Here is a 57,671-nt window from a genome sequence, read left to right on the forward strand (position 1 = left end):
TTAGGCTAGAACAATCAGGTATAGCCAGAGGCTTCTGGAAAATCTTTATTTATTTGCCCTTGCTGTTTACCGGTTACTGGATCTGTACCGCTTTCCTAGAACGCAAAGCCTCCGCTCTGTTGTGGATAGGAGGAATCATTGGCATTGCGCTGCTTCTATATCAATTCTTATTCTTTCTCAAGGGGATGCTCGTCGCTCTGCGGAAAAGAATGGCCTGCTATGGTTGCTTCTGCTAGCGGTATGCATAGGGTTTACCTGTGTCCTGCCGGCATACCTGGCCTGGCAGCCTGCTACTTACTTGGCCGGCAAATTAAAGAACGACGCTTCATTTGCGCGCATCATGGTGATTGTCCTGAGCGCTTATATCTACACGCGGTATAATTTCCATGAAAAAACAGCCCCTAAAATGGGACAAGGGGCGTTTCTGACGAGTTTTAACCTGCTTCAGATGATACGATCCTGCAGCCTGACATGCTGGTGGTATGCGGAGAAATTACAAGGAAGTATCTGGATTTTGCTCCCGCTTTGGTAATTGAGATATTGTCGCCTTCTACCGCTTTGAAAGACCGGCACACTAGAGCATCCCGTAATGCCAGACTATTTTAGGGCTGGTTGTGTCTGTGCTGAAAAGATCACAAACAATTATAAAAGTCATAAGAAAAGGGAGGCCTTTTTAAAAAACAAGTCAGTACGGAAGGCAAAATGGCTGGCTAAAAGATGGGGGCAGAATTCACTTGGAAGCTTTTATTGCACGAAAGAAGGCCATAACATTTTACTTTTTAAGGATCCGCATAAACCAAGGTATTTTTGGAAAATAGATAAGCAGCCTGTTAGTAAATGGTATACAGATTTACAGGTTGCCAAACGTGATATTTGGTATTACATGGAAATGCAACGTCAGCCAAATAAATGGTGATAGGCAATCGTTTGCATATGATGGCATCAGCAAAGCATCATTTTAATAGGAAAAAATCAGCTATTTGATATTATCATACGTGCTTAACCGTATATCATTTATTTCCAGTATCATGGGTGTGAGTTGTTCGATTGGCAAATACTCAACTCCACCAAGGGGATCGCCTTTTTCATATTGAGATTTTTTCTCTGTGAAAAAGGCGATTTTTTATTTGATTATCAATGTGTTACTTGAGGTTGTTGTATGCAGATAAGGTGTTCGTATGACCTGTTTTTATATAAAGGGGACTAGACGAACACCAGACTAAAAAATCGTATTGTTGATATTGTTTAAAGGGTTACAAATCTTGCAAACATTAGATAAGAGAGAAGGTGTTCGGATATAATCCCCTCAGCTCCACGGAAAGGGAAGAATACAGTTTAATGTATTCTTCCCCTTTTTTATTTTGGCCTGTACAAAAGTTACATTGGATTGTCTTCAAACCATTTCACAATTGATGGCATTTTCCGTTCAAAGCCACCTGGAATAAAGAACTTGAGAGTCCTGCTTTAGCGTTAGTCTGATTTTTGAAATCGTGGATTATTCCGGCAGGAATTCTTATGAAGCTGCCTTTTCAGCGTGTATCCATTCCTCTCCGATTAGTATTGATGCGTTGCCTTCCTACACGTAAAATACTTCATCGTTATCCTCGTGTAGATGGGTGCCTAGCCCACCTGAAATCGCTTCCAGCCACCACTCAGAGATATTATACTTTTCGTTGGTTTCGTTTTCGTCGGCCTTAAAAATAGCGGTCATAGTTCTGCATTTGTCTTCTCTGCCCTCACCGGCGTTCAGAATTATGTTGTCTGTGTGATTTTTCTGATGTTTCATGATTTTTCATATAGCTACAATATTATATGTTGCATATTCATTCGGGCTTTAGATCATGCGCGGGGTTTGATGACTGCAGTTTGGAAGCCGCTTTTCGATACGTGATTTTATGAAGTTTACCTAAATTGAAACAAATTGTTTGCTTATTTTATTTGGGGCGAGAATAGGAATTTTCTACAGCCAAAAATGCTTTTGTTGTTTGTTCGACGTGAACAACTTTTTTTGAATATTTAAATGGGTGAAAAGGAAATTTTTACGGCAAGTATGAGGCGTGTTCAGCATTAAAAGCTTGCTTCGGATGCTGGGGCAATAGAAACAATAGCGAATCAGAGAATAAAATGAGTTACTAGAACTTATCTATTTTAGTTGATTAGAAGTCAGTCCTGTTTTCTGACCAGCTACACGGCAGTTATTTACCGTTTTGGTGGTAAAATTCTAATGCTCGGTAGGGTATACTCGGCGTAATTGGAGTATTAGATAAAGCGGATATCAGTAGTTTAATAATTGAATGGAATTTCATTGGTTTTCCAAATTATAACCATGTTAATCTGAAATCTTCTTGGAAATAGCGATCGGTGAATATATTTGTGACTTAAAAAGTGATTTGTGCCTGAACTTGCATCTGCTGCTTATAAAGAAATTGATAATGGGATATTATCTGAGTTGAATCTCCGTAATCCCATTCTGCTAGTAACAGCAACTAATCTTGAAACAGATATTCTCCATAAGCATTTACATCCTTTGCCTAACAGTAATTCGATCTTTAAATTACATATCGAATCACATTATTATTATATAGCAAAGTTTGGATTGTATCCAATAATTCACGTACAGTGCGGAAATATGGGTGCTATAGGACGGGCAAGTTCTATTTTAACAATTAGTCATGCCATAAGCCAATTTAAACCAAGGGCTACGGTAATGATCGGAATTGCTTTTGGTGTCAAAGAGGATCAGAAAATTGGCGACGTATTAATTTCCGAAGTAATCCAGCCATACGATAGTAAACGCGTTGGTAAAGAAAAGTCAATTCCAAGAGGGGTTTCTGGACCAGCAAGTAAGTTGTTTTTAAGTAGAATTAGAAGTTTGCGTTTGGAATGGAAACACTTGCTGGATGACGGTAATTCTGAATCCGAAATGCATATTGGGCTGGTGCTTTCTGGTGAAGAACTAATAGATAACAAGGAGAGACGCGATGAGTTAACGGACCTTTATCCGGTGGCAATTGGTGGTGAGATGGAGGGGGCTGGCTTATTCGCAGCATGTGATTCGACTTGTGATTGGGTTCTTATAAAGGGTATTTGCGATTTTGCAGACGGAGAGAAAGGGATAAATAAAAAGAAAAATCAAATAGCAGCGATGAGTGCAGCTGTTAGTCTGTCTGAAGCTGTTTTTCTATCTCCTACGTTGTTTAAAGATCTCATCGCCGATATCGAAATTTCTGAGGGAACACGGCCGTGCGAAGTAAACCTACGTTTAGCGCAAAACGTATTATTTGACATCTTCATTAAAGAGTATGAACCGTACTATGTTGTTAGGCAGTGCGACGCGATTGTGTCCGGCCAGTTGAATATGTACGGTGTTTGGTTGTTTGGCCCAAGTGGATGTGGTAAGTCAAACTTGATTATCAGAACTATAGTAAGTAGAGAGTTGGAGTTGTGTTCAATAAGCTTAGGTTCATATATAGGCGAGGGTATTAATAGTTTATTTGCTGAAATTTATCTATGTATAGCTGAAAAGCTTGGTCAAGAGGTAGTGCCTCCAAGGGAGTTTGTGAAGATTCAAAAAGCGATAGTTAATGTCTTGAAAAATGTCAGGTCACCGATTGTAATATACCTAGAGGAGTTGCCTATGAATACAGAGGAAGAGTTTAAAGAGTTTATCCAAAAATTAAATGCGATACTAATAGAATTGCAATATAATCAGAGTCCTAGTTTTGTAAAATTTGTTCTGTCTTCAATTGAAGATCCAAGGCAGTATATTCCTCCAACTCAGAATAAAATTAAATCTTATTTAAAGTTTGTTCAACTTGAAAACTGGGAATCTAAAGACATTTTGAAACTGATTGACTTGATTTGTGAAGCTCTAGGTATAAAGCTTACTAATCAAGAAAAAGACGGCTTAATAGGAGATGCTGGTGGGTCTCCACGATTTATTAAAAAGTGCTTTCAAAACTTAGTCGCGTTGCATGAGTTAAATGGTGTAAATCTCAAAGTCGCGATCGCTGAGACAAAAAAAGATTTCTCGTTTACTTAGTTTATTTATCATGGAGAAAATTTTAAAGCCTTATACGATAGTTCCACGCGATTTATACGTTAAAAGGGATGCTGATAGGCAAGTTTTTAACATTCTTAAGGATATGGGAAGGCCTGGCTACGTTTTAGTTGCGAGGCAAATGGGGAAGACAAATCTCTTACTGAATGCAAAGAGAGAATTGGAGACAGATGAGGATGTGTTTGTTTACGTCGACTTGTCGAATTCGTTTGAAAGCATGAAAGAGTGCTTTGAGAATATTATTGACATCGCATGTGAAACAAATATGGATAAGTTTCAAGATGCCTATAGTTCTATTTTGAAATTTAGAGTAGAGAATAAGGAGATGTCGCCCCATAAGCTGCATGGTATTGAACTACGAAATTTGCTTAAGTGTACAAAAGGTAAAATTGTAATTATACTAGACGAAATAGATGCATTGACTAAAACTGCATATAGTGATCAGGTATTTGCTCAAATTCGGAGTGTGTATTTTTCAAGAGTTAACTATCCTGAATTAAATAATCTAACATATCTGCTATCGGGTGTTGTCGAGCCTACCGAAATTATCAAAAACCCTAAGATATCCCCTTTCAATATTGGTCAGAAGATTTTTTTAAATGATTTTAATAAGGCTGAGTTTTTTGAGTTTTTGGATAAGGCAGGACTTAAGGTAGAAAGTAAAATTGCTGATAGGATTTTTTATTGGACCAACGGTAGTCCTCGAATGACTTGGGACATCTGCTCGGAGTTAGAAAGTATTGAAACTGCGTCTCCAATTGATGAGTATATAATTGATAATCTAGTTCATGAAGGTTATCTAAAATCGTTTGATAGACCTCCAGTTGATAATATACGTGAATTAGTGAAAAATGATAGAGAAATCAGGCTGGCAATTGGCGAAATTTATAAAGGTAACGTAGCTGGTGTAACTGATAAGGTTAAGAATAAGCTGTATCTGGCAGGTGTTATAAATTATTATGAAGATAGCGTAGAAATTAAAAATGAAATAATAAGAAAAAGTATTAGCCCTGAATGGTTGAAGTCTGTCGATAAATTGGAAAGGGGAGTGTTGAAACTCGCACTTGATGCTTTTGGCGATGAGGAATTTTCTGATTCGCTAGCATATTTTGAGGAGTTTTTATCGAAAGATGATTTTAGTTATGAGATGAAAGATACCTATTATTACTATATGGGATTCTCAGCCTATAATTTGGGAAGACTTGAGGTTGCTAAGAGGTATCTTTCAGAAGCTAATTTTGACATTGATGCTTCAGCTGGATTATATCAAAGAAGATTACACCTTCTTGGCATTTGTTGTTATTACATTAAAGATGTATCTGGCGCAATTGCTGCATTAGAGGAGATTTATAGCGTAGGCATAAAAAATGATGTTTACTTTAGGGCCGTGTTGGATTTAGCTTGTATTAAGTCTTTTGATAATGACAGCGACGAAATTAAACGTGCAGAATCTTTAATAGACGAAATCTTGGAAGATGATTTATCTAAATATAAGATAAAGCCATCTGTCATCAAGGAGATTATCTCAGTAGCTAATTTTAGAAAAGCAAATGTTTTGCAATATTTTGATAAGCCAAGAGCTAGAGAATACTATCATTCATCGTTAATAAGTGCACCGGATACATTCAAGCCGTCGATATTACTTGGGCTGTATGAATTATCTGAGGACAGCGAAAAGGCTGAAGCTCTCAGATGTGTTGTGGGGAATATAGAGGAAAATTCCTTGTTGCCAATTAATAGCGATCTTCAAAATTTTCAAATAGAGTATAATCTTTATCATATTCACAAGATACTCTTAGAAACATTCAGGATTTGTGGTGAATATTATTTTGAAGAGACACTCAATAAGTTTTCATCAAAGGAGGGATTTGTTGATAAATTTAGATTTTTGATGGGGGCCTCAATGTTAGCATTTGGCCACTCGGATGATAAATATGGAATAGAGATTTTGACTTATCTTATTAATTATCCGGAATATGGTGACATGGATTCGGCGAGTCAAATTCCGGTGATTAGATTTCTGATATCTTTTGGCGCTGAGCTTAAGCAGGATAAAATCGATGCTTATTGGGAATATTTAGATAATAATAATACCACTACAATTGATAGCTATGATTTTGAGGCTGTATTACGAATTGCTGTCGAATGCTTAGAAAAAGATCAACTTGATACAGTATTGGATGTTATTCGAAGATTCAGATCTTATGCGTCAAAAGTTGACGAAAGGACAGCTGTCAACTATTTGTTGTTTGATCATTTGGAATTAAATGTCCATAAGATTAAGGGAGATGAGCGTTTAGTTAAGCTTAAAGCGGCAACTATACTTTCTAAAGTGGAATCAGCTACGGCTAGTGGTAATGTCGTTGGATTGATGAAGTATGCAAATTTAAGTGTCATAAAATCGAATGCTTTAAATGCTCTACAGTCCTTACATAAGCCTATTCCCATACGTGTTGTCCGGGAATACGGACGAAATGAAATTGTTCGAGTTAGATATAATGATGGGAAAGTAGTTGAGGCCAAATTCAAGAGGTTGAAGGATGACCTTGAAAGAGATCTCTGTGTGATTGTTGAATAAGGTTATAAAAAAGCAGGAGGTAAATGACTTAATGTCTCTTAATTCTTTCTAAATAATTTAAGACTGCTACGTAAGCATCCGGCCAAGTACATATTTCCCCGACAAACGAAAGCCACTAGCTTAGTTGCAAAAAACTATGACAACTTCATCCGGCGTTAGGCAGCGTAAATTCCGAAACAAAACAGAAATACACCGGCTACTACGTGAACAGGTAAGCTCAGGCTTAAGCATTAGTCGCTTTTGCGCCAACCACCAGATACCGGAAGGTTCCTTCCATAACTGGCGAAGGAAATATCAGTCTACAGATATGGGGCCGGATGGTTTTATGCAGGTGCAGATAACTCCGTCACAGCACACGGGTCTGTTTGCTGAGGTTGGGAATATAAAAATCTATCAGCCCGTCAGTGCTGCTTACCTGAAAGCATGATCCTTATGAGCAGTCTTATTGTGCTGGGCAACCACCGCTGTTACCACCTGTATCGCAAAGAAACAGATATGCGCAAAGGATTTAATCAGCTGTGCGGCATTGTTACCAATGAGCTCGGCCGCAGGGTAACGCAGGGAGATGCCTTTATCTTTATCAACCGGCATCGGACACACCTGAAACTGTTGTTATATGAGCATCGCGGCTTCACTATTTTTTATCGCCGGCTGGAAAAGGGAGCGTTTGAAGTGCCTGCATTTAATCTGGATGAGAAAAGCATGCAGCTAACAGCAGACCAGTTGCATTTTATATTACAAGGCATATCCTTACAGGCCATTAAATACCGGAAAAGATATCAACAAAAAGAGCCCGTTAGTGAATAACTAATCATCTGGTATGCAGCTATAAAACTGTAGATTGCTTAACATGCAACCGGCAGCTACACCAGATTACCAGACTTTATACGAGCAATCGCAAATGCGGATTGTTGCGCTGGAGCAACAGCTGCAACAGCTGCAGAAAATGATTTTTGGCTCCCGCCAGGAACGTTTTGTCCCGACCTCTTCCAATAATCCGCAACCAGCTCTTGATATACAGCCGGAACCGGTAGCTGCGGTTAGCCTTGTGAATGCACAAAAGATATCTTACACCCGGCACACGACTAAAGAAGAAGCCCGGGCTATACCACATCCCGGCAGAATGAGGCTTCCGGAAACACTTCGCAGGGAAGAAATTACCATCGAACCAGATACAGATATTACCGGGTGCAGGAAAATAGGTGAAGAGATAACAGAAATACTGGAGTATGTTCCCGGCGAGTTATATGTAAAGCAATATAAGCGTGCTAAATATGCACTGCCGGATCAGGGCGGTATTGTTATAGGTAAACTTCCGTCACGCCCATTGGAAAAAGCACTTGCCGGAGAAGGTTTGCTGGCACAGGTGATTATAGATAAATATATAGATCACCTGCCATTGCACCGTCAAATGCAGCGCTTCGAAAGAACAGGTGTTAAGATAGCTTACTCTACCTTGACAGACTGGGTTAGCGGCACCTGTCAGCTGATCACGCCTTTATTTAATGCACTGCAGGCCGAAATTCTTAACTGCAACTATCTCCACGCAGATGAAACCCCGATCAAAGTAATGGACAAGGATAAGAAGGGTGAAACTCATCGTGGCTTCTATTGGGTATATCAGGATAGCATTAATAAAACAGTGCTGTTCGATTATCAGGAAGGCAGAGGTCGTGAAGGACCGTTAAAGATGCTTGAAAATTTTACGGGCTACCTGCAGACCGACGGCTATGCAGCGTATAATATTTTTGACAAAGAGGCAAACATCACACACATCCATTGCATGGCACATGCGCGCCGTATGTTCAGCGAAGCGCTGGAGAATGATTATGAACGTGCATCATACGCATTAGAAGAAATACAGAAGCTGTATGTAATAGAACGTATCTGTAAAGAGCAGGCCCTGAACTTTGAAGAAACGAAGGTTGTACGAGGCATGAAGTCAGCTCCCATACTGCGAGACCTGGGGCTATGGCTTCAGCAGCAGTATGTGCATGTATTACCCAAAAGCCTTATAGGAAAAGCCATCGCATATAGCCTAAAAAGATGGCAGAAACTATCTGGTTACGTTACAGACGGCAGGCTAAAAATCGATAATAACGCCGTAGAGAATAGCATCCGTCCGGTTGCGCTGGGTAGAAAAAATTATTTGTTTGCCGGATCGCATGAAGCAGCCAAAAGAAGTGGTATGCTTTACAGCCTGTTAGGTACCTGTAAAATGCACGGTGTAGAGACTTATGCATGGCTTAAAGCTGTACTCCAAACAATCGCCGACCATCCGGTTAACAGAATCAAAGAGCTGCTTCCCCATCATTATAAGGTATAGCTATAAGGCATCGATATGTAAACTCGACGGAATAGCCAAGATGTACTTGGCCGGACGCTTACATTGTAACTAACGATTTTTTACTATATCAGATTATAAACGAGATTATGCATGGCATAAGGGTAATTGCATGGATCTACCAGAAGACTTAGAACAGCTCTCAACGGGATTCAGTCATTATACACGCACTGCTGTATTTCATCCGAACGGAAATGTATTGTTGGATAGCGAGGGTACTACCCACACTGGATATGATATTGTTGATGGACAATAAGGATCAGACTCCTAAATTTGAATGAAATATATACATGATGAAACAACTGCTTACCCTTGTATGCTCACTTTTCCTGCATCCGCTATTTGCGCAGGAGGTTACCGGGATCAAATACCTTAATGGCCAATCAGTTTCTACTAAAGCGCTGCAAAAAAGATTAGCGCATCTGGTGGACAGCGCTAAACTTGCCGGACTACAGGTAGCTATTATTAACGGAAATAAAACTGTATGGACAGCTGCTTTTGGATTTAAAGATATTGAAAGCCGGCAGCTTTTAAACGATAGTACTGTTATGTACGCTGCTTCTCTTACCAAGCCTGTTAGCGCCTATATTTTTATGCGTTTGGTTGATAAGGGTGTTTTTAGCCTGGATAAGCCTGTGTACACTTATTTTAAAAAGCCTATTGGGGCTTATGCAAAATGGAAAGATCTGGCGGACGATTCTGTTTCTTTTAAGCGCATTACACCGCGCATGTTATTAAGTCATAGTTCAGGTTTGCCTGTGTTACGTCAATTGTATGGGAATAAGGTGAATTTAATAGCCAAACCCGGTGAAAAATTCTATTACTCCAACGAAGGAATAAATCTGCTTGGATTTATGATTGAGGAGTATACCGGTAAAACACTTGAGGCAATTGCACGTGAAGAAGTTTTTGGGCCTTTGCAAATGCCTCACACGAGTATGATCTGGGAAAAGGAATTTGAAGGTAATTTTTCCAATGCTTACTTTAAAGATGGTAAGAGGTATGGCTCTGAAAGGCGCGAGAGTAGTCGTGCAGCAGGTTCTATGTCAACCACAGCAGTTGATTATGCTCATTTTGTGATTAACCTTATGATGGAAAAAGGTTTGAAGGAGTCTTCTTTTAAGCAGATGTTATCTTCACAAATAGCAGTAACCAGTAAGCGTGGTTTTGGGCCTTTGAAGGACAGCGTTACGCAGGAGAATAGCGCTATTCAATTATCGTGGGGGCTGGGAGTGGGATTGTTTCAGTCACCTTATGGAAAAGGCTTTTTTCATACCGGGCATGGAGATGCTAATCAGAATTATGCGGTGGCTTTTCCGGAAAAGGGGATTGCTGTGGTTTTACTGAGCAATAGTGAAAACTTTGAAACTGTTAGTGCGCAAATAGCGGAGGTTTGTATTGGAGATCACTATTCGCCATTCAGATGGCTGGGGCATTTAGATCGTTAAATATGGGAAAGTGTATCATTTAAAAAGCCGCTTCCTGAATGGGAGGCGGCTTTTTCGTTTTAATGATGTATTCAGCAGGCACTAGGCTGTTGCAGTTGCAGGCTCATCCTTCTTAGAAGGTATAATTCCCCATATAATAAACGCAATCAGCAACACTGCCACTGCCTTGCCGCCATACCTTGTATAAAAAGGCAGTTTATTCAGTTTGGCTTTATCCAGCTTTTGAGCGGCTAAAATTTCGTTCATCTCTGTTTCCGGAATATCGTAGTAGGTTTCTGTTTTTGCGTCAAAGCCTACCAGTTTGGGTTCTTCTGTAACGTATAAGGGAAGTATATACGCTATGTTGAACTCTTTGTGAAAGGTAGCCAGATCCAGGTGGTTGCCGTTGCGCAGTTTAAATTCTTCGGTATCGGGCAGGTCATGTACTTTATTCAATACTTCTCTTTCGCCGAAAGGAATTTTAAGTCTTGCTGAAGCGGTAGTGGAGAAACATGTAATTGCCAGGGTTGCAATAGCCGGACGGATTAAGGATAGCATTGTCATTTGAACTTTGTTTTTATTGTTAGGTTGCTGTTGTTACACTGAATGTGTAATCAGTTATATGGATCGAAAATAGCTATTTGGTTAAGGTGGTGTTAACAAATATTGGGCCGAAAGGAGTAACGCACTCTGGTTAATTTAAGGGGATAAGCGGCTAAATTATGCTAATGGATATGTTTTTGAGGTGGCGATATTTACGATGAGTATAAAGCAAAACCAAAACTACAAGCATATTTCCAGATGGAGAGATATTCTGCTGCTACCACAGACCAGGAGTTGCTTACCCTGTTAAGCGAGGATAACGAAGCTGCCTTTAGTGAATTGTACCAGCGTTATCACGTTAAAATGTTGCGCTATGCAGTAAAGCTGCTGGACGAGCAGGAGGCTATGGATGTGGTGCAGGATATATTTGTTACGTTATGGGAAAGGAGAGGCACGCAGGTAATACATACTTCGTTACCTGCCTATCTGTTTCATTGCATATATAATAAAGCGCTGAATATTTTTACGCATAAAAAATCGAAGGAGCGGTATCTGGATTCTTTTGTAGCGTACCTGCAGGCAGCAAAAGCGCTTGCGCCGGATGCGTTTTTACTGGAGAAGGATTTGCAGAAGCAGGTGGCCGGTAAGGTAGCTGCTTTTCCCCGGCAGATGAAAACGGTTTTTGAACTGAGCAGGAGCGGACATTTTTCTCATTTACAAATTAGTGAGGAGTTAGGTATATCCCGCGAAACGGTGCGTACCCAACTGAAGCGATCGCTACGGCTGCTTCGTGCGCATGTAGGCAGCTGGCTTCCGTTTTTATTTTAAATAAATAATAATTATTTGTACCCCCTTGCTTTCTTTCTCTTGTCTATATAATAAAAGGGACAAGCTATGAACAGAAAGGAGGCCCTTGATCTGCTGGAACGTTACGAAAGGGGGGAGGCTACCGATGCAGAGAAGCAACTGGTAGAAGCCTGGTTTTTATCGTTAGGGGAACGGGAAGATGCCGGTTTGTCTGACGATAGAGAAGCAGCGCTTAGCCGCCAACTGTGGAAGGCTATTCAGCGTAAAAAACGTTCTTCTTTCCGTTATACCAGATGGTTGGTGGCTGCTGCTGTTATAGGGGTGGCTGCTACTGCTGTGTGGTTTTATCTTCCTTTTACCAGGGTTACAGAAAAAGTGAATTGCCTGGCAGCTGCTATGCCTGGTGGCAACCATGCAGTGCTTACGCTGGCGGGTGGTAGGCGGCTGGTGTTAGACAGTATGGCTATTGGCAATACTGTTGCGCAGGAGAATGGTGTGGTTAGGAAGCGCACAGACGGTGAAATAAGCTACACCAGTGGTTTGCAGCAGCAGGTTAATAGCACGGAGTATAATACTTTATCTACGCCCAAAGGTGGGCAATACACTGTAACACTGGCAGATGGGAGCCGTGTATGTTTGAACGCGGGTTCTACCCTTCGTTTTCCTGCTCAATTTGATAAAACACATAGAACGGTAACGCTGGAGGGCGAGGCTTATTTTGATATTGCTGCTAACCCACATGCTCCTTTTATAGTACAGTCTGCCGGGCAGCAGGTGCGGGTGCTGGGTACGGGTTTTAATATCCGTGCTTATGCAGATGAGGTTTCTGTAAAAACCACGCTGGTTACGGGTAGGGTGGCGGTAAATCATACTGCTTCGGGCGCTGTTAAGTTGTTAAGTCCGGGAGAGCAAAGTCGCATTCATGCCGGTGCTGCTATTGATGTAGCAATGGTAGATACGGATGAGGTGATTGCGTGGAAGGAAGGGTATTTTGCTTTTACCAGGGTGCGGTTGCGGGATGCGTTAAAAGAGATTTCGCGCTGGTATAATATTTCTTTTGTGTATGATGAGGGGTTACCGGCTGATGTACAGATAAGCGGTACTATATCTAAATACGAATCTGCATTACAGGTATTACATAAGATAGAACTGCTGGGCGAGGTACAGTTTACTGCCCGGGATACGCATGTGTATGTAAGCAGGGTACCACACACGAACAAGCCATTGAAAAAATAGACATTAACCAACTAATTGCTTCACTAATTAACCGAACATTCCATGTACAACACACGCATTCAGGTGGGGGTGAACTGTAACACCACTTACGCAAGAATTCCGGGATGGGCAATGATTCTTTTCTGCATTCTGGTGGCGGGTAGCGTAGAGGCTGCTGTGGGCCAGAAACTGCATTTTGCGGAAAAGAAGATGACCATTGGCGGGGTTTTTAAAGAGATCAGAAAACAGACGGGGTATACCACGCTCTGGAAATCGGACATGCTGAACGAGGGTAGCCAGGTAACTTTTCAGCAAACGGATGTTGAGCTTACGAAGGCATTGGAAACCTGTTTGTCTGATAAGGGGTTGACCTATCAGATAGAAGATAAAACGATTGCTATTGTTAAAAAGGAAGAGAAAGAACGTACTACGCAGTATAACCATAGCTACACACCTGTGGCAGATACGCCGGTGGTGAGTGGTATGGTAACGGACTCGCTGGGTAAACCTGTGGCGGGTGCCAATATTGAGGTGGTGAGTAAGAAACTGACGGCGCAAACAGATGCGAACGGCCGCTTTACCATAGTGGGGGCTTTGCCTAAAGATTACCTGGCGGTGAGCCTGGCAGATTACCAGACGAAGATGGTGCAGGTACCTGCTACCGGCGGTAATGCCATGGAGATAGTACTGCTGGTAAATAAGGCGCTGGATGAGGTGGTAGTGGTAGGCTTTGGTAAGCAGAAAAAGATAAGTTTAACCGGGGCTATTGCTACGGTGGGTACGAAGGAGCTGCGGCAGAGCCCGGTGGCCAACCTTACCAATGCACTTGCGGGGCGTTTGCCGGGGCTTATAACGCTGCAGAACAGTGGCGAGCCGGGGTATGATGGTGCGCAGTTGTGGATACGCGGTATGGCCACTTTTACGGGCAACCAGGCACCATTGATTATGGTGGATGGGGTGGAACGTGCTTTTTCGGGCATTGATGCGAATGAGGTGGAGAGTATTTCTATATTAAAAGATGCTTCTTCTACAGCAGTGTACGGCGTAAGGGGGGCGAATGGGGTGATACTGGTAACTACGCGCAGGGGTAAGGAAGGAAAGTCGCAGATAAACTTTACGGCGCAAACGGGTTTGCAGGCGCCTACGCGTTTGCCGGAGTATCTGGATTCGTATGATGCGTTGAGTTTATACCGGGTGGGTTTAATTAATGACGGGCAGAACTATGCTATGTATACGGATGAATACCTGAATAAGTTCCGGGATAGGAGTCACCCGGCTTATCAGTACCTGTATCCGAATGTAAACTGGCTGAAAGAATTGCTGGAGCCGAATGCACTGATGTATCAGGGTAACCTTAATGTGAGTGGTGGTAACAAATCGGTAAAATATTTTACGTCTATTTCTTACCTGCGGCAGAACGGGTTGTATAAATATGCTGACTTGTCTGATTACAACATTCAGGCGGTGAACAACAAGTATAACTTCCGCAGTAACGTAGATGTAACCATTACGAAGGATTTAACGATGGAGCTGAACCTGGGGGAGATTGTATATGATAACAACTATCCCAATGTATCGGCCAGTGCTATATTTTCGGATATGCAGGGTATACCGCCTTATCTGTATCCCATGTCAAACCCGGATGGTTCGGTAGCTTACCTGCCAGCCAAGCCTTATAACCCTTATGGCAGGCTTACGCAGGGTGGCTATCAGCGTAATTTTTCCAATACCTTGCAGGCTACGGCGGGCTTTAACCTGAATATGCCGTTTATTACAGAGGGGCTAAGTACGCGGGTGCGGTTGTCGTTCGATTCGTACAGCTACCGCAATGTAACGCGTGGTAAATCTTACTTCACGTACCAGTATTCGCTGGCGAACGATCAGGAAACGGATTTAACCAAGGGCACCTATACCAAGGTTACCGATGGTACTAATAACCTGGGGTATGATGTGGCTGCTAACAGCAACCGCAGAACGCAGGTGGAGGCTTATATTAACTATAACCGTACGTTTGCGGCTAAGCATGCGGTGTCGGGTATGTTGCTGTATCAGCAGCAGAGCTTTTTTGAGGCGGTGGGTACCGGGCAGGCTATTCTGGGTTTGCCTTATAAGTACAATGGTTTTATTGGCCGTGCTACTTATGCCTTTAATTCTAAATTATTCTCCGAATTCAACTTTGGGTATAACGGATCTGAAAACTTCCCTGCCGGCAAGCGGTATGATTTCTTCCCTTCTGTATCGTTAGGATATGTGCTGAGCGAGGAAGAATTTTTCCAGAAGGCCGTACCGGTAATCAACTTCTTTAAAATACGGTCATCGGCGGGTACGGTGGGTAACGATAAAATTGGTGGTGAGCGTTTTCTGTATCAGAGTACCTGGGCGCTGGGTGCAGCGGGTTATCAGTTTGGGCTGAACCGCGATGGTTTGTGGTACAATGGTTCTGTAGAGGACCGTACGGGTAACCCGGATGTTACCTGGGAGAAGGCGCGTAAGTATAATATTGGTTTAGATATAGAAATGTTCAGAGGTGCTTTAACCTTTACTGGTGATGTGTTTTATGAAAAGCGGAATGATATATTGGCCCGGCCGGGTACCATACCTTCTTCTATTGGTATTGTAAACCTGCCTTATGTAAACCTGGGTTCTGTATCTAACAAAGGGTTTGAGTTTTCAGTAGAGTACAGGCGCCAGATGCGGAGCTATGGTTATTTTGTAAAAGGCAACTATTCTTTTGCGCGTAACAAAATACTGGAGATGGATGAGCCGCAGTATGTGGGCCGTGAGTACCAGCGCAGAACCGGCAGACGCGTGAACGAGCAATACGGATTAACGGCGCTGGGCTTATTTCAGAGTCAGGATGATATTAACAAAGCGCCCAGCCAGACTGCTTATGGTACCGTGCAACCGGGCGATATTATGTATAAGGATATTAACGGGGATGGTGTAGTGAACTCTATGGATGAATCTTACCTGGGTAAGTCGAGCACTCCGGAGCAGATTATGGGTTTTGCACTGGGCTTTAATGCGAAGGGTTTTGATGTGAGTGCTTTGTTTCAGGGCGCGTTTGGTGGTAATGTATGGCTGACAGGGCCAAGGGTATGGCCATTTTCGGGCGATGCCGGGGTGCTGGCAGATGTGAAAGATAATTACTGGACAAAGGACAGACCGAATGCCGCTTATCCGCGTATTTCCTATGCTGCCAATGCAAACAACGATCAGAACTCTACGTTCTGGCTGAGATCTACCGACTATGTTCGTTTAAAGAACGTGGAGGTGGGCTATACTGTATCGCCCAAACTTACGCAGCGTATAGGTATACGTAATGCGCGGGTATTTGTGAATGGTATAAACCTGATTACCTGGAACAGTATTAAAATATTTGATCCGGAAATTCCAAACAGCTCAGGCAACTATCCTCAGCAGCGTGTATTTAATACCGGGGTAACCATTGGTTTATAATAAATCTGAAGCGACATGAAACGAATTCAATTATATACTATCGCAAGCCTTTTTCTGGTATCGGGATTAGTGCTTTCTTCCTGTAAAAAGTTTCTGGATGTGGTGCCTTCTGAACTGGTTACTGAAGACCAGGTATGGGGTAATATTAACAATGCCAACGGCGCACTGGCGAATTTGTACGCTATGATGGCGGGCTGTTTGCCGGACGGGTGGACGGATGATATTACGGCGGCCACCGATGAATCGTTCCACCACTGGGGTGCGGGTTTTTATCCTTTGTATTATAACACAGGGGCGTGGAATGCTGCGAATAACCCGTATGATAACTGGACGGTTTCTTACCAGAACATCCGCAAGGCCAACCTTTTTCTGGAGAATATAGATAAGGTGCCTATTATGGGCGATCAGGCTGCTTATTATAAAGAGGTGATTCCGCGTTATAAGGCAGAGGTACGGTTTTTACGTGCTTATTTCTATTTTAACCTGTTTAAGCGGTATGGCGGTGTACCTATTATTACCCGCAGCTACAAACCGGCAGAAGGGGATGCTTTGCGTATGCCCAGGGCTACTGTAGATGAGGTGGTGGACTACATTACAGGGGAATGCCAGGCGGTGGCTGAGTTGCTGCCTCCGGGGTATGACAATGCGAATATGGGCAGAATTACCAAAGGTGCGGCACTGGCGCTGGCATGCAGAACGCTTACCTATGCGGCAAGCCCTTTGTTTAACGGCAATACACGGTATGCTAACATTAAAAATGGAGATGGTACGGTGCTGTTTAACCAGGCGTATGATAAAAACAAATGGCAGAAGGCGGCAGCGGCAGCAAAATCAGTGTTAAACCTGAACCTGTATTCGCTGAATAAGATACCAGGCGACCCTATTAACAGTTACGCGCAGGTGTTTAACAAGCGCAACTGGAGTGAACTGATACTTACCAAGGTAATAGCGAACAGCAAGAGTATTGAAAACGAACTGCTGCCTTATGGTGGCGAGTTTGGTGGCTGGGGTAAGTATAGTGTGCTGCAGGAGCTGGTGGATTGCTATGAAATGAAAAATGGTTTTCCTATTACACATAGCGGTTCGGGTTATCAGGAAACAGGTTTCTGGAGCGGCGATATGTATGGTGGTGGCGGCATTACGGGGCAGACTGTGCGTTTGGAGAATATCTCCAATATGTATAAAGACCGCGATCCACGCTTTTATGCTACCATCTTTTTCCAGGGCAGCAAGTGGGCAGTAGGTAATACCAACAATACGCCTGTATGGCTGGCCTGGTGGGGCTCTAACGGGGGCGCATCGCAGGGATGGCCCAAATCAACCGGTACATACCCTATTGGTGGTTATAATGTGCGCAAGTGGATTGATCCTGCGGTGGATATGAATAACTACTGGGGCTCGCCAGATGCGCAACGGAACGACCCTATTATACGGCTGAGCGAGATTTACCTGAACTATGCTGAGGCGTTGAATGAATATAATGAAGGGCCTACTGCCGAAGCGTTTGCTGCTATTAACGCGGTGCGCAGCCGGGCAGGATTACCTGATTTGCCTATTATAGCAGAAGATAATACCCGTGAGGGTTTCCGCAAGCGTGTGCAGAACGAAAACCGTGTAGAGTTTGCTTTTGAGGCACACCGCTTTTGGGATGTGCGCAGGTGGTTGATTGGTGAGCAGGTGGATAATGGTGCGGTGCATGGTTTAAATGCGCGGCCTACCACGCAGGAATTACAGAGCACCGGGCTGGATGTGAATGGTAAAGAAGCCGGGCTGGCAGTGTTTTATAAAAAGGTTACTATACAAAACCGGGTGTTTTTGCCGCAGCATTATCTGTTTCCTGTTCCGCAATCGGAGCTGGATAGGAATAAGGAGCTGGTGCAGAATTTTGGCTGGTAAATTTTAGTAAGTATTGTGAAAAGGCTGCTTCATCGGGTGATGGGGCAGCCTTTTTTTTATGCTTAGCGTAGGTTGATGGCTGTAATTTCCGGCTGGCGGTGCAATATGTCTATTTGAAGGTAGTGGTGGCTTTTACCGGTGGTTATGCCTGGTATTTTTGATCTGTCAACTTAAACAACGCAATTATAAAACGAATGAATATGGAACAGATTACCGTGTTTAATACAGCTGATACCGCCGTTACTAAAGTGTTATATACCGGACGTGTGCATGTTACCGGTGGGCGTGATGGTTATGCTAAAAGCGAAGATGGCAGATTGCAGACAGGTCTTACCCCGCCAGGCGCCAAAGGAACCGGCACCAATCCGGAGCAGCTATTTGCTGCGGGCTGGTCGGCCTGTTTTATAGGCGCTATGCAGCATAATGCTGCGAAAATTGGTATACCCTTACCGGCTGAAACGTCAGTAGATACGGAGGTGGATTTAGCAACAGGAGCAGATGGGTTTTTGTTACAGGCGCGATTGCGGGTGAACCTGCCGGGGCTGACTGCTGAGCAGGCGCAGCAGGTGGTAACGGCGGCGCATGCAACCTGCCCTTATTCAAAAGCTACGAGCGGAAATATCAACGTACAGATTGCTGTTACGGTGTAAGGGGGACTTTTATAGTACTCTTTTCATTATGAGAAGTGGATAGTATATTTCCGGTATGAAAAGAATATTGTTTCTTGTTCAGGCGATTGCTTTGCCGCTTGCGATGATTGCCCGGCAACCGGTGCCTGTTAAACCCCGTATACTGATAAGTACAGATATTGGCGGTACTGATCCTGATGATAACCAGTCGATAGCGCATTTTCTGATGTATTGTCATTTGTTTACTACAGAGGGGCTTGTTTCTTCACCTTCTTTTGGCGAGGGGAGCAAGCAGCAACTGCTGGATATGATTGATTTGTATGAGAAGGATTTGCCTAAGCTGCAACAGCATGTGAAAAATTATGTGCTACCCGATGACCTGCGTAAACTGTGTAAGCAGGGCAGGAAGGGGGCGGCGCCGCTGAAAGGGTATGCTGCGGCTACAGAAGGATCGGACTGGATTGTGAGTTGTGCCAGAAAGAAAAGCACACAGCCATTGTGGGTGCTGGTTTGGGGCGGATTGGAAGATGTGGCGCAGGCCTTACATGATGCGCCTGATATTCAGCATAACATACGTATTTACTGGATAGGTGGACCTAATAAAAAGTGGAGCGCCAATGCGTATGCTTATGTGGTTAAGCATTTTCCGGGGTTGTGGTTTATTGAAAACAATGCTTCTTACTACGGCCTGTTTTCAGATACGGATGCTGCGGATACGTTGAAGAAGAATAAATATTACGATGCGTATATACGCGGTGCAGGATATCTGGGCAAAGACTTTAAAAAGTATTACGGTGGTACTGTTAAAATGGGGGATACGCCTTCACTGCTGTATATGATGGATGGCGACCCGGCTAATCCTTTAAAAGAAAGCTGGGGTGGCAGTTTTGTTCAATTTAAACGCAGCCCACGGCGTGTATTTTATGACGGTACCAGTATTGCTGATACAGTGGCTGCTTATACAGTGGTGGAGTTGCATTTTAAAGGGCCTGTGGTGGCATTGCCTGAGGATTCTGCCTGTTTTACGATGGCGGTGCAGGCAAAGATTGGTGAACAGAAATGGCCGGGTTATTACGCCGGTAATGGTGATTATGTAGTTCGCTATGCGCCTAAGCAGGCGGAAACAGTTACTTACCAGGTAAGTGCTGCTATTCCGGGCTTTGCTGTACAGAAAGGGCAGTTTGTGGTGCGTAGCGGCTGGCCTGGTAAGCCGGGGCCGGATGATTATGTGCTGGGCGATAACTGGTATACTGACCGGCCTGATTCGGATTTGTTTTATGGTATACAGCAGGGCGCGCGTACGGTATCAAAATGGCGTGAAGCTGTATTGCTGAATTGGGCTAAACGATGGGCGTGGTTGCAATAAGTAAAAAAGCCGCTGATTGGGTCAGCGGCTTTTTTCATTCAAACGGTATCCTGCGCACTGCCATTTTTTATGCTTTGGCCTGATGCGATTTTAATAAAATCAGTTCTGTTATTTCGTTAAAGCCTTTAATGTTGGAATAGTCGATGGCTTTTTGCTCTTTTACATTTACGGCACTGATATCTGCATTGTTATCCAGCAGGTATTTCACCGTATCCTTTTTGCCGTTGGCGGCAGCGTAGTGCAGTGGGGTGTTGCCAGATTCGTCTTGTATGTTTATGTCGGCACCTTTTTCTATCAGCAGTTTTACCATGCTGATGTTGCCTTTTTTTACTGCCAGGTGCAGCAGGCTTTCGCCACCGTAGCTGTAGCTGGTGTTGAGGTTAAAGCTGGCTTCTACACTCAGGTTATTGGCCGTGGCTACCCAGTCCAGATAGGCGTTCATAGAAGAAGTGTCTTCGCCCAGTGGTTTGCTGAAGTTTACGTCTATGCCGTTGTCCAGGAACAGTTGTACCATTTCTTTCTGGTTGTGGGCGCAGGCATACCAAACGGGGGCCAGGCCGGTGTTGGTGGAGGCGGTGATATCGGCTCCCTGATCTATCAGTTGTTTGGCAATGGCTCTGTTGGCACCCTGACAGGCAATTAACAGCGCGCTTTCGCCACTGTCGTTGGTGTGGTTAACATCAGCACCGTTTTGCAGCAACACTGTAATAAGTGGCAGGGCTTTGGCGTGTACGGCCAGTATAAGTGCCGTGTCGCCGTGTTTGTTTGTGGCGTTAATATCGGCACCATTGTTCAGCAGCAGCTCAACCAGGTCTTTATTGCGTACCTGTGTGGCCAGCAGCAGGGCGGTTTCGCCATTGTTGTTGAGGGCGTTTACATCTATGCCCTGTTCTATCAGTTTGCCTGCAATTTCTTTCTGGCCCAGGTGGGCGGTAAGGTGCAGCAGGCTGTTGCCCGATTTATCGTTGATATTGCTGTTGGCGCCTTTTTCCAGCAGGTATAAGGCGGTTTGTTTCTGCTTTTGCAGGCAGGCAAAATATAACGGTGTTTCGCCTGCGTGGTCTTCATAATCTATATCCGCCCCTTCCTCTACCAGCACTTTTACTATATCTATGTATCCGCGGTGGGCGGCATAGTGCAGAGCAGTTCTGCCGCGTTCATCGGTATACTTTACATCTGCTTCTTTATTGGCAAGGAGTAATTCTGCTATTTTTCTGTTGCCGTTTTCGCAGGCAATAATGAATGACATGGACATGGTTAGTTGTTTTGATGTTGCAGCAACAGGTCTACTGTTTTTACTTTCAGGTTGTCTTTGGAGGCCAGTGTTTGCGCTGTTTCCTCCTTGTCGTTGGTGATAGATGGATCGGCACCTGCTTCTATGAGGAGTTTCACCTTTTGGTAAAGTTTGCGGGCTACCTCCTGCTCGTAGTTTACGTTGAAGGCGCATACTTTGTGCAGGATGGTGTTGCCCTGATCGTCCTGCCGGTTTACATCAATAGTACCGCTGGCCAGTACAGCTTTCAATAGTTCGGGTGCTTTTTCTGCCAGCCAGTCGGTACCGGATTTAGGTACCTGATAGTAAGGGGAGGTCTGGTAAATGTCTGCTCCATCTTCCAGCATTTGCAGCAGCAAGGCTATTGAGTCTGGTGAGTTGCCATGTAACATGCGCAGGTAGCCGGTAAGAATGTGTTCTCCTTCTTTGTTGGCATTGTTGAAATCGGGCGAAGCATATTCTTTCAGCTTTTCGTAAACAGCTTTGTTTTGCTGTTCTACTACGGCGAAATAGAAAGCGCTGTTGCCTTTGTTGTCCTGCTCGTTAGGATCGGCACCACTTTGTAACAGCAGATCGAGATAATTCTTTTTACCTCTTTGTACAGCCAGCATCAGTGGAGTGGTGCCTACCACATTTCGGTGGTTAACATCTACGCCGTTAGCCAGCAGCAGTTCTATATAGGCTTTGCCTTTGGTTTCATCCAGCATGCCTTTGTTTACCACATTGTGCAGCAGGTTCATATCTGCATTGTTTTTGTACTGCGCATTAAAGCCTTCTTCTATCAGGCATTGTATCACTGCGGGGTCGGCGGCTTCTTCTATGCAAAACTGTAGTACCGTGGTGTCGCGTACTTCATCGTTTTTGTTCTGTAGTTTTTGAACAAAGCTGCGCAGAAAAGCAAGTGATTCCTCATCACCTTTCAGGTTCATGGCTATGTTTTTAAATACAGATCGGTCGAAGGTGTCGTACTCGTATATGTCGGTTAGTACCAGTCCGTTTTCAATCAGATTGTCAATAAGGTCAAATGCTTTTTCACGTAGGATGCTGCTGATGATCTGTGACTTGTTGTTTTCTACGTACTGGCCGGAAAGAGGTTCGCCATTTTGTAAACGTTCTCTTGCTTCTGCAAACTTGCCGCGCATGATGGCTTCTGCTACTGCGGTTTCTGGTGTCATGGTCTTTTTGAGGTTGTGTTAACAATAGTCCATGCCTGGGGTAGGGCCGGAAATGATTTAAAGTAATTCAAAATCAGGTGCTAATGACTGCAAAAAAAAGGCCAATTGTTAAGTGGTACATCGTTGGGGGGTGAACAGTGTGGTTGCAGGGGAGCCAACATGGTGTTAACGCGGCATAAATATTGCTTTTTAACGCATTCAAACCATTAAACACTACGCACTATGAAACGACTTCTACTTTCCGCGGCCGTTATGAGCCTGCTGCTGACATCTGCTTCCAACGCTTCTGCCCAGCTTAAACTTAACAAAAAAGCCATTGGCGCTGTAGACAAAGGGGTAAAGGCGGCCACCTTTTCTGATGCTGACGCGGCTAAGCTGGCAGGTGAGGCGATTGCGTATATGGACACACATAATGAGGTTGCGGCGGCTGATGATCCGTATATGGTGAGGCTGACCAAACTGTTTTCCAAACATCAGAATGAAGGCGGGTTGAAACTGAATTTTAAGGTATATAAGGTAAAGGATATTAATGCATTTGCGTGTGCAGATGGCAGTGTTCGCGTATTTTCTTCTCTGATGGATATTATGACGGACGAGGAGTTGCTGGGCATTATTGGTCATGAGATTGGGCATGTGGCAAATAAGGATACGCGTGATGCTATAAGAGATGCGTATAAAACAGCGGCGCTTACAGATGCAGCGGCTTCTCAGTCGGGCGCAGTAAATTCTCTTTCTGAAAGCCAGTTGGGTGGTTTTTGTACTGCTTTGCTGGGAACCAAATTCAGCCGTAAGCAGGAAAGTGAGGCAGATGACTATTCTTATAACTTTATGAAGCAGCATGGTTATAACGTTACTGCGCTGGCAAGTGCGTTTAACAAGTTTGCTGAAATGGAAAAAGAGGCGGGTGATAACAGAAGCAAATCTGAAAAAATGTTAAGCTCTCATCCGGAGAGTGCTGACCGCGCCGCGAAAGTGCTGGAGAAAGCTAAGAAAGATGGGTTAGCGAAGCTGTAGGGCTTTTTGCTTAGGTATATATAGCAGTTTATGCAGTTGGCTGATAAGGCGATTGTGTAAGCTGCTTTTTTTATTGTAAAAACTTCAGGGAACACTTACATAGATGTTCCCTGATAGTTGACTATGCTTTAGTTAATACGTACATAAACAGCTTTACCGCCATCGGCTGCTGGTATGCCGGTATAAACAGTAAGGTTGTTGTTGCTTACTTCAAAGAAGTGGGTGGATAAATAGTCGTCGTCGGATACGAGTTTGTCTGCCAGTCTGTCTTCTCCGTAACCTCTCAGGGTATCTTTTACCAGTGTGAAGGCGCGGGTGTACTGTAATTTGTGGTTTGCAAAGCAATAAAGGGAATCATCGGAAATGAGAAACTTATTTCCATTTCCCTCCGCATGCTCCTTATAACCTGTTGAGCCATTGTCGGTAATGCGGAGTTCCCATTTTCCGGAATAAGAATTATTGGTGTCGTTTGATTTGCTACAAAAGGCAAAAATAGTGGAAACGGCTAGTGCCATACAAGCGATACGCATAATAAGTTTTTTTAAACATGATGGTGCAGTTGCTTTGGGCGTTGCATGTACGGATATAATTTTTATTTATACGGACTACTTATATTTGATGTAAGTAATATGAAAAAGATACTGCAAGACAGAAGCTTTCGCCTGTTTATACTCTTAACTCTTATCTTCTTCGGTAATGATATTATAAACGTTACGGTAAGAGATAATTAAAAACCTATATTGAATGAAACCAATTTTACTCTTTCTTATTTCCAGTATTTGCTTCAGCCCTTTTGTACATGCACAGGATACGGCGCGTAAGCAGGCCCGTGAAGATGATGGTGGCTTTTTTATGCGTATAGAGACTGCGGCTGAATATACCGGTGGAAGCGCTGCCTGGAAGAAGTATCTGAAACGTGAACTGGATGATTCAGTAGCTATTCGTAATCATGCACCGGCAGGAGCTTACACTGTTGTAGCTTTCTTTGAGATTGGAAAAGATGGAACGGTTTCTAAAGTAAATATTAAAGAAGACCCAGGATTTGGTATGGTTACCGAGGTTACAAGGGTATTGGAAAAATCGCCCCGCTGGAAGCCTGCAACCAGAGATGGTAAACCGGTTGTTGCTTTACACAGGGAGAGTTTCTTGTTTAAAGTAGAACAGAAACAGTAATGTGTTTCTATTTCAACCTCTCCAGAACGCCTTTTCGTTTTACGAGATTTTTATAATCCCATTGAATGTTTCTGGCTTTATCCAGCCAACGTTTAAGATCAGTGGTATTAATGTCTTGTGCAGTAGTGTAGCGTATTTCTGCTGCTTTGAATTTGCCTTCTTTTTGTAGTAAGGGTTCATTGAATGATTGTCCGCTCCAGAACATAAGGTTCATGCCGGTTTTGCGTGTGCTGTAGCCTGCAATGGGATTTCCGTCCAGGAACCATACGGGATGGCGGTGCCATATTTTGTGTTCCGCTTCGGGCAGGCTTTCGCATATGACCTCATATAACAGGTTGGCTATTTCCTGATCTGTGGCTGACAGTGAGTTATGGTATGTTTCGATTTCCTGAAGCATATGGCTTAGATTTGAGGTAACCTACACTAAATATATGGAACTTCAGGTACAATCTCTCCGCACTTTTATCGGCTCCTCGGATTATGCTTTATCCCGTGCGTTTTACTCAGAGCTTGGGTTTCGGGAGCATGCTGTTTCGGAGAAGATGTCTATTTTTCAGCGTGATGGTCATGTTTTTTTTCTTCAAGACTATTATGTGAAAGACTGGCTGGAAAATACAATGTTGCTTATTGAAGTAAATGATGCCGCCTTATGGTTTCGGCATTTGACAGAGTTAGGGATTGCGCAGAAATATACCGGAGTGAAGCTTTTACCACTTGCACAGGAGGATTGGGCAGATGTATGCAGGGTAATTGGTCCGGCGGGAGAGTTGTTGCATTTGCCCAATTCAGAAACCGGTAGTTTTTATATTATGGGTAGCGCGTACGATACGTGAGGCGTTGGAGTGGAATATTCAGCATACTATGTGGCATTGCGGACAAATAGGAATGCTTAGCCGCTTGCCGGGCAAGCCCTGGCCTTTCGGTTTGGCGGTAAAGGGAGGTGATTAGCAAAGATGGTTCAGGAAACCACCTTTGCTGTTTTCATCTGTATATTTTCACGCAGGTTGCCTGATACGCCGAGGCAGTATTCGCAGGACAGGAGTGTTGTATCTGTATTCAGATAGTCTAATGCTTTTTGCTGAAAGCCGGTTTCTGATAACAGTATGCCATCTTCCTGTGTGTAGGTGCTGTTGCCTGCTTGTATGGGTTTGTTCTTCATAGTCAGAAAGTCGTCCATATACGCGGCGCGGGTGCATTTAAAAAAGCGGCCGTTGCGTACAATCAGGCAGCGGTGGCGCATCCAGCAGTCGTTATAAATCTGCTGTACCCGGTTGGTATCTGTAATAGCATCGTCTACAAATATTTCGTTGAACTGATCTATGTATTTAATGTTCAGTACCACTTCATATTGCCGGGCTTTTCTTTTAATCTGCTCCAGCAGGGCGGGTTTAACCGGGGCGCTGATGTAGTTGGATATCGTAAGCTGATCTATATGCTGCCAGAAAGTATCTGTCATCCTGTGCATCAGCAGGCCGTTGGATACTACTCTTACTACTTTGCCTGCACCGGATTGTTTAATTATCCGCAATATCTCATCCAGCTGCGGATGCAGGGTGGGTTCTCCGCCTGCTACTTTAAATACATCGGGCAATAGGTGAGTACTTACAAAGGTGCATATTTCCTGTACCTCTTCCAGACTAATGAATTTTTTAGCGTTGAAGGGAGATATGTTACAGCAATCGCGGCATTTGAGATTGCAATGTTCTGCTACATGTACCTCAAACGATTCGGTGCGGATGCGGTTTTGTTGCAGATAGTATTTAGGCCGAATGCCGTTTTCGGTTTCGCCTTTTTTAATAAAAACGGCTTCCAGCTCTACCAGTAATTCTTCGCGGCATATATCGGCCTGTATAAAAGATACCTTACAGGCAGGGGCCAGAAAGCGTGGCACAAAGCGTTGAAGAAAGGCGCGGTCTGTTTCGTTTTTATAGTATACGCGCATGTGGGCAATATCTTCCAGTGCAAAACCATAGTGAATATGGTATTGTTTAAGGTTGAACTGGGCAGCCAGTATGCGCAGGTTGTGTATGCTCTGGCAAAGCTGCTCGTATATGTCGCCGGGGTGTTGGGAGTCTTCCCCCGTAATACTGGCCGTGCCGGAGGACAGCAGCAGGCGCTGGCCATTGTTGTTATAAATAACGCCGCGGCTGAAATAAGGCGAAAGCTTACCATACCGGGGAGAATAGCGCCATGCGGGTATCTGGTTTTTGTTTTCCAGTTGCTGAATGGGGTGTTGTACCGCCAGAAACTCTATGGTAAGCAAATGGCTTTGGGTGCCTACGGCGCTGGCTGCGGGTACGGGCCTGGTGGCCAGGTTTTCTCCGTAATAATTACTGAATGCTTTTTGCCTGCCTGCGTTAAACAGGTGGTAACGCGTTTCGCCATCGGCCGTATCAGGGGCTGCTGCTGCTGTAATGTTGGGTACGTAGTTCCAGAAGCGGATAACGGTATATTCCGGTTGCAGCTCCAATGCCTGTAGCAGTTGTGTGTATGCCTCCTGTGTGGCTGTTTGCAGCGATATGCCGGGGCCTGCGTTAACGGAGATACTGCCGAACAAGCCGTTGGCAGTATGTTGCCATTGTACCTGCTGTGCGGTATGGGTGGTAGTTGCTACAGGTTGTTCGCCCAGCCAGGCATCTGCAAAAGTGTTTTGCGAAAAAGTGGCTTTTAATACCGGCAGTTGCTGGTTGGTAAGCCGGAGGTATTCGTTTTCATCGGATACGTATATCATCACATCAGTTTTTGTACCAGTACTGCCCGCAGTACTGGTGGTTATGTATGTTTTGTGATAGTGTTTCTGCTATATGCTGCTCCTGTGGCCCAAACAATGCGGGCCATTCTGTTGTGTAACAGGCAATGGCTTTGCACTGCTGCTGAAAAAAAGTGGTTGGTACACAGGAGGGGCTTTGCGTATAAAGCCGGCCGTTAAGCTGCCACTGTGTTACTGTAAATGGCTGGGGTGGTTGTGCCTGCCATTCTTTGTTAAACGCGGCAAGGCTGGCTTGTTTATCGTGTGCGTTGGTAATATAGTTATGTATAAAGGGCAGTGGAATTTGTGTAAGTGGGCTGTATGGTACAGGTGTGTCTGTGCCGTACGTGATGGCTTTGGCACCTATACTATTCCATCTTATGGCAGCCCAGCCAGGCACCATTGCGTAAGGGCACTCTTCGTAAAACACATGCTGCGTTGGAAGATGGTTGAGCAGGGTACTGCTATGCCATACCAGGTGATGATCTATATGCCCACCCACCCCCAGCGGATACCACACTTCATGCGGTTGCAGTTGTTGAATAAGCGTGTTTATGGCTGCTGCTATATCCTGCACCAACTGCAACTGATGGGGTGGCGTATGGTGATGAAACAGCAGGGTGCTGAAGCTGTTCCAGGTAGTATGCCGGAAAGGGGCATCAACAAAGCCGAGGTGTATACAGGCTGCCCCCAGCAGTGCCAGTGCCTGCTCATCCTGCTGGCGTCTTTGGCTGTAATGTGTATGCTTATCTGTTGCTGTGCCGGGGTGGGTAAATACCGTTGCGGTAGTAATGTGATGCCCCTGTGTGTGCAGTGCTGCTATGGTAGCACCGCAGCTTAGTACAGCATCATCCAGATGGGGCGATATAATCAGTATGGTTTTCATAACTGTGGCATAACAGGTTGCCGGGTATGGAACAATTGCTGAATAAGTGTGGCGGCTTCCTGTGGGCCTGTTTTCTGGCGGAAGGCATTGCCTGTTTTACCGGCTTGTTGCGCTACGGGTGATTGTGGTTGCAGTAGTGGTAACAGTTGCCGGCGGTAGGCTTCGGGAGAAGGATTGTTAGGATCCAGTACAATGCCTGTGCCTGCCTGTGTTACCAGCTGTGCCTGTAAAAACTGATCGTTACAAATGGGCAAAAGCGCTACGGGTATGCCGTTGGCCATGCTTTCCATTACGGAGTTGGCGCCACCATGCGATATTACCAGTTGCACATGTGGCAGTACCTGAAGCTGTGGTGCGTAAGGTACGGCAATAACGTTGGCGGGTAGCTGTTGTAAAAAGGGGCTATTATATAGTTCGCTGATGGCAAAGATTAATTGAATGTCCTCATCTGGCAGGGCCTGGGCTACGGCAGTAAACAGGTGCGGGTGATAATAAATCTGGCTACCCATAGACATGTATACTTTCTTTTTACCTGGTTGCAGCAGGTGAAAGGGAAAGCCAGCTTCATCTCCACGGCTATGGGGTGGAAAGCTGTGGCCTACATAAAAGGAGAAGGTATTGTCTGCCATTGCTCTGGATATGTATTCTTCTACGGTGTATACAATATTCAGCCAGGGAGATATAACATCGCTTACCCTGAACTGTGGTTGCCATTGCGGGGTGGCTAGCATGGCCTGCCGTTGTGGGTGCAACTGATCCAGTGTATGGGTAAGTTCGCACTGCCAGTGTGCGGGTGTAACGGGGTTAAGGGAGGAGGATATGCCTGCCCAGGGAATGCCTGCTTTATTGGCCACTATGGGGGCAGCATATATCATGGGGTCGGTAACTATTAATGCGGGCTGCCAGTCTTCCACTGCCTGTTGCAGCAGTTGTACCTGTTGGGGTACGGCATCTATCAGCAGGGTTTTAATCCAGTTACGAAGCCATGCTTTATCGGCCAGTTGCTCAACAAAAGCCTTGCCTCTGGTAACAAAGTCTGTGTTACTATTTGCAGCAGCAGGGGGGCAGTACATTTTGCTGTTGATGCCTGCCTGCTGTAGTTGCGGAGTAATATCCTGCTGCGCAAAAAAGGCCAGCTGAAAGCCTGCGGCCTGCAGGTGGGCGGCTACCCCTATCATGGGGTTGATATGCCCTTTTTCGGGAATGGTTACTATCAGTATTCTTTTATGCTGCATATTCCTGTGCCCAATTGAGTAAACTAATCATGTTGAACAGCATCATTCTGTCGTTTTCTGTAATGGTTTGCTGATTGCATAAGGCTTCCAGCGCTGGTTTGTTCAGCCAGGTGTGTATAAAGCTGCTGTTTGGCTGCAACAGGCTTTTCAGTATAGGCTGATAGGCTTTGCCCAGGCGCGGATCGCGTGGCAGTGCGGATTTTTTACGAAAGGAAAAGTCTTCTGCCAGCCAGCGGGTGGCAGCCTGGCGGATGATGTATTTTTCCTGTCCGTTTTTAAAACCGCTGGCTGGTGTTACCTGGCTTACTGCATCCAGCACGTTTCTGTTGGCAAAAGGCACACGCGCTTCCAGCCCAAAGTGCATGGTATGAATATCGCCGTTGTGCAGCAGGCGCTGCAACCAGCGGCTGCGTACCACGGCACTCATGGCCAGTATGTTTTCCTGTTCATTTTTACCAAACTGCAGACCTTCTGCACAGGCGAGCGCTTTGTAATGTGCATCCAGCCAGGTAAGGGGCTGCAAAGTTTTCTGCAGGCGTGGCTGCATCAGCTGTACGCGTTTATCGGCTCCAAACCATTGCAGCAGCGCCAGCGGGCTGTGGTTGACGGCATTATTGAGCAGAAAGAAGTAGCCATAATTGGTTTCATCTGCGGCATCGCCTACCAGTACGGCTTTGTTGCGGGTAGCGGCGGCTTTAGATAGAAAGTGTTGCGAAAACTCCTGCTCCCATACTGGTATGCGGCAATTGATTATGGCCAGCTGGCGCAGGCTTTCCTGCAAAGAGGTATGCTGTGCCTGTACGGTAGTAAAGGGTAATTGCAGCTGTTGCGCCAGGCGGGTGGCCCAGGGCAGATCGTCACTATTAACAATAGTGGTGGGGTCGAAGGTAATATGCTGATGGTTGTTGAACGTAATGGTGTATGCATCGGGCTTTACGCCGGTGTGTGCGGCTATGCCTGCCAGTAGCGAGGAATCAAGCCCACCGCTGAGAAATAAGCCTACCGGAACATCGGCCTGCAGGCATTGTGTAACACTTTGCTGCAGGGCAGTGGCCACCTGCTGTGTAAGTGTGGCTTCCGGTATGTGTGGGTGCTGCCATTGAAAGCGGTACCAGGTATGTGTGGTAACGTGTTGGCGGGTGATGCGTAAAAAAGTACCTGGCTGCAAAAAGTGAATATCCTGAAACAGGTTCAGATGGTCGCCACTGAGGTAGGGGGCTATAACGTATTCGGCCAGTGCATATTCATTTAGTGCGGGGCGGCTATTGAGTACTGCCAGTAAGGCTTTTTGTTCGGAGGCAAAGAGAAAACTTTGCTGCTGGCGGCAGTACACAAAAGGCTTTATGCCAGCCTGGTCGCGGGCTGCAAAGGCAGATTCTGTCAGGGTATCCCATATCAGAAATGCAAACATGCCGTTGAAATGACCCAGGCATTTTTCGCCCCAGCGGATATAGGCGGCCAGCACTACTTCTGTATCGCAGCGGGTGGTAAACTGGTATTGTGGTTCCAGTTGTTTTCTGAGTGCTGCGTGGTTGTATAATTCACCATTGTATACTATCAGGTAACGGCCGCTGTTATCGGTAAATGGCTGTGTGCCGCCTGCTGCATCCAGTAATGCCAACCGTTGGTGGCAAAGGGCGTGGTTGCCTGCCTGCCATTCGCTACGCCCGTCTGGCCCGCGGTGCTGCTGTTTGTTGCCCAGCTGTTTTATTTTTTGCTGCAGCACGGCAGGGGCGTCCGCTGAAAATAATATTCCTCCTATACCACACATATTATCGTTCCTGTTCTTTTGCCATTATTTGTTGTAACCGGGTTGCCATGCCTGTTTGCTGTAATTGCTTATATACGGTTGGTGGTACGTATTGCTGGTAAGGCAGGCCCTGTAACATACAATCGCGTACCAGGGTACTGCTTACGGGCAGGCCGGTGTTAAATGTTTTTACCGGATAGCCGCCAGTGGCTGCCATAGCCATGGTGCCAGGGTTGGTGGTGTATATGTATTGAAAGGCGGGCAGCAGGCTTTCCAGCTCGTACAGGTTTTCCATATAGTAATCGCTATACGGCAGGGCGGCCAGGTAATATTTACCGGGCGCCAGTTCTTCTAATACCGGCAGAAGCATTGCCAGCCTTTCGCCTCCGGTGGCAATGTTGGTGGGCTGGTGTGAGCGTTCTGCCATGGCTATTACCACTACTATTTCTTCTACCTCCTGCAGCATCTGTGTAAGGCAGGCTACATGCCCGTTATGCAAAGGTTGTGTTCTGGTAACAAACAAACCTCTTGCAGGTGTTGGCAGTGGTACCGCAGGCCATTGTATGGCAGCGCCGGAGGGTTGTGGTAACGGGTGTACGGGAACACGTAAGGATGCCTGCATGGCCGGTATGTTATTTCCGGGGCTGGTATATACCTGGTTAAATGCAGGGCATACAACCCGCCATTTTAACCAGGTGTACAATGGCGTAGCCCCGCGTGAGGGTACGGGAAGCAGATATACGGGTATGCATATGTGTGCCTGTAGCAACTGACGCAGCTGTACTACAAAGTCGCCTCCTGTAACAGCGGCGGTATTGGCAGGGTACAGATCATCTTCCTGCAACAGTATAATCAGTTCATCGCAACTGCTGGTAAGTTGTTGTATAAAAGAAAGCTGGGTGCCGGTAAGCGCTCGCCAGTCTGTTGCCAATAAGGTACGTTTGCACATAGGTTTTTTTTAGGTGTATTGTAATACCTGATGAAAGCAGGGAAGAAAGCCGATGCCTGGCTGCAGTTGCCATACGCCGTCAAACGCGTTGCGCAGATATAGCATGGCCTGATCCAGACAGAACCAGGGTTTCCATAAAGTATCGTATTCTGTAAAGAAGGCATCGCACAAGCCCTTTTCTGCGCGGCGGTAAGTATAGATTGCCAGTTGCAGTGCGGCAGCATTGTATTGAAAAGGTGCATCTGAATTGCCTTCTTTACAGGTGCGGAAGGCAGCCAGAATCACATCTTTTTCGCAGGCATCCCAGGTGGCCAGCTCAAAATCGAGCAGGCCGGTAAGCCGGTCGTTTTCAAACAATACGTTTTCGGTTTGTATATCGCCATGTATCCACTGATAACGTGCCTGCTGCCAGGGAAAGCGTACCTGCATGGCCTGTTGCAAACGGGTGGCTGCCTGTGTAAAGGCGGGCCAGTGTGCGGTAACATACCTGCCTGTATCTGTTGCAGCCAGTATAGCAGGTGCCTTATCGGGTAACTGATACCATACCATATCTGTGGCGGCTTTGCCAATGGAGGGTATGGTGTGCATAGCGCGATGAAGCAGCGCCAGCTGATGAAACAGTTGTTGTAGCTGCTGCGGGCTGCATTGCTGCCACCACAGGCAGGGTATACTACCGTTGATATGTGTAAAGCAATGCAGAAAGTGTTGCTGCCCATTAATGGTAATATGCTGCTGCGGTAGTGTAACCAATGCAGGCACGGGCAGGTTGGTAAACTGCGCCAGGGCATTGAGAATATGTGCTTCTGCTGCTACGCTTGCTGCTGTGCGGTTGGTACGTGCTATACGTGCGGAATAGCGTTGATTGGCTGCCGTGGTAATACTGTAATTTTTATTGGAATAGCCGCCCGAGTGCTCTATATGCCTTAACGGGCCGAGGACTGGCGCTACTGCGGCTTCCAGCACTTCTTCATCGGTAACGGTTTGCAGGCCTGTATATGCATCTGCTGTCATACTACGTTATTTAGCCTATTTAGTTTTTGTGGCCCACCCTTGTTACAGGTAGTGAGCCATGGTAACGAAACGTTGGTTTGCGTTGTTTGTACGCAAATTTATGGTGTAACAGGTGGAACGGCCAAATAATTTACCTCCGGCTTATTTTTTAGCGCTACGCATGGCTTTTACTTTTTTAACAGCCGGGTCTTTTACAAATGTGTTGTATTCGGGGCTGTTAACAGCATACAGGGCAATTTTCCCTTCCTCATCTGCATGAATGCCAAAGCCCGCTTTTTTAGTAAGGGGGGAGGCACGCAGGCAGGCCTGGCCTTTAGAGAAGAATTGTTCTCTTGCTGCCTTGTATTCGCTCCGGGTAAGATCGTTTCTATCGGCATATACCTGAAACAGTACATCATCGGAGGTGTATTTGTACGGGTGTGCGGCAATAAGCTGGTATTGCATTTCGGCCACGGTTTTATTGTCGCCTTTTGCCTGGGGAACCTTGCCTTCTGTGGCGGTGGAATCTTCTGCCACCTCAATAAAAGTGTTGAGGTAATTGGTGGTATGTACCTTTTCTTTTTTATTCATACGGGTGGTTATTGGTGTTTTAAAATGCTTTCCAGGTAAAATTAATGGCAAATGTGATTGCGTGGCAATGCGGAATGCAATAAATTGGCGCTGTGAAATACATACCAGGCACCCATATTGTAGCAACGCTGGAAACAAAGGAGATTGCGTTGCTGAGCACCTATGAGGCTTTCCGGGCAGAGGCTGACCGGCTTATTGCGGCTTACGGGCTGCATAATCTGGGTGAGGTATATCACCATTTTTCGCCTGCCGGTTTTACGGCAGTTATCTGTTTAAGTGAAAGCCATCTTTCTGTGCATACCTGGCCGGAGTTTGGGAAAGTGAACCTGGATATATACCTGAGCAACCACCAGCGCAGCAACGACGGAACGGTACAGGCCATTTACACGGCGCTGGTTTTGTTTTTTAAGGCAGAGATACTTCAACAACAAAATATTACCCGATAAGCTTATGGCAACCGTGAACGGACTTTATGCCTGCGATTCCTGCAATGCCACGCTTTCCTTTGTTAGTAAGGATACGCAATGGATGGCCTGCGGTGGCTGCGGCACTGTTCATTACCGGTACGATGGTATTGCCCCGGTGCGGAAACCGGTAAAGGCCATACGCACCAGTAACGATCTTATACAGCCGGGCACCACCGGGCGCTGGCACGGAAAAGCCTTTCAGGTGCTGGGGCGGGTACGTTACCGGTTTGAAGATGGGCTGATAAACTTCTGGACGGTAATGATGGAAGATGGCCTGGTGCAGTACCTGAGTGAAGGGTATGGGCTGTATGCCATGCTGGTTAAATTTTCGCCTGCGCCTGCTATTGATTTGAAAGTGTTTCGCGAAGCGGGGGAGCATACCGAAGTGGACGGGCAGAAAAGCGTGCTGGAAAGCATAGCCCGGAGTGTGGGTTATGAGGCAGAGGGGGAAGCGTGGGATGTGTTTGGAGCCTACTTTGACCGGAAGCCTGTTTTTTATGATTTTGCCCGGCTTAATGGCGACTATATAACACTGGCTACGGTGGATACTATTGTGGCGGCATTTGAGGTGCATAGCTGCACTTTTGCACAACTGCAATTGCAGCAACTGAATGAGGCTGTGGTAATACCGGAGAAGATAGTTTGTAACCGTTGTAAAAACAGGATTGAGCTGGTAAGCTACCCTTATGCCGAAAGTTATGCCTGCCAGTGCGGTGCAAAGCTGGAGCTGGAAAAAGACGGTGAGTTCAGGAAAGATGGTGCCTTTGGCAATACCAGATCTGCCATCCGGCTGGGTGCTACCGGCGTTATAAAAGGCATATCGTATACGTTGATTGGATATGCGGTAAAGCAGGATAACACGCAGTATAAAAGCAAGTGGCGTGAATATGTGCTGTATAACCGTGCAGAGGGATATGCGTGGCTGAGTGAATATGAAGGCAACTGGATTTACAGCCGGGAGCAGGAGGTGGCACCGGTTATTGCCAATATGCCGGCGATAAAAGAATTTAGTTATAAGCGCAAGACTTTTCGTTTGTATAGCCGGTACGGTTACCGGATTGTTGCGGCAGAAGGTGAGTTTCCGGGAAAGGCATTTGGTGCGGCTTTTACCCGCTGCCGGGAATTTATTCATCCGCCATATATGTGGGCGGAAGAAGAAGACAGCAAAGAGCAGGTGAGTTATTACCTGGGTGAATATATTGACCGGAAAGACCTGGAGAAAGCTTTTGGTGTGCAATTGCCGAAGGAAAAGGAGATGGGCATGTTATCCCCGCCTTTTATACAGCCACGGCGTCTGGTATTGGTTACGTTTATTGCAGCGTTGGTGTTACTGGGGGTACATCTGTTATCGGGCCGTACCGGTACAGAAACTATGGTGCTGGAAAAAAACTATGGCTGGGCAGATGCTGCCGGTAAAACGGCACCTGTGCTGGTATCTGAAACATTTAGCCTGCCCAACTGGCGTAATAACGTGGAGTTAAGTACGCACGCCGATGTGAATGATTCGTGGGTGGGCGCTGATTTTGAACTGGTAAATGCTGAAACGGGTGAGGCGCATGGCTTATCGCAGGGGGTGGAGTATTACCATGGGTATGAAGATGGGGAAAGCTGGTCGGAAGGAAGTACCCAGGCTTCTGATGTGGTAAGTGGTTTGCCTGCGGGAAAGTATTTTTTGCGTACGCAGCTATCGCAGGATAGTACTGCGCGGCAACAGGTAACTGAGGTATCTGTAAAACTGAAACGGAACGTAGCGGTGGATTCTAATTTTTATCTGCTGCTGGGGTTGCTGCTGATATGGCCTGTGGTAACCTATATACGCGTATGGATGGCAGACAAGGCCAGATGGTATAATAGTGATTATTCGCCCTACACATATGATGAATAAACATTTTTTTCAGAAAGCGTCTTCCTTATATCCCTACCGGTGGTTTATCATCATTACGGTAGTGTTTGTATTGTGGGAGGCCTATGCAGATGCTACGGGATACCGTATTGCATCGCTTTTTTCTACCGGCCAGCGCCAGTGGAGTGCGGGTGGCAGGCCGGGGGTAAGACATAAATAACAGCTAAAAACAATTATATGTATAACTACATTGTAAGTTCTGTGGTGTATTCGTTTATAGGTATTGCCATACTGGTGGTAACTTTTGCACTGGCAGAATGGTTAACACCACGCCATAACCTGCGTAAGGAGATACTGGAAAACAAGAACATGCCATTGGCTGTACTGGCGGGCTTTTTTATGCTTGCCATTGCCATCATTATAGCTTCTGCCATACATGGATAATACGGATAAGGAACATGTGGAGGAGCGGGGCAACAGTGCGGAGTGGCTGCTGCTTACGGCTGTTTTTATTATCGCCACCTGCGGTTTAATTTACGAGCTGGTAGCGGGTACGCTGGCCAGTTATGTACTGGGCGATAGTGTTACCCAGTTCAGCACCATTATAGGTGTGTACCTGTTTTCTATGGGGGTAGGTTCTTATCTGTCTAAGTTTTTTAACGGGCACCTGCTGCGCCGGTTTATTCAGATTGAATTGCTGGTGGGTATAGTAGGTGGTTTTAGTTCTGCCGTATTGTTTATTACTTTTCCGCTGGCAGCCTCTTTCCGGTTAATATTATACGCCATTGTGTTTGTAACCGGCGTGCTGGTGGGGTTAGAGATACCGTTGCTGATGCGTTTGCTGCAGGATAGGGTGGCTTTTAAAGAGTTGGTGAGCCGGGTGTTTGCGGTGGACTATGTAGGCGCTTTACTGGCTTCTCTTATATTTCCTTTGCTGCTGGTGCCGTATCTGGGGTTGATACGTACTTCGCTGTTTTTTGGTATGCTGAATATACTGGTGGGGTGGTATCTGTTGCGGCGGTTTAAGGGCGAGGTAAAACGTACGGCTGCTATTCAGCTTACGGCGCTGTTGTTTCTGCTGGCAGAGCTGGCGGCATTTATTGGTGCGGATGCTATTATGAAGCTGAGCGAGCATCTTCAGTTTTCGGATAAGGTGGTATATGCCACTTCCTCTCCTTATCAGCGTATTGTGTTAACCCGCAACCATAGGGAGTTACGGCTTTTTCTTAACGGCAACCTGCAGTTTTCTTCGGCAGATGAATACCGGTATCATGAGGCACTGGTACATCCTGCTATGCAGGCTTCGCCCCAGGTAAAGCGCGTGCTGGTAATGGGCGGGGGCGATGGGCTGGCGGTGCGTGAGATACTGAAGTATCCGGGCGTGGAAGCGGTTACACTGGTTGATCTGGATGCGGTTATGACAAAGCTTTTTACCACGCAGCCTGTTTTAACGGCTATTAACAAACAATCTTTTTCTGACAAACGGGTGAAAGTGTTTAATCAGGATGCTTTTGTATGGTTACGGGATAACCGGCAGCAGTTTGATTGTATTATTATCGATTTTCCTGATCCTTCCAATTTCTCTATCGGCAAATTATACAGCACTTCTTTTTACCAACTGGTAAAACGTTCTTTATCGCCAGCCGGTTATGCGGTAATACAAAGTACCTCGCCTTTTGTGGCGCCCAAAAGTTTCTGGTGTATTAACGCTACGTTGCAGTCGGTAGGTTTTACTACCATTCCTTATCACAATTATGTGCCTTCGTTTGGTGAGTGGGGGTATGTAATGATAACCCAACGTCCTTCCTATCAGGTGCCGGATACCTTTGCTATACCGGCGCGTTACATTAACAAAGGGGTGATGCAGCAGATGCTGTATTTTCCGGATGATATGAAAACGCAGCAGCCGTTAGCGGTAAACCGCCTGAATAATCAGGCGCTGGTAGAATACTTTGAGCAGGAGTGGGGCAATTATTCGGAACAGTAAATATGGATGCATGCACAGACGCGAGTTTATACAGCTTACCTCTGCCCTGGCAGGAGGTGCATTATTACCGGCTGCGTGTACCCGGCCCACAATTATTGCGGGTGAAATAAAGGGTGTTTCGGCAGCAGTGGGGCATCTGGTACGGGATGGTGCTTTACAAGGCGCACCTGTAACCACAGAGCGGGCAGATGTGGTAATAATAGGCGGCGGCATCAGTGGCCTGAGCGCGCTGCGCCGGCTGCACAGGAACGGCCATCAAAACGTGGTTTTACTGGAACTGGAAGGCCATACGGGTGGTAATGCCTCATCTGGTAGTAATGCAGTAAGCGCCTACCCCTGGGGTGCGCATTATGTACCGGTACCCAATAATAATCTTACTGAATATCTTTCTTTTTTAGAAGCGTGCGGGGTGGTTACCGGCTATAACCCTGCAGGGTTGCCTGTGTATAATGAGTTTTACCTGTGTAGCGACCCGCAGGAGCGGTTATATATTAACGGCAGCTGGCAGGATGGGCTGATACCTGCCTCGGGCATTGGTGCAGCAGATAAAGCAGATATTGACCGCTTTCTGCATCAGATGCATGTGTGGAGTGCGGCGAAGGGTAAGGATGGAAAGGAAGCGTTTGCTATACCGGTAGATGCCTCCAGCAAAGACCCGGTATATACAGCCCTGGACAGTATAACCATGCAGCAGTGGCTGCAGCAGCAGGGATATGCCAGCCCTTATTTGCACTGGTATGTAGATTACTGCACCAGAGATGATTTTGGAACTACTATAGATAAAGTGAGTGCCTGGGCAGGCATACATTATTTTGCCTGCCGTAAGGGGCGTGCTGCCAATGCGGCTGCTAACGATGTGCTTACCTGGCCGCAGGGTAATGGCTGGTTGGCGGAGCAGCTGAGGCATGATACGGAGGGGGCTATACGTACACAGGCATTGGCTACCCGTGTAGTTCCGGTAGAAGGCGGTGTTGCCGTGCATTATTACGATGTGCAACAGAAACAGCTGAAAGCTATTGATGCCCGGCAATGTATTATGGCTATACCGCAGTTTGTGGCTGCCAGGCTGCTGCCGGATGCGGCGGAACGTATGCCGCTGTTACATGCGCATTACCACTATACGCCCTGGGTGGTGGCTAATTTAACGGTTAAGCAATTGTACGAGCGTAGTGGTGCACCTGCCAGCTGGGATAATGTAATATACGGTGGCGCATCGCTGGGATATGTAGATGCCACGCAGCAGCAATTACAGCAGCTGAAGCCTAAGCGGGTACTTACCTATTACCGGCCTTTAGCAACAGCTTCTGCGGTGGAAGAACGCAAGCTGGCACAACAACGCACACATGCCCAATGGGTGCAGATGATACTGGATGATTTACGGATAGTACACCCGGATATTGACACCCAAACGGAACGGATAGATGTAATGATACATGCGCATGCCATGGCACAGCCCCTGCCGCAGATGATTCATGGCGCAGTACGCCAGCAGTTACGAAAGCCTGTGAATGGCAACATTCACTTTGCACATACTGATGTGGCGGGTGTGAGCATTTTTGAAGAAGCGTTTTACCAGGGTATACAGGCGGCTGATGCGGTTATGGAGCACCTGATAACAACGCCTGTTTCTTAAAAACTGAAGCTTTAACAGCATTGTGGTTATAAAAAGGCGCCGGGGCTTCCGGCGCCTTTTCTTTTACTTTATCAGCAGTACTTTTTCTACCGCTGTATCGTTTTCCGCTATAATCCGGACATAGTACAGGCCCGTCTGCATTCCCCGCAGATCTATTTCTTCTTTCACAGTTCCTGTTCTTCTTACTGCGGCATTGCGGTACACCGGAATGCCCGCGTTGTTGGTAACGATTATACTAACTTGTTGCGGCTGGCTAAGCGTAAAGGCTATTGTAAGCAAACCATTAGTTGGGTTGGGAGTACATTTTATCTGTGTTATTCTTTCTGGTTGTACTGGTGCTTCCGGTGTTACTGGTTCACAATAAACGGTCAGCCGCACAGAGTCGGTGGCTGTGCAGGTTCCTCTGCTGCCGGTTACTATATAAGTAACAGAAGTGGAAGGGGTTGCCTGAACGGTTGCGCCGGTGCTGGTATTTAAGCCTGTTACAGGTAGCCATGAGTAGGACGTGGCACCTGTTGCAGATAAGGGCAGCGTAGCAGCGCAAATAGTAGTATCAGTTTGCGTTATTGTTACTGCCATTTTCTTTATCGCAATGGTGAAACGGGATATGTTGTTAGTGGTATCAGCTTCTTTTATTGTGTTGTTTCCGTTTACAACAATAAAAACAGTGTAGTTGTCTGATGCAAGGTTACAGGGAATTGTTAACAAATTGTTTTTTATCTCTGCTTCCGCGCCAGACTCTATTACAGAGGTGTGCTCATAGGTGGTAAGCAGTGTGTCCTTGTTTTTTCCAGGTGTTAAAACTGTGTCTGCAGATAGATATATGCTCACTTTATGACTGCCAGCACTTGTTTTTCCTTTGTTTGATATTGTGAAGGACATGGTTACTGTGTCTCCGGTTACAGGGGTGCTGGTATTGTATGTAAGCTTACTGATATACAGGTCGGGTAGTTGAACACCATTGTGTAATGTAGCCGATGCATCTGTTGCTGTAAATTCTGAAAAAGAGGTAAGGTTACGTACTGTAATGGTTTTCTGTATTGTATTTACTACGGTTGGAGTTATTGCCTGCCAGCTACCTGCTATGCCGGATTGTTTTTTATTGATGACCATGGTAGGTGCATCTTGTATTTTACCCAGCATGGCAGAGTCGTAAAAGAAGGTTATGCTATACTTGTAACCATTGCCGCCTGTAGCGGGTATTTTCCAGAACCCACTCATAAAGCGCGCATGTTCTGCTGTGCCATTGTTAGTGGTGTCGTTGGGCCAGATACCGCTATACCACATTGCTTTACCCAGTTCTGGCAGTGTACCAGTATCCTCCCACTCAATTACTGCTGCTATTCGTCCATTCAGGCTTAATGTATCAGAACCACCCCGGCTATGTCTGCCGTTGGTTAAAAGCGGTTGGGGATCGGCGGCTGGTGTAAATTCTTCAGCTCCAATATCAACCGGGCCTGTGCTTATTGCAGTGGAGCGTACGTTGTTGTTATAGAAATCTTCGCCTATATTATCAATGGGCAATCCTTTACCGTTTATATACCAGCATTGCGAGGCGCTGGTATTTACTAACAGGGTTCCGTTGCCAGATTGCTGAAATAACGAATCTTTGGGTACATCTGCTGCCAGGGCTGCAAATGTAGAGGCGTCTCCGCCGCTGAGTTTTTTAAATACGCGAAGGGTGCTGGTGTTATTAGCCTGTTCGATAGTGGTGGAAGAGTCAGCAGTTACCATAAAATTGTAATCTGAAGCTGCTGCCGGCCAGAGAAGGTTATTAAATGCCGGCATGTTTACCCCCAATGCAAAATTGGCATTGCCTGTGCGTCCATTATATAGCAGGTTATTTAAGAACTTGTTTATTTTTCTGTTTGCGTTAAGCAGCACTGCATAAGACCTGCCGGTGTTATTAGTTGTATTTCCGCTAATGCAAATGCTGTTGAACAGTATGTTCATTTTTTGAACGGTGTCTGCCGTTTGGGTTCCAATGCCTTTTATTGTAACAGCGTTTACATTGTCTGCATTAGAGAGGGTTATCTGATTGTTGGCTATATTATAATTAGCTTTTTCTAATTGTATGCCTGTTATGTCGCCACCGGTTATTGACTGGTTGGTTATATTGCTGATCTGATTACGGGCTACCTCTACTTTAGCGGTGGTTGCAGCGGCTGTTGTGTTGTTAAATAGCATACCTGCTGCCAGTTTATTGGCTTTAATACCAGTACTGTGGATGTTATGAATAATATTCTGACGGATAACCATATCGGCGGAACTGGTATTTATAAACATACCTGCAATGGAGTAATTGTTCGCCTTTTGTAGCTGCGATCCATTGGCGGTTATGTTTATAATAGTGTTTTTTTGAGTAAGAGCAACATTTTTAATATGTAAGCCTCTTACTGCAATAGCCGTGTCGGTTGAAGCGGTCATATTTGCCACTGTATTGCCCGAAGCAATTGCTCCGGAGTCGGAGGTTACACTTATGCCAACCATGTTAAGCGCGGTGCCGGTGTAAACAGTTTGTTTGCACTTTACCAATATATCATCTGCTACCTCTTTATTACCTACCATGTTGTCTTTTACCTCTACCAATCCGCCTGTGGAAATACCCCAGAAATCCATTGAAGCTGCCTCGCCTATGGTGATGTTGCGGACAGTATTATTGTAGATCTGACTTTTTTGGGTAGGAGAGGAAGATGCCATAATTGCAATAAACGAAGGAGACGGCACGGTGCCATAGTTTCCTGGCACCTCCCACGGCTCACCTTTGCAATAAGGAGCACTACCGCCAACGTAGTTGCCCGAAATAATGTGTCCTCCACTAAAGGTTCGTCCTGCGGCAAGAAATGTGTTTAAGCCAATACCAGTTGTATAGGAATAGGTATTCCTGTGGTAACTATTGAATAAGTGATTGTTTTGTACTACGCAGCTATCACCCGGAGCATCCATATAAATACCTGCACGCGCAAAATTGGAAATTTCATTTCCGATAACAGTAACTCTGGCACCATAACCTGTAACTATTCCGTAATACATCTGACCGGTATTTCCGGGATTGCCTGTGGCTCCTTTAATTTCGCAGTTACGGATGATGATATTGGTATCTCCGGAATAAATTGAAATATTGGACTGATCGTAGGAACTGGTTTCTGAAACCAGGTTTTGAATAGTTATGTTTTTATTAGAGGGGAAACCATCCAGGTAAATTACTTTGTTAAAGCTGTTTATGAGTCTGAGGTATCTGCCTGCACCGTTTACACTTCCATCAAAAGTGATATTGCTGGAGCCCGTTATTTTAATGAGTGGATTTCCTGAAGTGATGGTGATAACCTTTACAACCGGCGTGGTTGTAATAATTTTAAGAAAACCAGTGCCTCCGTTGGAAGGAAAATAATTCAAGCCATAGGTGCCTTTTTCGTCCAGGTCGGAGGTAATAGCAACTATTACGCCTTTATTGCGTGCGATACCCTGATTAATTGCCTGAAAGGCGCCCAGTTCGTTAGTCAGTGAGGTAAATGTTTGTCCTTTACCTACCCACATAGTATCGGCAAGCGGGCCTGAAATTTTATAATGAAAGGTAAGTAATGGAAGAGTGTCCTGTGTGCTTACGTGGGTATGGTTTCCTGTAAAAAATGGTGCTGAGCCAATGGTACGGAAAGAGCTTGCATCCCGGGCCACTATATAGCATTCTATTGAATCGGTAGTGGTTACCGGTAAGCCTGCTGTAGCATAGTTTACGGGAAACTGCCATCTGGATTCCCTGATGTTACCTCCTGTTATTTGCCCGGGAAGGCTATACCATTCGCTTGTATTTGGGTAAAATTTCCGGAACCAGATTCTGGGTTTGTTTCCGGCAGATGTGTCTACTCCGGTTTCATCCGATATGGTTGCTCTTATAATCTGTAGTGAATCTATGTGGTGTCCGGGTACAGAATCGGGAATAATAAAGGGCATTCTATTATCCTGGGTTTCTCCGGTAACAGCATAGGCCCCAATATCTACAGGGGTTTTTCCGGTTCTTGTATTTCCATCGAAATCAGCAGTGGTAGTAAACCGGGTATTCCCTTTTCCTTCGGCAGGTGTAGGGGAAGCCAGATGCAGATTCATTTGTGCAGCCGGACCATCCGGTAGTATAAAGTTAGGTTCAGCAAATACAGAGCTTGTATCGGCATGAAAATAAGAGCGCCATTTATCAAATGTGTCAAGGTTGAAATCGGAGAAAACTGTGCCTTTACCCGTTCCGTAATATACGTTGTTATTGTATTTACCCGGGTTATAAAAGTTTCCTGTTATAATGTTATTACGTCCGTTGCCGGAGATATAGAAGCTGCGTTTAACCACCACTATATTGTTGTAAAAGTTGCCGCTTGCAGAAACGCCTGTAGCGGTACCTGAATCAACTGCTGTATTTCCTCCAATGTACACGGTATTATGTATTATATCTGTACCGCCCTCTATGCCGGTAGTTCTGGCAAGTACGCTGGTAGAAATCATGTTACCCATACTATCCAGTCCAAGCCTGATAATGTTATTGTCTACCTGTTTAACACCCGGTGCGCTTATGCCGTAAACTGATCCATAGCCGGCGGAGAGAGAATGTATGTAATTACCCGATACAGGTGTTCTGTAGCCTGAACGGATATAAATACCATATGTATAATTCAGTGTGCCCCGGCTGCCTTCTGCTGTAAGACTGTATATTTTATTTTTGCTGATGCCATTGCAGTCCATGCCATCTGAATATATACCGCAGACATTATAGTGGTAAAAGTATGCAGGATCATAACCGCCGGTAAGATGGGAAATGGTATTTCCGGATACCTGGCCTTCCAGGAAAAAAGCATAAGACATCATAAAATAAATTCCGGCCAAATCTGCTGCTGAATGGAGGCGTGTTATAAGGTTGTTATTTACGTCTGCCATTGAACCTCTTACAAAAATGCCAAAGGTTCGCCCACCTGTAAAGTTTCCGCAATTTCTTCCGTCTGAAGGTGTTCCTATCTGATTATCATTTATTTCACTTTTTGAGTAAGAACTATTGATAAACGAGAAGTTTGTACTAAAACGATAAGAACTATACAGTCTGGTGTTTTGTATTGTATTGCCTGTAATAACTACTTTGCTTTCGCTGTATTCAGCATTAATCAGGTTTATTTCAGCTTCTATGCCTGTATTGGTACTACCTGTATTGTTACTAAAAGAGATGGAGTCTGCTATATTACTGCCACCAAAGGTATTATTCCGTATTGTATCTGTAGTATTGTTAAACTTTGGTTTGCCTATATAAACAGCTTTATGGGCAACATACCTGCTTGTAAGGCTGGTGCTGATTTTTTTAAAAGTGTTGCCTATGATCCGGGAATCGCCATAAGAAGATATGATATAGTATTTCTGGGCAGATACCTTCATCGGGTTGCCTTCGGCATGGGGAGCAGAGCCTCCAAAATAATTTTCTGTAATCAGATGCGCTACCGTTTTTTCATTGTCATAAGCTGCAATGATGCCACAATCAGTACTGTCGGCTGTTATTTCTTTGGTTGCATAAAAGCTGTTGCTTTTTATCAGCCATGCTTTGTTGCCTTTCTCCAGGTTGATGCCCCACGTAGTGAAATTGTAAAAGTTGCATCCGGTTACCTGGTTGTTGCTGTTTTCTATATTGTTACTGGTAATGGAGCTGAGATGTAACCGGGGCATTGTTTTATTGTCAGAGAAGTTGCATTGGTCAAAGATATTGTTGTCGCATCCTTTGCCAAGTGTTCCCGCCATGGTAATGGCACCTGCCCACTGGCTGCTATAGTCTGATCGTATGTTGAGATATCTGATGATGTTGTCAGAAGCATTTTGCATTAGTATTACTGTGCCACGGCCGGTTAAGGTGAGTGCCTTTAGCGTTCCTGTGCCACCTGGTCTTCCATCAAGGATAATGTTATCTGCGCTGTCGATGATTAATAAAGGCGTGCTGCCCGTGTTGGCAATTTCCAGGTTGGTGACATCTGCTGCAGGCCTTAAGAATACTGTATAATCAGGCGTACGGCAATAGACCTTTTTAGGGAAAGTCAATGGAAAAGCTTCCACTGTGCTATTGTAGTCTTTTAATAATTCGAGTGTTATGCTGCCGGTCATTCCTTTGTTGCCTATAGCCTCAAAAGCCTGACCTATGCTTGTAAAGTATCCGCTTTTTCCAATAGAGAAACTACCTTTTAAATTACAGCGTGTGGAGTCGGAAGCAATAGAAGATGTTTGCATGCTGCCCTCTGTAAAGGCGGTAACTTTCCAGTAGTGGCGTTTTCCATATTCAAGATTGGTAGCCATATACGAGGTAGTATTGGCAGGCAGGTCTGTTACGGCAGCAAAAGTAATGTTGTCTGTAGAGTGGTATAAGGTGTAATGGGTTTTATTGGTGAAATTGTCATTCCAGCTAATGCGCATAGCGGTTGCACCGGTTTCCTGTATGGTTATGTTGCTGAAATTGCCAGTTAACACAGGTGGTTGAAACCGGAAGTATCTTCTTTCACCATCCTTTGCAGCATGCAGCCCTGCTATTGTACCGGCAGTTGAACGGTTTACCAGCATTTGCGTGGCTGGCTCTTCCGATGCCAGTGATGTGAACGATAGGGTACTAAGATTTTTCAGCGCCAGAAATTGATTGTCCGCTTCACCGGCAGTAAATCCTACTGAAGCTGTAACGTTACCAGACGAAGGGCCTACGTTCATGTTGCCATATACATATTCTAATTCGCCAGTGCTTTCATATAACCTTGCCTGGAATGTTGCATCTCCTCCTTGCGTAGCAGTGGTAGAAGAGGCGTTTACTGTTACGTTCCACTCTATTACAAGACATCGGTTAGGTGCAGTGCCTGTTATCAGCTTTCTGGTGGTGGGACTTACGTTTGCAGTACGCATATCATCCCAGAAAGCAGCAAGCACGGCTCCCTGATCGGGCATATAGGAAGTAGGAGGGTATACTACTTTTCTGGTGAGTTTATTAGGAGCGGTGCTGGTAATGATATTCCATGGGGTGTTAGCTACTGCAAGGCCTACCATTCCGTTGTGTCCTATGCGGAGATGTGTATAAACACGCCCCATGAAAACAAAAGGAAACCCTATTGAATCAAAAGGAGCGGCAAACTGATAGCCTTCCATTGTAAGGTCAATTGCGTTGGCAAGATTAATCTGATTGCCGTTTTTATCGGCCTTCAGCGAGCCCGAAGTGCCAGTTGTAATATTATACGCAGATGCTTTTTGAGCGAATAGCGGGTTAAATACGGGAAAAAAAAGGAGTACAATAAGCAATAGGGGGCAAATGAACCTGGACATAAGGAGTTTGGGCTTTTTTTACAAAATAAAACTTATTGCTCAGGTCCGGCAAGTCTTTTTTGCCAATGAACGCCAGCAATTTGCCAGCTGATGGTTGTAGAAGGTTGGGAGCTATAAGTTAGCTGCCTGTACTTGTGTTTGGTGTTTGAGAATGAATTGGTTAGCTGCGTAATTTACCAAAAGCATCTGGGTGGGTGCTTTTGGTAAATACAGTATAAGGTGAAAAGTTATTTTTTATTTAATCAGAATGGCTGATTGGTCTTCTGTTGGTGTCAACACCTTACTTAGTACCGGCGTTTTTACATTATTGAGAATAATTACGGGTTGGGCAGCTGCTTTTGTTACCTGAAAATTCTGCAGCGTTAACCGGTTTACATCATCAAAAATACTGTTGGTGCGAAACTCTTTACCGGTGTAACTAAACCGTACATTCTTTATGGTAATGTTGTTGGCATGGCGTACGTAAAAGCCCCAGGCAGGCAGCTCGCGAAACATAGAGAATTCCGGATAGGCGGCTATGTTTTCCGGAATGTTTTGCAGGGAATCTACGTTTACGTTTCCTATGTGATTGGTGCTTTTTAAGGCATACTCCACATCAATGTTTTCCAGTGTAATATCTGCTACGGGGTGGCCGGGAATGCCGGTGATGGAAGAGGGGAATACATTGTGCTCATATAACTCGCGGGGGCCTTCCATGTTATAGCCTGCATCGGGTTTGCCTGCCGGTATCTGCACTTTTACATTGCTTATGTACACGCCTTTCAGTGTACCTGGCTGGCGTTCTGCGCGTCGTTTGCCCAACCTTATAAAAATGGCATTGCCGGTATTGCGTGCGGTAATGTTACGAATGTTTATGTCTTCTACTACGCCGCCATCTACGGTTTCTACTGCAATGGCAGAGCGGAAGGTATCGTATACATACAAGCTGTCTACCGTAATTTTTTTGAAGCCGCCAAAAGAGGCTGTACCCATTTTAAACGCGCTGGCGCTGGAACGTACGGTGCAATTGGCTATGTAAATGTTTTCGCAATAGCTTTTGGGATCGTGCGATTTAAGGCAGATACCATCATCAGCCACATCAAAGAAGCTGTTGGTTAGTTTTACATTTTTACAGTCAACCAGGTCAATGCCGTCATTGTTTAAAAAGGTATTGCTTACTACCTTAATGCTATCAAACAACATATTGGTGCAGCTGCGGTAGTCCTGTATCCAGCACAGGCCATTCTTTATGGTAATGCCTTTTACGGTAACATTGTTGCAGTTGCTAAACATAATCAGTTTGGGGCGGTTGTTTTCTGCGGGGCGCATCTGGCCCCAGTCGTTATATTGCTGCCATTCTGCATCTTTCAGTATGCCCTGTTTCAATACGCGAAAAATATCTTCCAGCAGTTGTTCGCCCTGGCCATCTATAGCGCCTTTGCCGGTAAGGCTTATGTTCTGCTGGTTCTCGGCTACAATAAGGGCGGAGGCTTTGGCGGGGCCGTAATCCATACGTTGTGTGGTAGCCAGCAGTACTGCATTTTCTGCCAGGTGCAGGTTTACGCCTGTTTTTATATGCAGTACACCGGTAACAAATTTACCAGCAGGCACCAGTACCTGCCCGCCACCGGCGGCGGCGGCTTTGTCAATAGCCTGTTGAATAAAGCGGGTGTTATGGGTAGTGGAATCTGGTACGGCACCAAAGGCGGTGATATTATATACTTTTTGCTGTGCATTCAGCCCTTGTATGCAGGCCATTAACAGCAGTAACCCTGTTGTTTTTTTCATTGTTTGCGTTTAAAACGGGCGGTAAATATAACGTAGTTATTTGCCTATAATCAGTTTGCGGTGTGCAGCGCCCCACTCGCCCAGTTCTGCATAAATTTTATGCAGGGTTAAGCCATGTGGGGTAATGGAATATTCCACTATGGGCGGGAAGGCATCACGCACGGTGCGGGTGATGATTTTGTTCTGCTCCATTTCTTTCAGCTCTTTAGATAATACCCTGTCGGTAATGCCATTTACTTCGCGGGATATTTCGCTGAAGCGTTTGGTTTGAAAAGAGATGGCTATCAGAATGGGCAGCTTCCATCTGCCGTTGAGAACATCCAGTGCATCCTGTACCGGCAATTGCAGTTCTTTACATTGCTCTTTCTGATGCCCTTTTGTTGTTTGCTCCTCTGTAGTATTCATACGCACTAAACTTAGTATACCGGATGATAGCACTATCCTAAAGGATAGTATCAATTGCCCGGCTGTTAACGTAAATAGCTTTGCTACCCTAATTATAGACAAAGATGAAGATATTACACCTTATTTCAAGCTCCCGTGGCGGCGCCTCTAACAGTTTACAGCTGGGCAATGCCATTGTAGAAAAACTTCAGGCTGCGCATGCGGGTAGTGCAGTGGTGCATCACAACTTAACAGCCACGCCGTTTCCACATCTGGAAGAGGCTCATTTACAATCGTTTTTTACCCCGCAGGAGCAGCGGAGTGCGGAACAGGCAGAGGCCGTGGCGCATTCTGATGCAGCGATTGCAGAATTAAAATCGGCAGATGTAATTGTTATAGGGGTGCCTATGTACAATTTCACTATTCCTTCTACTTTAAAAACCTGGATTGACCATATTGCGCGTGCCGGGCAAACCTTTTCGTATAGCGAGCATGGGCCGGAAGGGCTGGTAAAGGGCAAGAAGGTATACCTGGCCATAGCATCGGGCGGTGTGTATTCTGAAGGGCCTATGCAGCAGTTTGATTTTACAGAGCGTTACCTGCGTGCAACGTTGGGCTTTATGGGCATGACGGATGTTAGCGTTATACGGGCAGAAGGCCTGAACATGCCACACCTGAAAGATACGGCTATGCAAAAAGCACTGGAGAATATAGTGCTGTAGTTTTTCAGCAGGTTATAAATATGCTTTCCGGCAACTGTAAGAATTGGGCAACCCGCATGTGTTTCGATAGAAGTACATGCGGGAACTGCTTATGGTTGTTACTGATTGCGTTTTTCGCGGTAATCGTTGGGGGATATGCCCATTACACGCGTAAACAGCCGGGAGAAATAATACTGATCCTGAATGCCCAGGGCCTGGGCTATCTCTTTAACAAGTAGATTGGTAAACTGCAGGTACTGGCAGGCTTTCTGTATTTTCAGATGATTGAAATATTCAATGGGCGAAAAGCCGGTTTTCTTTTTGAAGATGGTAGAAAAATGGGCGGGCGATAAATTGGCTGCCGCTGCAATCTCTTCCAGCGTAAGCACCTTGTCAATATTACTGCTGAACAAATCGATGGCTTTATCTACCGCATTTTTGTTGCTTACATCATGGGGGTTTGTTGCTTTTTCATGAAAAAGCACGGTACCCAAAAAATGCCAGAAACACATATTGGCATACAGCAGGGTATCTGTTCCATATCCTCTTTCCAGCTGACTGTATATTTCCTGAAAAAGCTCCAGGCTTTTACCGCCTGCGCCTGCAAACCCTTTCCATCTGTTATTTTTTTTGCACATTTCTATTATTTCATTGGCCGCAATGCCTTTAAAATGTACCCAATAAATAGTCCATGGGTTGTGCTCGTCTGCTCCGTAGGCATGCCGGGTTTTACCGGGGATAAGAAAAAAGTCGCCTGCCTGCAGCGGATGTTCTGTTTTATCCAGTTGTATACTGCCGCTGCCCTCGTGGCAGTAAATAAGAATATGCTGATCTGCACCATGTAATCTTTCCCTGTAGTGGTATTGGGCTTTAGGGTAGTAGCCTATGTTGGTAATATACATATTGCCCATAACAGCATTTCTGGCGCACCGGTTGTTGATAACCGTTTTAGGTATAACAATGGCCTTCTGGCCCTGAAAACCTTCTTTCTTTTTAATGTTTCCGTTCACGCTGTAGTTTTTACCAGACCGAAAAATAGTCCATCAAAACCGGATTTTACTCCATTGCCGGGCGCGGGTAAAAGATTTTATTTTGAAAGCCTGAATTGTTGCTTTATAAATCAATGTGTTAATACTTGCTTATATGAAAAGTTTTTGGCTACCGGCTTTACTGCCTTTGTTGTTTTTACGTACGGAGGCCACGGCGCAACATGTATATGAAATAGATGCTGCTGTGCCGGAAGTAAACATTTATTCTCACCACCTGAAGCTGGGCGGCAGCAGCGCTGCCGGTAGCAGCATTACCGTAAATAACTATTATATTTCTGTTGATGGCAAGCCCATGGTGCCTGTTACGGGTGAGTTTCATTTTACCCGCTATCCGCGTATGTACTGGGAGGAGAGTATTGAAAAAATGAAAGCGGGCGGCATTAATGTAATTGCTACCTACGTATTCTGGAACCTGCATGAGGAGAAGGAGGGCGTTTTTGCCTGGGAGGGCGATAAGGATTTACGGTATTTTATGGAGTTGTGTAAAAAGCATAATATTTATGCTATTGTGCGCGTAGGGCCTTTTTGCCATGGTGAGATACGGAGTGGCGGTTTACCGGACTGGTTGCTGGGCAGCCCCCTGAATATACGATCGGATGATTCTCTGTATCTGTCTTATGTAGAGCGGTTATACAACCAGATTGGAATGCAGTTGCAGGGCTTGTATTATAAAAACGATGGGCCTGTTATAGGTATTCAGATAGAAAACGAGTACCAGCATTCCGCAGCCCCATGGGGTTTAACGTATCCCGGGCAGCCAATGGATATGACGGCGGCGGAAAGAGACCTGAGTGTTACGCAGGAGGGGGTGGGTATTTCGGACGTAAAAAACAGCCATGCCGGATCAGGCAACGGGCATATGAAGAAATTGAAGTTGCTTGCTATAAAAGCTGGTATGGATGTACCGCTTTATACGGCTACGGGCTGGGGTAATGCGGCTATTATACCCAACGAATCTTTACCGGTAACTGCTGCCTATGCCTATCCTTTCTGGACACCGAAGCGCGATTATTCCCCGTTTTTTCTGTATAAGAATATGCACCGGAAGCCTGATTACGCTCCGGTGCGTTATCATCCGGAAGATTACCCGGCTTTTGCGGCCGAGCTGGGCTCCGGCATCATGTCAGTATACACCCGCAGGCCTATTGCGGTACACCAGAGTATGGATGCTATGATAAACCGTTGCCTGGGCAGTGGTGCCAATGGTATCGGTTACTATATGTATCATGGTGGTTCTACGCCGCGGGGCGAACGTTCTTTTATGAGCGATGAGGCGTATGGATTGCCAAAAATATCATACGATTTTCAGGCTCCGATAGGCGAGTATGGTCAGGTACGGGAAGGTTTTCACCGGCTGAAGCTGTTGCACTTTTTCCTGCGCGATTTTGGCCACAAGCTGGCACCTATGACCACTGCGCTGCCTGCCAACGCGGCAAACCTGCGGCCGGATAATATTACCGATCTGCGCTATGCGGTGCGTATAAAAGAAAACTCGGGCTTTCTGTTTCTGAATAATTTTCAGGATGATACTGCTATGCAGCATCAGAAGCAAATACAGGTACGTATTAAAACCCATACGGGTGAAGTGCGTATACCCGAAACAGGTGGGTTTGACCTGCCTGAGGGAGAGAACGCCATTTTTCCTTTTGGGATGGAGATGGAAGGTGGTATACCACTTAACTATGCTACCGCACAACTGCTTGCACAATGTGGTGATGCGGCATTGCCCCGTTATGTGTTTTTTACGCCGGAAGGGGTAAAGGCTGAGTTTTCTTTTGCAGGTAACGTAAAAGTGAGCGGTTTGTATGGCTCAACCGCAGTGCGAACGGCTAAACGTACATTGGTAAATTGTACAGATACGGTAAGTGTGTTTACCGTTGCTACCGGGGGCCGTAAAGTGGAGGTGCTGGTAGTTACCAAACAGCTTGCGTTAAAGGCGTATACAGTTACCCTGCAGCAAAAACGCTATCTGTTCTTTTCTGATGCAGTAATATTGCAGGGGCCGGCTGGCTTTCGTTTACTTAATAACAGCAACCCGGTGTTTGATCTTGCCGTATATCCGCGTATTAACACTGTGCCGCAGGTAACCAATGGCAGTATAGCGGTAACCAAAAGTATTACCCCGTTTGCTGCTTACCGCATTGCGTTGCCTTACTGGTCGTTTCCGGTACATGCGCGTAAGGTAAGTGAGAAAAAGCGGGTGGTGCAGTTGCCAGATTCGCTGCCGGCGCAGGTAAATGATGTATTGCTGAAGGTGGATTATACGGGGGATACCGGGATGGGGTTTGTAAATGGAGAGCTGGTGGCGGATGAGTTTTACAAGGGGCTGCCATGGGAAACCGGGTTGCGCAAATTTGTGGCGGCCGGTGCCAGAGAAATGGTGTTGTACTTCCGGCCTATGCAGCCGAATGCCACCTATCTGCTGGATTTGCAGCCTTATCCGCAGTATATTCCTGCTTTTGGTAATGCCAAAAGCTATCTTACCGTAAATGGTATTACGCTGGTGCCACAGTATGCCACGCGTATTAAATTTTAAAAGTTGTTGTATGCCGGTATTGTATTTCAGAAAACTGTTGTTGTGTATTGTGTTTTTGTGGGCAATGCCTGCGTATGGTCAGGACTTGTCGCTTGCCGGTGTGTGGCGTTTTGCTACAGACAGCACCGATAAAGGCGTTGCCGAACAATGGTTCAGGCGGGTACTGCCCGATAGTATTCAGCTGCCTGGCTCCATGGCCAGCAACGGAAAAGGCGATGAAGTAACCCTGCAAACCCAATGGACGGGTACTATTTACGACAGTTCGTTCTTTTTCCGCTCAGCCTACGCGGCTTTCCGGCAGCCGGGCCATGTTAAAATACCTTTCTGGCTTACACCTGTAAAACATTATGTGGGCGTGGCGTGGTACCAGAAAAAAATAACCCTGCCTGCAGGATGGACGCAGCGGTACGTACAACTGATACTGGAACGCAGCCATATACAAACCACTGCCTGGATAGATGGTGTGGAAATGGGCAGGAACAACTCGCTGGTTGCTATGCATGCCTTTACGCTGCCTGCTGCAACAGCGCCGGGTGAGCATATTATTACTATACGGGTAGATAACCGCATTAAAGAAGTGAATGTTGGCCCGGATTCGCACAGTGTAAGCGATCATACCCAAGGCAACTGGAATGGTATTGTGGGTAAGATAATGCTGCAGGCTTTACCCGCGTTGCATATTACCGATGTACAGGTGTACCCTGATGTTGCGGGGCGCAAGGCTCTTGTAAAGGTGGCAATTGTAAACCCGGGGGCCTTAGCGGTGCAGGGTAAATTAACCCTGCAGGCACAGAGCTTTAATACCGTGCAAAAGCATCATCCGGCAGCAGTTACTGTTGGTTATAAAGCACTGGCTAACGATACTACTGTTACAGAAATACTACTGCCCATGGGCAAAGGAATGCTGTTGTGGGATGAGTTTTCGCCTGCTTTATACAGGCTGCAGGTAACGCTGCAAGGTGCGGGCGTACGCCAGCAGCAGCAAACGCAGTTTGGTATGCGCGAGGTGCGTACGGAAGGGCGGGATATACTGGTGAACGGAAGAAAGGTATATCTGCGGGGTAACCTGAACAATTGTGAGTTTCCGCTAACAGGTTATCCGCCTATGGATACTGACAGCTGGCGGCGGCTGTTTGCCCAGGCAAAGGCATTTGGTTTAAATCATATCCGTTTTCACTCCTGGTGCCCGCCAGAGGCTGCTTTTGCAGCTGCGGATGAGGCAGGTTTTTATCTGCAGCCGGAAGGGCCTACCTGGCCCAACCATGGCACCTCACTGGGCGATGGACGTTTTATAGATCAGTATTTGTATGATGAAACAGGCCGGATAATGAAGCAGTATGGCAATCATGCTTCTTTCTGTTTGTTTGCTGCTGCTAACGAACCTGCGGGCCGCAAACAGGCCGGCTTTCTGGAAAGCTATATGCAACACTGGCGTAAGCAGGATGCACGGCATATATATACCGGTGCATCTGTAGCTATGAGCTGGCCTTTGTATCCGGGCAGTGATTATATGATTAAGTCGGGCCCCCGCGGCCTTAACTGGGATAGTGCGCATCCGGAAACCGTGAGCGACTACCGGGCAAAAATTGAGGCTTTCCATATGCCGTATGTTACGCATGAAATGGGGCAGTGGTGCGTGTTTCCTGACTTTACAGAAATTCCGAAGTATACCGGTGTAATGCGTGCCCGCAATTTTGAACTGTTTCAGGGGCATTTACAGGCAAAGGGTATGGGCAATAAAGCGAAGGACTTTTTTACTGCCTCCGGTAAACTGCAGGCTTTGTGTTATAAGCTGGAAATAGAGAAATCGCTACGCACCCCTGATGGTGCCGGTTTTCAGCTGCTGGGGCTGCAGGACTTTCCCGGACAGGGCTCTGCGCTGATTGGTGTACTGAATGCCTTCTGGCAGGAAAAGGGTTATATATCTGCGAAGCAGTGGCGTCGTTTCTGCAATACTACTGTGCCGTTAAGTCGTATTGCTAAGTTTACGTATACCAATGATGAAACTTTTGAATCGGCCATAGAAATATACCACTATGGTGCCAGGGCGCTTACCAATGCGGTAGTGGAATGGACGATACGCAATGATAAAGGGGCCATTATAAAAAAAGGTGCTTTTGCACCCGCTACTATCCATAGCGGCAAAAACACGCAGCTGGGTATGGTACGTGTAGCTTTGGCAGATGTGCGGGAAGCTGCGAGGCTTACCCTGGAAACCACTGTAAAAGGTACCCACTTTGCCAACGACTGGCATTTTTGGGTGTACCCCAAAACATTGCCTGCATCTGGCGCTAATGTACATTATACAGATACCCTGGATGCCGCTGCGGAAGCGGTTTTACAAAAAGGAGGCACGGTGTTTTTAAATGCTGCCGGCAGGGTAGTAAAGGGTAAGGAAGTAGTACAATATTTTACACCGGTTTTCTGGAATACTTCCTGGTTTAAAATGCGCCCGCCGCATACGCTGGGTATACTGCTGGATTCTGCTCATGCGGCTTTCCGGCATTTTCCTACCGCTTCCTATAGCGATTTGCAATGGTGGGAGATTGTACACCGCGCACAGGTAATGCACCTGGAAGATTTTCCGGCAGGGTTTGAGCCGCTGGTGCAGCCAATTGATACCTGGTTTATGAACCGCAAACTGGGGTTGATTATAGAAGCCCGGGTGGGGAATGGTAAGGTGCTGGTTAGCAGTGCTGATTTGTTTACAGATACCACCAGGCGCGTTGCTGCCAGGCAGCTGTTGTATAGCTTACAGCAATACATGGCATCCCCGGCTTTTGCGCCTGAAGGGCGTGTGGAACTTGCGGTGTTAAAAGATTTGTTTACCACCCCCTCGAAAGAGAAGTGGGATAGCTTTACAAAAGATACCCCGGATGAGCTGAAACCCCAGAATATTCATAAATAGGTTACCGTTCTGTTAAGTTTTTACAGGCGCACGCCACTTGTTATGCAGGTGGCGTGTTTTGTTATGGCTAACCATTTAAAAAATGTAGTTTTACTACTCAACCTGCATTCTTACAAAGCAAAGTGCAATTTTGACCGGATTAGGTGTTTAAACGGATATCGGTACCGGAAAAAACGGGTATGGCCACCAGGCGCCTGTTTTATCTTGCATTATGGGATGGTACCGGTGTGTTGCTGGCAGGCCTGGCACATTTTTCGACACTACCCTCTTTTGAGGCAGGAGCCATGGTGTTTGTGATACTGGTTATTATCCAAAGCAGACGGAGCGCTGCTGACTAATATAGACTATGCAGTTTAATCAACAGATTTTTACTGTAGCCGGACAGGACAAGGCTACTTTGCTGGCAACGGAAGATGCCTTCCGCTTGTCGGCCAGGAGCTTTTACAATGTGGTGGATTTTGAGCAGGGCTGGCAGGAGCTGTTTAAGAAAGAGGATTTCCGGAATCAGATTGATTATAATTCGCTGGTATCTGTTACCCGCGCCCTGGATGGCAATCTGCTTTTTGTGCGCTACCGGGGGCCGCTGAATATTATTAATTGCTGCACATTTATATTTCCTGACGAAGAAGATTACGCCCGTTTTTACCATTTTCTGGAAGAAGGGCTGGGAATGCAAAAAACCGAGAAAGAAGTATCGCTTTTTGAAGCGGTGGGTATTTATATGGTTGAGCTGGTAATTGTACTGGCATTAACCCTGTACTGCTACTACCAGGCTGTTACCTTAAAGTATGCCAACCCGCGCACGGTGGGCGCTTACTGGCTGCTGATTCAACAGATAGGAGAAATGGGGGTATGCCTTATGGGCGGCGCTATATCGGCCTATCTTATTTACCGTGTACACCAACTCTCGGCCAACAGGCCCGTACAAACAGTTTTTCTTGCCAAACATCTCTGAATAGCTTTTATTTGCGCC

44 protein-coding genes and 1 pseudogene are annotated in these 57,671 nt (G+C 45.7%); 27 read left to right on the plus strand and 18 right to left on the minus strand.

Annotation, left to right across the window (positions count from 1 at the left end):
- Positions 1–459 precede the first annotated feature (459 nt).
- Positions 460–606, plus strand: coding sequence for a Uma2 family endonuclease (locus IEY13_RS30400; protein WP_373286923.1), 147 nt, complete (start codon positions 460–462; stop codon positions 604–606).
- Positions 607–1,576: 970 nt separating this feature from the next.
- On the opposite strand, the gene IEY13_RS30080 is transcribed toward IEY13_RS30400, so the two are convergent.
- Positions 1,577–1,786 carry a hypothetical protein gene (locus IEY13_RS30080; protein WP_229687678.1) on the minus strand — a complete coding sequence of 70 codons (210 nt, stop codon included), beginning with the start codon at positions 1,784–1,786 and terminating at the stop codon, positions 1,577–1,579.
- Positions 1,787–2,392: 606 nt separating this feature from the next.
- On the opposite strand from IEY13_RS30080, the gene IEY13_RS02210 reads away from it, so the two are divergent.
- The 6 genes from IEY13_RS02210 to IEY13_RS02235 all read left to right on the plus strand — a co-directional run bounded on the left by IEY13_RS02210 (position 2,393) and on the right by IEY13_RS02235 (position 10,430).
- Positions 2,393–4,042: a 5'-methylthioadenosine/S-adenosylhomocysteine nucleosidase family protein gene (locus IEY13_RS02210; RefSeq protein WP_188950239.1), complete on the plus strand. Its 1,650-nt coding sequence runs from the start codon at positions 2,393–2,395 to the stop codon at positions 4,040–4,042.
- A gap of 10 nt (positions 4,043–4,052) precedes the next feature.
- Positions 4,053–6,638 carry an AAA-like domain-containing protein gene (locus tag IEY13_RS02215; RefSeq protein ID WP_188950241.1) on the plus strand — a complete coding sequence of 862 codons (2,586 nt, stop codon included), beginning with the start codon at positions 4,053–4,055 and terminating at the stop codon, positions 6,636–6,638.
- A 136-nt stretch (positions 6,639–6,774) separates the two neighbouring features.
- Positions 6,775–7,065, plus strand: a complete 291-nt coding sequence (tnpA, locus tag IEY13_RS02220) for an IS66 family insertion sequence element accessory protein TnpA (protein ID WP_188950243.1) — start codon at positions 6,775–6,777, stop codon at positions 7,063–7,065.
- Positions 7,066–7,070: 5 nt separating this feature from the next.
- Positions 7,071–7,445: an IS66 family insertion sequence element accessory protein TnpB gene (gene tnpB, locus IEY13_RS02225; RefSeq protein WP_188950245.1), complete on the plus strand. Its 375-nt coding sequence runs from the start codon at positions 7,071–7,073 to the stop codon at positions 7,443–7,445.
- Positions 7,446–7,488: 43 nt separating this feature from the next.
- The gene (gene tnpC, locus IEY13_RS02230) at positions 7,489–8,964 is read left to right on the plus strand and encodes an IS66 family transposase (protein ID WP_188950247.1); all 1,476 of its coding nucleotides are present in this window, start codon (positions 7,489–7,491) and stop codon (positions 8,962–8,964) included.
- A 308-nt stretch (positions 8,965–9,272) separates the two neighbouring features.
- A complete protein-coding gene (locus IEY13_RS02235; protein ID WP_188950249.1) occupies positions 9,273–10,430 on the plus strand; it encodes a serine hydrolase domain-containing protein in 1,158 nt (385 codons plus the stop codon).
- Between the two features lie 81 nt (positions 10,431–10,511).
- Here the strand turns inward: IEY13_RS02235 and IEY13_RS02240 are convergent, their stop codons facing one another.
- Positions 10,512–10,973, minus strand: coding sequence for a hypothetical protein (locus tag IEY13_RS02240; protein WP_188950251.1), 462 nt, complete (start codon positions 10,971–10,973; stop codon positions 10,512–10,514).
- Positions 10,974–11,210: 237 nt separating this feature from the next.
- Here IEY13_RS02240 and IEY13_RS02245 point away from each other — a divergent pair, with 237 nt between their 5' ends.
- The 6 genes from IEY13_RS02245 (at position 11,211) to IEY13_RS02270 (ending at position 20,324) form a co-directional block, all read left to right on the plus strand.
- The gene (locus IEY13_RS02245; protein ID WP_188950252.1) at positions 11,211–11,780 is read left to right on the plus strand and encodes an RNA polymerase sigma-70 factor; all 570 of its coding nucleotides are present in this window, start codon (positions 11,211–11,213) and stop codon (positions 11,778–11,780) included.
- 66 nt (positions 11,781–11,846) lie between these two features.
- On the plus strand, positions 11,847–12,995 hold the full coding sequence (locus IEY13_RS02250) for a FecR family protein (protein WP_188950255.1): 1,149 nt from the start codon (positions 11,847–11,849) through the stop codon (positions 12,993–12,995).
- A gap of 42 nt (positions 12,996–13,037) precedes the next feature.
- Positions 13,038–16,433, plus strand: a complete 3,396-nt coding sequence (locus IEY13_RS02255) for a SusC/RagA family TonB-linked outer membrane protein (RefSeq protein ID WP_188950258.1) — start codon at positions 13,038–13,040, stop codon at positions 16,431–16,433.
- Positions 16,434–16,448: 15 nt separating this feature from the next.
- Positions 16,449–18,329 (plus strand): RagB/SusD family nutrient uptake outer membrane protein, encoded by a 1,881-nt coding sequence (locus tag IEY13_RS02260; RefSeq protein ID WP_188950260.1) that lies wholly within the window; start codon positions 16,449–16,451, stop codon positions 18,327–18,329.
- 200 nt (positions 18,330–18,529) lie between these two features.
- Positions 18,530–18,979, plus strand: a complete 450-nt coding sequence (locus tag IEY13_RS02265) for an organic hydroperoxide resistance protein (RefSeq protein ID WP_188950262.1) — start codon at positions 18,530–18,532, stop codon at positions 18,977–18,979.
- Positions 18,980–19,034: 55 nt separating this feature from the next.
- On the plus strand, positions 19,035–20,324 hold the full coding sequence (locus IEY13_RS02270; protein ID WP_188950264.1) for a nucleoside hydrolase-like domain-containing protein: 1,290 nt from the start codon (positions 19,035–19,037) through the stop codon (positions 20,322–20,324).
- 67 nt (positions 20,325–20,391) lie between these two features.
- On the opposite strand, the gene IEY13_RS02275 is transcribed toward IEY13_RS02270, so the two are convergent.
- On the minus strand, positions 20,392–21,579 hold the full coding sequence (locus tag IEY13_RS02275) for an ankyrin repeat domain-containing protein (RefSeq protein WP_188950266.1): 1,188 nt from the start codon (positions 21,577–21,579) through the stop codon (positions 20,392–20,394).
- A gap of 2 nt (positions 21,580–21,581) precedes the next feature.
- Positions 21,582–22,772, minus strand: a complete 1,191-nt coding sequence (locus tag IEY13_RS02280) for an ankyrin repeat domain-containing protein (protein WP_188950268.1) — start codon at positions 22,770–22,772, stop codon at positions 21,582–21,584.
- Between the two features lie 222 nt (positions 22,773–22,994).
- Between IEY13_RS02280 and IEY13_RS02285 the strand changes: the two genes are divergently transcribed.
- Positions 22,995–23,786: a M48 family metalloprotease gene (locus IEY13_RS02285; RefSeq protein WP_188950270.1), complete on the plus strand. Its 792-nt coding sequence runs from the start codon at positions 22,995–22,997 to the stop codon at positions 23,784–23,786.
- A 128-nt stretch (positions 23,787–23,914) separates the two neighbouring features.
- Here the strand turns inward: IEY13_RS02285 and IEY13_RS02290 are convergent, their stop codons facing one another.
- Entirely contained in the window at positions 23,915–24,316 is a 402-nt protein-coding gene (locus IEY13_RS02290) for a hypothetical protein (RefSeq protein WP_188950272.1), read from the minus strand.
- Positions 24,317–24,530: 214 nt separating this feature from the next.
- On the opposite strand from IEY13_RS02290, the gene IEY13_RS02295 reads away from it, so the two are divergent.
- The gene (locus IEY13_RS02295) at positions 24,531–24,959 is read left to right on the plus strand and encodes an energy transducer TonB (RefSeq protein ID WP_188950274.1); all 429 of its coding nucleotides are present in this window, start codon (positions 24,531–24,533) and stop codon (positions 24,957–24,959) included.
- A 7-nt stretch (positions 24,960–24,966) separates the two neighbouring features.
- Here the strand turns inward: IEY13_RS02295 and IEY13_RS02300 are convergent, their stop codons facing one another.
- Positions 24,967–25,356 (minus strand): DUF1801 domain-containing protein, encoded by a 390-nt coding sequence (locus IEY13_RS02300; RefSeq protein ID WP_188950276.1) that lies wholly within the window; start codon positions 25,354–25,356, stop codon positions 24,967–24,969.
- A 34-nt stretch (positions 25,357–25,390) separates the two neighbouring features.
- Between IEY13_RS02300 and IEY13_RS02305 the strand changes: the two genes are divergently transcribed.
- The gene (locus IEY13_RS02305; protein WP_188950278.1) at positions 25,391–25,792 is read left to right on the plus strand and encodes a VOC family protein; all 402 of its coding nucleotides are present in this window, start codon (positions 25,391–25,393) and stop codon (positions 25,790–25,792) included.
- Between the two features lie 125 nt (positions 25,793–25,917).
- Here IEY13_RS02305 and IEY13_RS02310 read toward each other — a convergent pair whose 3' ends face one another.
- The 7 genes from IEY13_RS02310 to IEY13_RS02340 all read right to left on the minus strand — a co-directional run bounded on the left by IEY13_RS02310 (position 25,918) and on the right by IEY13_RS02340 (position 34,109).
- Positions 25,918–27,690 (minus strand): chorismate transformation FkbO/Hyg5 family protein, encoded by a 1,773-nt coding sequence (locus IEY13_RS02310; RefSeq protein ID WP_188950280.1) that lies wholly within the window; start codon positions 27,688–27,690, stop codon positions 25,918–25,920.
- A gap of 4 nt (positions 27,691–27,694) precedes the next feature.
- On the minus strand, positions 27,695–28,594 hold the full coding sequence (locus IEY13_RS02315) for a PIG-L deacetylase family protein (protein WP_188950283.1): 900 nt from the start codon (positions 28,592–28,594) through the stop codon (positions 27,695–27,697).
- On the minus strand, positions 28,591–29,829 hold the full coding sequence (locus IEY13_RS02320) for a glycosyltransferase (RefSeq protein ID WP_188950285.1): 1,239 nt from the start codon (positions 29,827–29,829) through the stop codon (positions 28,591–28,593). The genes IEY13_RS02315 and IEY13_RS02320 overlap by 4 nt, the downstream gene beginning before the upstream one ends.
- Positions 29,819–31,600 (minus strand): asparagine synthase (glutamine-hydrolyzing), encoded by a 1,782-nt coding sequence (gene asnB, locus IEY13_RS02325; protein ID WP_188950287.1) that lies wholly within the window; start codon positions 31,598–31,600, stop codon positions 29,819–29,821. Before asnB ends, IEY13_RS02320 begins: the two co-directional genes overlap by 11 nt.
- Position 31,601: 1 nt before the next feature.
- The gene (locus IEY13_RS02330) at positions 31,602–32,528 is read right to left on the minus strand and encodes an adenylyltransferase/cytidyltransferase family protein (protein WP_188950289.1); all 927 of its coding nucleotides are present in this window, start codon (positions 32,526–32,528) and stop codon (positions 31,602–31,604) included.
- A 9-nt stretch (positions 32,529–32,537) separates the two neighbouring features.
- Positions 32,538–33,539 carry a phosphotransferase family protein gene (locus IEY13_RS02335; protein ID WP_188950291.1) on the minus strand — a complete coding sequence of 334 codons (1,002 nt, stop codon included), beginning with the start codon at positions 33,537–33,539 and terminating at the stop codon, positions 32,538–32,540.
- Between the two features lie 141 nt (positions 33,540–33,680).
- On the minus strand, positions 33,681–34,109 hold the full coding sequence (locus tag IEY13_RS02340) for a DUF6157 family protein (protein WP_188950293.1): 429 nt from the start codon (positions 34,107–34,109) through the stop codon (positions 33,681–33,683).
- A gap of 92 nt (positions 34,110–34,201) precedes the next feature.
- Here IEY13_RS02340 and IEY13_RS02345 point away from each other — a divergent pair, with 92 nt between their 5' ends.
- The 6 genes from IEY13_RS02345 to IEY13_RS02370 are packed head-to-tail and all read left to right on the plus strand — an operon-like array spanning position 34,202 to position 40,039.
- Positions 34,202–34,555, plus strand: coding sequence for an S-adenosylmethionine decarboxylase family protein (locus IEY13_RS02345; RefSeq protein ID WP_188950295.1), 354 nt, complete (start codon positions 34,202–34,204; stop codon positions 34,553–34,555).
- Positions 34,556–34,559: 4 nt separating this feature from the next.
- The gene (locus IEY13_RS02350) at positions 34,560–36,461 is read left to right on the plus strand and encodes a DUF4178 domain-containing protein (protein ID WP_188950297.1); all 1,902 of its coding nucleotides are present in this window, start codon (positions 34,560–34,562) and stop codon (positions 36,459–36,461) included.
- Complete coding sequence (locus IEY13_RS02355) at positions 36,451–36,639, plus strand: hypothetical protein (RefSeq protein WP_188950299.1); 189 nt, start codon at positions 36,451–36,453, stop codon at positions 36,637–36,639. The genes IEY13_RS02350 and IEY13_RS02355 overlap by 11 nt, the downstream gene beginning before the upstream one ends.
- A gap of 17 nt (positions 36,640–36,656) precedes the next feature.
- Positions 36,657–36,863, plus strand: a complete 207-nt coding sequence (locus tag IEY13_RS02360) for a DUF350 domain-containing protein (protein ID WP_188950301.1) — start codon at positions 36,657–36,659, stop codon at positions 36,861–36,863.
- Positions 36,856–38,406 (plus strand): polyamine aminopropyltransferase, encoded by a 1,551-nt coding sequence (locus IEY13_RS02365; protein ID WP_188950303.1) that lies wholly within the window; start codon positions 36,856–36,858, stop codon positions 38,404–38,406. Before IEY13_RS02360 ends, IEY13_RS02365 begins: the two co-directional genes overlap by 8 nt.
- Positions 38,407–38,416: 10 nt before the next feature.
- A complete protein-coding gene (locus tag IEY13_RS02370; RefSeq protein WP_188950305.1) occupies positions 38,417–40,039 on the plus strand; it encodes a flavin monoamine oxidase family protein in 1,623 nt (540 codons plus the stop codon).
- Between the two features lie 63 nt (positions 40,040–40,102).
- Here the strand turns inward: IEY13_RS02370 and IEY13_RS30490 are convergent, their stop codons facing one another.
- From IEY13_RS30490 to IEY13_RS02385, 4 genes and pseudogenes are all read right to left on the minus strand, one after another.
- Complete coding sequence (locus IEY13_RS30490) at positions 40,103–41,827, minus strand: CARDB domain-containing protein (RefSeq protein WP_505661237.1); 1,725 nt, start codon at positions 41,825–41,827, stop codon at positions 40,103–40,105.
- Positions 41,828–46,639: 4,812 nt separating this feature from the next.
- Positions 46,640–47,353 (minus strand): annotated as a pseudogene (locus IEY13_RS30500) (NIDO-like domain-containing protein); the annotation flags it as partial.
- A gap of 234 nt (positions 47,354–47,587) precedes the next feature.
- The gene (locus tag IEY13_RS02380) at positions 47,588–49,120 is read right to left on the minus strand and encodes a glycoside hydrolase family 28 protein (protein WP_188950308.1); all 1,533 of its coding nucleotides are present in this window, start codon (positions 49,118–49,120) and stop codon (positions 47,588–47,590) included.
- A 36-nt stretch (positions 49,121–49,156) separates the two neighbouring features.
- On the minus strand, positions 49,157–49,525 hold the full coding sequence (locus IEY13_RS02385) for a winged helix-turn-helix transcriptional regulator (RefSeq protein ID WP_188950310.1): 369 nt from the start codon (positions 49,523–49,525) through the stop codon (positions 49,157–49,159).
- A 104-nt stretch (positions 49,526–49,629) separates the two neighbouring features.
- On the opposite strand from IEY13_RS02385, the gene IEY13_RS02390 reads away from it, so the two are divergent.
- A complete protein-coding gene (locus tag IEY13_RS02390) occupies positions 49,630–50,226 on the plus strand; it encodes an FMN-dependent NADH-azoreductase (RefSeq protein ID WP_188950312.1) in 597 nt (198 codons plus the stop codon).
- A 98-nt stretch (positions 50,227–50,324) separates the two neighbouring features.
- On the opposite strand, the gene IEY13_RS02395 is transcribed toward IEY13_RS02390, so the two are convergent.
- Complete coding sequence (locus IEY13_RS02395) at positions 50,325–51,215, minus strand: AraC family transcriptional regulator (protein WP_188950314.1); 891 nt, start codon at positions 51,213–51,215, stop codon at positions 50,325–50,327.
- A gap of 133 nt (positions 51,216–51,348) precedes the next feature.
- On the opposite strand from IEY13_RS02395, the gene IEY13_RS02400 reads away from it, so the two are divergent.
- The 4 genes from IEY13_RS02400 to IEY13_RS02415 all read left to right on the plus strand — a co-directional run bounded on the left by IEY13_RS02400 (position 51,349) and on the right by IEY13_RS02415 (position 57,653).
- On the plus strand, positions 51,349–53,790 hold the full coding sequence (locus IEY13_RS02400; protein ID WP_188950317.1) for a beta-galactosidase: 2,442 nt from the start codon (positions 51,349–51,351) through the stop codon (positions 53,788–53,790).
- Positions 53,791–53,800: 10 nt separating this feature from the next.
- Positions 53,801–56,698: an exo-beta-1,4-galactosidase gene (locus IEY13_RS02405; RefSeq protein WP_229687679.1), complete on the plus strand. Its 2,898-nt coding sequence runs from the start codon at positions 53,801–53,803 to the stop codon at positions 56,696–56,698.
- A 179-nt stretch (positions 56,699–56,877) separates the two neighbouring features.
- The gene (locus tag IEY13_RS02410; RefSeq protein WP_188950321.1) at positions 56,878–57,036 is read left to right on the plus strand and encodes a hypothetical protein; all 159 of its coding nucleotides are present in this window, start codon (positions 56,878–56,880) and stop codon (positions 57,034–57,036) included.
- An 8-nt stretch (positions 57,037–57,044) separates the two neighbouring features.
- On the plus strand, positions 57,045–57,653 hold the full coding sequence (locus IEY13_RS02415; protein ID WP_188950323.1) for a hypothetical protein: 609 nt from the start codon (positions 57,045–57,047) through the stop codon (positions 57,651–57,653).
- Positions 57,654–57,671 lie beyond the last annotated feature (18 nt).

The organism is Filimonas zeae, assembly GCF_014641615.1.
GTDB lineage: Bacteria > Bacteroidota > Bacteroidia > Chitinophagales > Chitinophagaceae > Filimonas > Filimonas zeae.

Excerpts from the sequence above, each read along its gene's own strand:
- IEY13_RS02340 (WP_188950293.1), bottom strand. The coding sequence starts at position 34,109 with ATGAATAAAAAAGAAAAGGTACATACCACCAATTACCTCAACACTTTT.
- IEY13_RS02235 (WP_188950249.1), top strand. The coding sequence starts at position 9,273 with ATGATGAAACAACTGCTTACCCTTGTATGCTCACTTTTCCTGCATCCG.
- IEY13_RS02215 (WP_188950241.1), top strand. The coding sequence starts at position 4,053 with ATGGAGAAAATTTTAAAGCCTTATACGATAGTTCCACGCGATTTATAC.
- IEY13_RS02410 (WP_188950321.1), top strand. The coding sequence starts at position 56,878 with ATGGCCACCAGGCGCCTGTTTTATCTTGCATTATGGGATGGTACCGGT.
- IEY13_RS02310 (WP_188950280.1), bottom strand. The coding sequence starts at position 27,690 with ATGATATACGTATCCGATGAAAACGAATACCTCCGGCTTACCAACCAG.
- IEY13_RS02350 (WP_188950297.1), top strand. The coding sequence starts at position 34,560 with ATGGCAACCGTGAACGGACTTTATGCCTGCGATTCCTGCAATGCCACG.
- IEY13_RS02295 (WP_188950274.1), top strand. The coding sequence starts at position 24,531 with ATGAAACCAATTTTACTCTTTCTTATTTCCAGTATTTGCTTCAGCCCT.
- IEY13_RS02245 (WP_188950252.1), top strand. The coding sequence starts at position 11,211 with ATGGAGAGATATTCTGCTGCTACCACAGACCAGGAGTTGCTTACCCTG.
- IEY13_RS02275 (WP_188950266.1), bottom strand. The coding sequence starts at position 21,579 with ATGTCCATGTCATTCATTATTGCCTGCGAAAACGGCAACAGAAAAATA.
- IEY13_RS02355 (WP_188950299.1), top strand. The coding sequence starts at position 36,451 with ATGATGAATAAACATTTTTTTCAGAAAGCGTCTTCCTTATATCCCTAC.
- IEY13_RS02415 (WP_188950323.1), top strand. The coding sequence starts at position 57,045 with ATGCAGTTTAATCAACAGATTTTTACTGTAGCCGGACAGGACAAGGCT.
- IEY13_RS02305 (WP_188950278.1), top strand. The coding sequence starts at position 25,391 with ATGGAACTTCAGGTACAATCTCTCCGCACTTTTATCGGCTCCTCGGAT.
- IEY13_RS02255 (WP_188950258.1), top strand. The coding sequence starts at position 13,038 with ATGTACAACACACGCATTCAGGTGGGGGTGAACTGTAACACCACTTAC.
- asnB (WP_188950287.1), bottom strand. The coding sequence starts at position 31,600 with ATGTGTGGTATAGGAGGAATATTATTTTCAGCGGACGCCCCTGCCGTG.
- IEY13_RS02260 (WP_188950260.1), top strand. The coding sequence starts at position 16,449 with ATGAAACGAATTCAATTATATACTATCGCAAGCCTTTTTCTGGTATCG.
- IEY13_RS30080 (WP_229687678.1), bottom strand. The coding sequence starts at position 1,786 with ATGAAACATCAGAAAAATCACACAGACAACATAATTCTGAACGCCGGT.
- tnpA (WP_188950243.1), top strand. The coding sequence starts at position 6,775 with ATGACAACTTCATCCGGCGTTAGGCAGCGTAAATTCCGAAACAAAACA.
- IEY13_RS02280 (WP_188950268.1), bottom strand. The coding sequence starts at position 22,772 with ATGACACCAGAAACCGCAGTAGCAGAAGCCATCATGCGCGGCAAGTTT.
- IEY13_RS02335 (WP_188950291.1), bottom strand. The coding sequence starts at position 33,539 with ATGACAGCAGATGCATATACAGGCCTGCAAACCGTTACCGATGAAGAA.
- IEY13_RS02315 (WP_188950283.1), bottom strand. The coding sequence starts at position 28,594 with ATGAAAACCATACTGATTATATCGCCCCATCTGGATGATGCTGTACTA.
- IEY13_RS02300 (WP_188950276.1), bottom strand. The coding sequence starts at position 25,356 with ATGCTTCAGGAAATCGAAACATACCATAACTCACTGTCAGCCACAGAT.
- IEY13_RS02360 (WP_188950301.1), top strand. The coding sequence starts at position 36,657 with ATGTATAACTACATTGTAAGTTCTGTGGTGTATTCGTTTATAGGTATT.
- IEY13_RS02380 (WP_188950308.1), bottom strand. The coding sequence starts at position 49,120 with ATGAAAAAAACAACAGGGTTACTGCTGTTAATGGCCTGCATACAAGGG.
- IEY13_RS02270 (WP_188950264.1), top strand. The coding sequence starts at position 19,035 with ATGAAAAGAATATTGTTTCTTGTTCAGGCGATTGCTTTGCCGCTTGCG.
- IEY13_RS02390 (WP_188950312.1), top strand. The coding sequence starts at position 49,630 with ATGAAGATATTACACCTTATTTCAAGCTCCCGTGGCGGCGCCTCTAAC.
- IEY13_RS02250 (WP_188950255.1), top strand. The coding sequence starts at position 11,847 with ATGAACAGAAAGGAGGCCCTTGATCTGCTGGAACGTTACGAAAGGGGG.
- IEY13_RS02370 (WP_188950305.1), top strand. The coding sequence starts at position 38,417 with ATGCACAGACGCGAGTTTATACAGCTTACCTCTGCCCTGGCAGGAGGT.
- IEY13_RS30490 (WP_505661237.1), bottom strand. The coding sequence starts at position 41,827 with ATGCCGGCATTTAATAACCTTCTCTGGCCGGCAGCAGCTTCAGATTAC.
- IEY13_RS02385 (WP_188950310.1), bottom strand. The coding sequence starts at position 49,525 with ATGAATACTACAGAGGAGCAAACAACAAAAGGGCATCAGAAAGAGCAA.
- IEY13_RS02290 (WP_188950272.1), bottom strand. The coding sequence starts at position 24,316 with ATGCGTATCGCTTGTATGGCACTAGCCGTTTCCACTATTTTTGCCTTT.
- IEY13_RS02330 (WP_188950289.1), bottom strand. The coding sequence starts at position 32,528 with ATGTGCAAACGTACCTTATTGGCAACAGACTGGCGAGCGCTTACCGGC.
- IEY13_RS02285 (WP_188950270.1), top strand. The coding sequence starts at position 22,995 with ATGAAACGACTTCTACTTTCCGCGGCCGTTATGAGCCTGCTGCTGACA.
- tnpB (WP_188950245.1), top strand. The coding sequence starts at position 7,071 with ATGAGCAGTCTTATTGTGCTGGGCAACCACCGCTGTTACCACCTGTAT.
- tnpC (WP_188950247.1), top strand. The coding sequence starts at position 7,489 with ATGCAACCGGCAGCTACACCAGATTACCAGACTTTATACGAGCAATCG.
- IEY13_RS02240 (WP_188950251.1), bottom strand. The coding sequence starts at position 10,973 with ATGACAATGCTATCCTTAATCCGTCCGGCTATTGCAACCCTGGCAATT.
- IEY13_RS02265 (WP_188950262.1), top strand. The coding sequence starts at position 18,530 with ATGGAACAGATTACCGTGTTTAATACAGCTGATACCGCCGTTACTAAA.
- IEY13_RS02320 (WP_188950285.1), bottom strand. The coding sequence starts at position 29,829 with ATGCAGCATAAAAGAATACTGATAGTAACCATTCCCGAAAAAGGGCAT.
- IEY13_RS02400 (WP_188950317.1), top strand. The coding sequence starts at position 51,349 with ATGAAAAGTTTTTGGCTACCGGCTTTACTGCCTTTGTTGTTTTTACGT.
- IEY13_RS02405 (WP_229687679.1), top strand. The coding sequence starts at position 53,801 with ATGCCGGTATTGTATTTCAGAAAACTGTTGTTGTGTATTGTGTTTTTG.
- IEY13_RS02365 (WP_188950303.1), top strand. The coding sequence starts at position 36,856 with ATGGATAATACGGATAAGGAACATGTGGAGGAGCGGGGCAACAGTGCG.